Origin of the sequence: Microbaculum marinisediminis, assembly GCF_025397915.1 — a bacterium.
Classification (GTDB): domain Bacteria; phylum Pseudomonadota; class Alphaproteobacteria; order Rhizobiales; family Tepidamorphaceae; genus Microbaculum; species Microbaculum marinisediminis.
In genome coordinates, this window is sequence record NZ_JALIDZ010000005.1 from 225,763 (window position 1) to 281,223 (window position 55,461).

A 55,461-nucleotide genomic window follows, 5' to 3' on the forward strand; every position below is an offset into this window, starting at 1 on the left:
GCTACCTGACGATCACCGCGTGGTCGCTGCGGCACGCCGAGGGCGTTCTCGCCCGTCTCGCCGACTAGAACACCTAGGACGGAGGTTGGGATGCTTATCTATCTGGTCGCCCTCGCGGCGTTGTTCGGGCTGCTTTTCGGATTCGACGAGGGCGTGATCGCGGGGGCCTTGCCGCATATCACCCAGGTGTTCGACATCTCGGCCGGCGAGGAAGGCTTCATGACCGCGTCGGTGCCCCTGGGCGCCGTCGCCGGTGCAATCGTGGCCGCCGTATTCGCCGACAGGCTCGGCCGGCGGCTGGTGCTGTTCCTGTGCTCGGTCCTGTTCGCCATCGGCGCCATCGCCAGCGGCCTGTCCCACAACGAGTGGATGCTGATCTTCGCGCGCCTGATACTCGGCATCGCGATCGGCGCGTCCGCGATGGCCGCGCCGATGTTCCTGGCCGAGCTCGCGCCGGCGCGCCATCGCGGGGCGATCGTCTCCGCCTTCCAGCTCATGATCACGGTCGGCATCCTGGTGTCCTACCTGCTGAGCTACGCGCTCGATCCGCTCGGGGCGTGGCGCTGGATGCTGGGCCTGGGCGCCGTCCCCGCGGTGATCTGCCTGCTCGGGATCCTGCGCGCGCCGGAAAGTCCGCGCTGGCTGGCCATGCGCGGGCGGACCGGGGAAGCGCAGGAGGTGATCGCGGCGGTCCAGCCGCACCTCACGGACGAGGAAACGCGCCGTATCGTCGACGATATCGTCCACTCGCACTCGGTCGAAACGCACACCTCCGGCTGGCGTGCGTTTCTGTCCGACGAGGTGAGGCCCATCGTGTTCTTCACGATCGCCGCCTTCCTGCTGCAGCAGGTCAGTGGCATCAACGCGATCATCTACTACGCCCCGACGATCATGGGGCATGCCGGCTTCGACGGCATCACGACGCAACTCGCCGCCACGGTCGGCGTCGGCGTCGTCAATGTCCTGTTGACGATCGTTGCCATGTACGCCGTCGACAAATTCGGCCGCAGGCCGTTGTTCATCATCGGTTTCATCGGCACCGCGATCAGCCTCGCCGTCATCGCCGTCACCATGATGGAATCCACGCCGCACCTGGCGCCCGTGGCTCTCGTGGGCCTGTTCGCCTATATCGCCTTCTTCGCGATCAGCCTGGGGCCGCTGCCCTGGCTCTATATGTCCGAGCTGTTTCCGCTCGCCCTGCGCAGCAAGGGCATGGCCATGGCGTCGGTCGCCAACTGGTCCTGCAACTTCCTCGTGGTGTTCCTGTTTCCCGTCGTTGTCCTCTACTTCGGGGCAGCCGCGACATTCGCCATCTTCTGCGCGTTCTGCACGATCGGGGCCATCTATGCCTGGCGCTACGCGCCGGAGACCAAAGGCGTCACCCTGGAAGACATCGAAAAACAGCACGCCATGGCGGCGGCATGACGCGGTGGTCCGGAGCTGACGGCGCGCTCGCCTTCGCCCTTGCGCGCGTCGCCCTTCTGACGGCCTGCTGCGGCCTGCTGTTCGGCTACAGCACCGCGAGTATCGCCGGATGGCTGGACGAGATCGCCCGGGAATTCGATCTCGACACGTCCGGCAAGGAGTATTTCACCGTTTCGCTGGTGTTCTTCTGCTTCGTCGGCGCGGTTGCGGCGGGGCCGGCCGCCCGCACTTTGGGGCGGCGAATGGCACTGTTGATCGCGTTCGCGCTGGCCATCGCCGGATATGGCCTCACGCTGTTTCATCCTGGCCTTTGGTGGCTTATCGGCGCGCGTGTCCTCATTGGCCTGGCGGTCGGCCTGTCGTCCATGGTCGGGCCGATGTACGCGGCGGAGGCGACGCCGGCGCGCCACCGCGGCAGCGTGGTGTCGCTGTTTCAGCTGGCGGTGACGTTGGGCATCCTCGCCGCCTACGCGGTTCCCCTGGCGCTGGAGGATCCCACGCGGTGGGCATCGGCGATAGGTGGCGGCGGCATCATCGCCCTCGTCGGCATCCTGGCGCTGGCGAGCGTTCCGGAAAGCCCGATCTGGCTCGATGCGGCCGGGCGGGGGAGGGACGCCGCGTTCGCCGCGGCGAAACTCGGGTTCCTGCATCAGCCGCAGATGGACTCCGCGCGCGCCGACGCGCCCGGCGCCAAGGGGTCCGCGGGTCTCGAGACATTTGGGGCCTTGCTTCGCAACCGGACCGTCGTCGCGGTCCTGCTGCTGTGCTGCGGGATGTTCATCCTGCAGAACCTCAGCGGGATCGACGGCATTCTCTACTACGCGCCGACGATCTTCATCGAGCTCGGCTTCACCCCGGGCCTTGCGGCGCTCGGGGCCACGTTCGGCCTCGGGGTCATCAACGTCGCCGCCACTATCGTCGCCATCGCGACCGTCGACAGGCTCGGCCGCCGGCCGCTGGCGATCGTCGGATCGCTGGCGATGATCGTCGGACTGCTCGGCGTCGTGGCGGCGCAGACGCAGGACTATCCGATGCTCGGCCTCGTCGGCCTGTGCGTCTATATCGCCGCGTTCGCCATCAGCCTCGGGCCGCTGCCCTACGTGCTGATGTCGGAACTCGTGCCCTCGAAGATCCGGGAAACGGGCATCGCGGCGGCGTCGGCGACGAGCTGGCTGTTCAACGCGCTCGTCGCGCTGTTCTTCCTGACCGGGGTCTCGTTGGTCGGCCTGTCGGGCGTGTTCTTCTTCTTCGCCGCGGTCTGCGGCGTCGCGCTGGCGATCTCGATGATCTGGCTGCCGGAGACCAAGGGCCGGAACCTCGATGCCATCGAGGACAACGTCACGGCCGGCATGCCGCTGCGCCGGCTCGGGGACACCGCGCCGGTCGGGTGAGACGGGCTGCGGGGTCGGAAGACCCCGCCCCGGCGTCTGGGAGGATGGGGCGCCGGGGCGGGCCAAGGTGCTCTCGCGACCGTCCTCCGAATCGCGATCTCGGTACGCCGCACCTCGCATAATACAATGCCGGCAAAGTATGTGCGTATGGTTAACGCCGCCCGCCGGCCGCCGGCCAGAGGCTGGCCGGGCGGGGTGGCGAGGCGGGTTGAGTGCGCGCGACGCAGACTGTATGGTTTTGCCCCTGCAACCGGGGGTACGCAGTGAAGTCCTTCGCGGTAGTATTCATCTTCACCCAGGTGATCACGAGTCCGGAGCTCGGGCTCGTCTTCGTGCTGTGGGCGCTGGCGGTGTGGTATCTCGCCGCCGCCGCCGGGCAGATCGCCGAGGATCGCAGGGCCAGCCGCGCGCTGAAGGCCAGGATGGCCGGCTCTCGGGTCGCGGGCAGGGCCGCTGGAGCGACCGCCGGACCTGGCGGCGGACTATCGGATGACGGCCGCTAGCATCGTGACCGCCAGCGCGGCGGAGATGGCGACGCCGTAGGGCACCTTCCGGCTTTCCACCAGTTCCACCAGCCGCGCCGACCAGGGCGCTCCGGTGCCGAGGACGAGCCAGGAACTGCGGTAGATCGCAAGCATCAGGATCGCTCCGGCCAGCAGGGTGGCGGAGAAGAGCAGGGCCCCGCCGGGGCCCGCGAACGCGCCGGCGATGCCGAAGAGCTTGACGTCGCCGGCGCCGAGTTTTCCGGCGAGCCAGAACAGCAACGTCATCGCGAACAGAGCCGCGCCCACCGCGAGGTGCGGCAGCGCCGGGCGGGCCCCCGCCAGCAGCCAGAGCGGCAGGAGCGCGAGCAGCAGAACGAGGTCGCGATTGCGGATCTTCAGCGTCGTGAAATCAGACCGGGCGATCCTGGCGAGCAACACGGCGGCCACGGCGAGAACCGCCAGCTCTCCAGCGGCAGCCCAATCCAAGCGCGCCCAGTCCCAACGCTCCCAGTCCACGCGTCACGTCCTGCGCGGATACGAAACGCTGTCGCGCAGCATGGCGAGGTTGTTGGCCACGGTCGGGTTCGCCGGTTCGAGCTCGTAGGCCTTGAGGAAATCCTGGCGCGCGCGCACGAGGTCGCCGCGCAGCAGGTAGGAGTATCCGCGGTTGTTCAGGTAGACCACCGTATTGCCGATATACCGGCCGGCCTCCCGGTAGGCGCGGTCGGCGAGATCGAACCGGCGCAGGCGATCGTAGGAGGCGGCGAGGCCGAGCCAGGCTTCGGCGTCGTTCGGCATCACCTCGACCGAGCGCTGGAAATAGTGCTGCGCGTTGCCGTAGTTGCCCTGCGCGAACTCCACCTTGGCGACCTGGAGCACCTGGTCGTCGGGGTAGAACTTGGGCGGTGGCGCCGGTTGCATCCCGCTTTCGGGATTGGCGAAGGAGGAAAAGTCGCCGATGCCCCCTCCGTCGCTCTGGCACCCGGCGAGCGTCATCAGGCCGATCAGAAGGCCGATCTGGGCTGCGCGGCTTTTCATTGTCGGAGTCCCCCTTGTTTTCGAAACCCTAGAAAAAGACGCCGCTCATGCGGATGAAGACGGGGGCGAGCACCATCACGAGAATGACCGGGAAGACGCAGAACCCCAAGGGAAACACCATCTTCACCGGGAGGGCATTCGCCTTCTCCTCCGCCGACATCATCCGCTTGTCGCGCATTTCGGCGCTGTAGACCCGCAGCGCCTCGTTCAGGCTGGTGCCGAGCTCTTCCGATTGCTGGAACAGGACAGCCAGCGCCCGCGCCTCCTCGATGTTTATGCGCCGGGAAAGATTGTGCAAGGCTTCGCGCATCGTGCGTCCGGCCCGCATTTCGAGCGTCATGACCTTTAGGTGTAGCCCCAGCGCACTGTTGGTCGAGGCCAGTTCCTCGGATACCTCTTCCGTCGCCGCCTCGAGGCCGAGACCCGCCTCGGTGCAGACCACCATCATGTCCATGAAATCGGGAAAGGCGCGCCGATAGGCGAGTTCCCGGCTGCGCCCCATATGGTCGAGCACGAAACTCGGCAGGAGCAGGAACAGCAGCGAGTAGATGAACGTCAGAATGAACAGCATGGAGACCGGAAAGCCGGGAAAGAAGATACGCCCGGCCGCGAAGCCGACGGCGAAGGCACCGGCCCAGAGGCCGACGCGGACCAGATGGAAAACCGTCGGGGCATTGGGGCCATAGAAGCCGGCCCGATGCAGGCGGGCGCGGATGGAATCCGGCTCGGCGTTTTCCTCGATCGCGGCGTAATAGTCGGTCAGCGGCAGCAATGCCCGCGCGCGCTCCTCCGCCTGACCGGCGAGGAGAGCGTGCGTTGGAATGTTCTTCTTGAGCAGCTGCTCTCGAATGCGCCGCCGCGTCTCGAGCCGCGGCAGAACGAGAAAGGAGGCGAACAGGAATGTCGCCACCGCCGCCGCGAATGCCAGCGCCAGAAGAACCCATTCCCCGCCGGCGCCGGTCAGGACGGCGGACATCCGTGTGCCGATCTGGTCGATCATCGGTGCGCCATCCTAGAAATCGAAATTGACCATGCGGTACATAATGAAGTCGCCGACAGCCATCAGCGTGAGCATGCCGAAGATCAGCGGCGACACGATCCAGTGATCCCAGATGTCGCCGAAATAGGTCGGGGCTAGAAGATTGATGGCGGCGAACAGGCCGAAGGGAAACAGCGAGAGACTGATCGCGGACCAGCGGCCTTCGGATGAAATCGCCTGGATCTTCCGGCGAAGCTTGAAGCGCTCGCGAATGACTTTGGCCAGATTGGAGAGTATCTCGGCCAGATTCCCACCGGTACGACCATGGATCGCAAGAGAAACCACGACGAGCCGAAGCTCGTCCAGCCCGACGCGTTCCAGCAGGTTGCGCATCGTGGTCTCGAGATCGAGGCCATACGTTAGTTCGTCGGCGACAATCCCGAACTCGCTGCCGATCGGATCAGGCAGTTCGCGCCCGGCAAGCGCCAGGGAAACGGGGGTCGGGTGCCCGGCCCGCAGGCTGCGAACGATGATGTCCAGTGCGTCGGGAAGCTGCTCGGCGAAACGCGCGCGCCGGCGGCTGCGCATCCGGACCAGCACCATGGCCGGAAGTGCGAACCCGACGGCGGCGCCGGTCATGAGCGACAGCAGCACCGAGCGGTCGATCATGTACACGATGATGGCGAGCGTTATGCCGGCGATCAGGAACATACCGATGAAGCTGGCGAAGCTGCCGCGCATCCCCGATTGCAGGAACAGGCGGTTCAGCGCCAGCCAGGGCAGGGTGTAGTCGCCGTCGGCGGTCAGCCCGCGCTCCTTGCGCAACTCCTCCAGGACGTTCTGGCTGTCGCCGGTATCCCGCATCAGCCCGAGTCGCCGATTCACGGCCCCGCGCCGCGCGCGGCGGCGGCTGTAGGCCAGATACAGCCCCTCGACCGCGAGGACCGCGCTGGCGAGCACCATGAAGTAGACGAGATAGGTGAGAGACTGCGCGCCGAACATTACAGGGCCCGCGACGGATCGAAGCTCTCACGCGAGACGTGGAAGCCGAGGGCGGCAATCTCGTCGAGGAAGCGCGGGCGGATACCGGTGGCACGGAACTCGCCGACGATCCGCCCGTCCTCGTCGACGGCCTTCTTCACGAACTTGAAGATCTCCTGCATCTGGACGACGTCGCCTTCCATGCCGGTGATCTCGCTGATGCTGATGATGCGGCGCCCGCCGTCAGACAGCCTTTGGACCTGGATGACGAGGCGGATGGCGGACGCGATCTGACCGCGTATCGAACGCTGGTCCATCGGCATTCCGGCCATGCCGACCATTTGCTCCAGGCGCGATAGGGCGTCGCGCGGCGCGTTGGCGTGAATGGTCGTCATCGAGCCTTCGTGGCCGGTATTCATGGCCTGCAGCATGTCGAAGGCCTCTTCGCCGCGCACCTCGCCGACGATGATCCGGTCCGGGCGCATCCGCAGCGCGTTCTTGACGAGTTCGCGCTGGCGGATCTCGCCGCGCCCCTCGACATTCGGCGGGCGCGTCTCCAGGCGGCCGACATGGGGCTGCTGAAGCTGAAGCTCGGCCGCATCCTCGATCGTGACGAGGCGTTCCTTGTGCGAGATATGGGCAGACAGGGCGTTGAGCATCGTCGTCTTGCCAGAGCCGGTGCCGCCGGAGACCAGAACCGAGATCCGCCCCTGGACCGCGGCGGTCACGAGCTCGATCATCGCGGGGCGAATGCTTCCGAATTCCAGAAGCTTCTCGAGGGAATACGGATGCCGCGAGAACTTGCGGATCGATACGAGCGGCCCGTCGACGGCGACCGGCTTGATCGCCGCGTTGAAGCGCGAGCCGTCGGGTAGGCGGGCATCCACCATCGGGGCGGATTCGTCCACGCGCCGCCCGACGGCGGAGACGATCTTGTTGATGATGCGAATGAGGTGCGCTTCGTCCTTGAACCGGATCGGCGTCAGTTCGAGCTGGCCGAACCGCTCGATATAGACCTGGCGGTGCGTGTTGATCAGCACGTCCGTGACATTGTCGTCCTTCAGCAGGGGCTCGATCGGGCCGAGGCCGAGCATCTCGTCGGCGACATCCGAGACGAGCTGCTCCAGTTCGCGCGCGTTGACGACCACCGACTGCTCGCGCACGTATTCGCGCACGAACGGGCGGATCTCGCCGGCCAGTTCCTCGCGCCCGATGCGGTCCAGCACGCCGAGGTTTATCTGGTCGATCAGGTGACGATGCAGCGCCACCTTGGTCGCCAGATAGCGATCGCTGGCCTGCGTTGCGCTGGCTTGGGCTGATTTGGTCTGGTTTGCCTCCCGCGCCGGCGTTGGTGCGAGAGTCGGTTCGCGTCTTGCCTCGCCGTCGATGGCGGGAAGGACCGCCAGAGAACCATCGGCGGAACCATCCGCCTCCGGGCCCTGTCTCGTGCGACTGAAACGTCCCAGCATGTCTGCAACCATAGGGTGAGAACTGTTTCGCCTAAATTACGAGGCGACGATAGCGGCCGATCGGGTTGGCAGCAATTGCCTGGCAAGTCGATTTGGGTGTGAGATTGCGAAGATGCTTAATTCAGACTGCATGTGGAAATGTATTGATTACGTCAAAAGGCGTATTTGGCATACTTCGAAAGAGTTATCCACGGTAAAACGGGAGGTGATCGCGCTATTTATTAAGATGCTGTCCTTGTTAACTATAGGAAATATCTTTTAAAAACCCGCTTTGACACGCCGATTAACATTCCATTAGGCTTTTACTTGGGGACAGGCCCGGCGCAGCCAACGGTTGATCGTGGTTGAGACGGGGGCGTGTCCGAGCTTTCGAATGGAGGAAGACATGCGTAAGGCTTTGGAAATCGTCAGGCGTTTCCGCGATGAGGAAGACGGCGCCGCGATGATCGAATACACGGTCCTGCTGGGTATCATCACAGTTGGCGTGATCGCCACGGTGGTGATTATCGGCGGTTACCTCGAGAACCAGTGGACGGCTCTCCAGAATGCCTTAACGGGAGCAGGTTGGTCTTGATGGTCTAGCCGACAATCTTTGTGGCCGCCGTGTTGCTTATGCGGCGGCCACAAATCGGCAAACTCTCGGTTTGCGGCACAATTCCTTCGAAATGGCATTGCTCGCCTCAGTACAGGTAGGGCGCGGACGGAGTATGGAGACAGGTAATGCGTGGCAACTCGCTCCTGATGCTGGGCCTCGCCGTTGTCTTCGGCATCGGCGCGGTCGTGGTGACCAAGGTCTGGCTGGACACCCAGCGCAGCCAGTTCACGACCTCGGCCGAGGCGACCCTCTCTCCGACCGATACCGTCGTCGTCGCGGCCACGGCGCTGCGCTTCGGCGACCGGCTGCAGCCCGATAACCTCAAGCAGATTCCCTGGCCGTCGGGCGCGCGGCCCAACGGCGCCTTCATGCGCAAGGAAGAGCTGCTGGAAAGCGGCGATCGCTACGTCATCACCGCGCTCGAGGCGAACGAACCCGTGCTCGAATGGAAGGTGACGGGCCCCGGCCAGCGCGCCACGCTCTCGGCGGTTCTGGCCGAGGGCAAGAAGGCGGTGACGATCCGCGTCAACGACGTTCTCGGCGTCGCCGGCTTCGTGCTTCCGGGCGACCGCGTCGACATCATGCTGACGCGCCAGGACCGCAGCCCGTCCGACGAATCGCGCAAGGCCTACATCGACGTGCTGCTGCAGAACATCAAGGTGCTGGCGATCGACCAGCTTGCCGACGACCGGACCGACGACCCGCAGGTGGCGAAGGCGGTGACGGTCGAAGTCGGTACGGAACAGGCGCAGAAGCTGACGCTGGCCGCGAATGTCGGGCAGCTGTCGCTGGCGCTGCGCAACGTGCTTTCGGACACGGGCGAGGCGACGCGCCGGGTGACCATCGGCGATCTGGGCACCGGCGGACCGTTCGTCGAGCCGGAGGAAGACGAGGCCGAAAAGTCGGTGCTGCGGCCGAGCTTCGCCACCGTCGGCGTCATTCGCGGAATGGAACGGTCGGAATACCAGGTGCAGAAGGAACGCTAGTCGATCGGAAGCGGGTGGGGCAGTTCGGCGTAGTCCAAAAGCGTTAGCCAGGCGCGCGCTTCGTGGAAAGACGTATACGCCTGACGAGGGTGTCGCTGGACTACACCACCTTTCCGAAATCGCTTGTGGATGGGGATCGCCGGGTTCTGTGCGCGGATGTTCTGCGCAACCCTATGGACAACTAAGGCAGCAAAGCAGGGTCTCATGGATATGGGGGGGCTAGCAGAAAAAGTGAGCAGGGCTACCGGCATCGCTCGGATGCCGGGGGCGGTCCTGTTCGTCGCCGCGCTGGTCGTCTTCTTGTCGGGCGGCGGCATGTGGGGCGGCGGGATCTGGGGCAGCCGGGCGCTGGCCGATCGCCTCGTCGACTTCTCCGAGGGCGGGGCGAGCGAGATCATGGTGCCCTACGGCCAGTCGAGCACCATCCGCACGACCGAGGAGGTCGGCGACATCCTCGTGGGCGACAAGGAAATCGCCGACGTGCTGCCGCTCACCGACCGCTCGCTCTACATCCTGGGCAAGAAGCCCGGCCGCACCAACGTGGCCGTCTACGACCGCCAGAGCGGCCTGATCGGCGTGATCGACATCGAGGTCGGCGTGGACACGCGCGACCTCAGCTCGGCGCTACGGCAGGCGGCGCCCAGTTCACAGGTTCTGGTGCAGTCGGTGAACGGCCGTTTGCGGCTGAGCGGCAGCGTTCCGGACGGGCTGACCCTGCAGAAGGTGCTGGATATCGCCCAGCAATACACCGCGGACCCGGTCATCAACTCGATCCGCGTGCTCAACGCCCAGCAGGTACTGCTTGAAGTAAGGTTTATCGAGGCCAGGCGCGACGCCGGCCGCGACCTCGGCGTGAGCTGGTCCGTGCGCGATCGCGACACTGGTCTTGGCCTGCGCACAGGTCGGTTCTTTCCCCCGACCAGTATCGACAACGACGGCGTGCCGCTGACTCAGATCATCAGTCCTTTCATCGGCAGTGCGGTTCCGTTCGGCACCTTTGTGGCGCGCGTGCTCGATGAGGGGGTCATTGCCGACGTTCTGATCCAGGCGCTCGAGGACAAAGGCCTCGCGCGGCGCCTCGCCGAACCGAACCTGACGGCGCTGTCCGGGGAGACGGCACAGTTCCTTGCCGGCGGCGAAGTTCCCATACCGGTCGCTCAGGACGACAACACCATCAGTATCGAGTTCAAGAAATATGGTGTGTTGCTGCAGTTTACCCCGGTCGTGCTCGATGACGGCACGATCAACCTGCGGCTGGCGCCCGAGGTCAGCCAGGTGGACTTCACCAACGCGATCCGGACCCAGGACATCGAGGTGCCTGCCTTTATCGTCCGGAATGCGCAAACGACGGTCGAGCTGAACGACGGGCAGAGCTTCGCCATCGCGGGCCTGCTGCAGAGCGACAGCGTAAAGACGCAGGAGCAGGTGCCGTGGCTGGGGCAATTGCCGGTGCTCGGCGCCTTGTTCCGATCCTCGTCTTTCCTGAAGCAAGAAACCGATCTCGTGATCATCGTCACGCCGCACCTCGTGAGGCCGGCCAAACCCGGCGAACCGCTCAAGACGCCGCTGGACTCGGCGCGCCCCTCGAACGATCCCGAGTTCTTCGCGCTCGGTATGTTGGAAGTGAACGACAAGATGCTGCGAAGCTTCGAAGAGGGCGCCGGCGTTGTCGGACCCTTCGGCCACATCATCGAGCTACCGCCGGGACAGTATAATGCCTACACAAAATACTAGACTTCGTTGGCCTTCCGTCGCGGCGCTGCTCGTGGTCGGTGCCACGCTCGGCGGCTGCGCCGACTATCTCAACCACAGCGACTATGTGACGTTCGCGGCGCCCGACGCCCAGAACACGAACATAGCGGTCCAGACGATCGATCCCTGGCCGCCGGCGTCCCGCCGCGCGCTGACAGGCGGTAGCGGAAAACGGATCGAGACGGTGACCAAGCGGTACACCAACCCGCCGGCTCCGCAACAGCAGCAGTCCGTCGTCAACGTGAATATCAACAACTAGAGGGCCACGCCGAGCGAGAGGTGCGATGTTCAGACGTTTCGCCCGTTCCCAGGACGGTTCCGCCCTTGTTTTCGTGACGGTGACCCTGCCGGCCCTGATCGGCTTCGCCCTGCTCGCCGTCGATGCGTCGCGGGTCTACAACCTTCACTATGATCTGCAGAAGGGCGCGGATGCGTTTGCGCTCGCCGCGGCGGCGGAGTTGGATGGCGGCGACGATGCAATCGACCGGGCCGATCGCGCGCTCGAGGAACTGGTCAAGAATTCGCACAGCTTGTCGGATCTGCAGTTTCACACGCTCACTTTTCCCGGCGATATCACCCGGCGATACCTGAGCGGCCTGCCCCCCGACGACGACGACCCGATCACGGCGGCCTACGAGACGACCGATCCTCTGGAGGCGCAGTTCGTAGAGGTGAGGATAAACCCGACGCAGATAACGGCGATCTTTCCGGCAACCTTCCTCGGTGCCGCCAGCAATGCGTTCGAGACGTCGGCCTCGGCTGTGGCTGGCTTCAACAGCGCGGTGTGCAACTATACTCCGGTTTTCATTTGCAACCCTTACGAAAATCCGGCGGCCGCCGGGGGGCTTACGCTGCAGAATGCCGTCGAGACCAGGGGTGGCCGCCGACGGCTTATCGAGTTGCGAAGCGTTGGTAAGGATACGTCATACTTCCCCGGCGATTTTGGCTTCCTCGCCTCCGATGGCCGCAACGGCGCCCGCGCACTCGCCGAGATGATCGCGAGCTCGACGCCGAGAAGTTGTTTCTCGCGGCGAGGCGTGGACACCAAGCCGGGCCAAAGTTCCGGGCCTGTGAAGGACGCATTCAACGTTCGTTTCGGCATGCAGGAGCCGGGCGCGAACTTCAACGGCGCTCAATATGGCCCCGCGGCGAATGTGCGGAAGGGCGGCATTTCAAATGGCAACAATTGCCCCCAAAGTAACAAGATGGATTGGCGGGACCCCACCAATCCGGATCTGGACGAGATCATGGGTCTCGAGCCAGACTTCTGTTTCGCGGATGGATCCTGTCCCTACATGGACGGCCGCATGGGCGATGGGGAATGGCAATTTTTCGACAAGACGGACGAGTTCGGAAATGTCACGCCGGGCTATTGGAGCATCAATCACGGCAGCGCACCGTATCCCTCCGACTGGACGGCGGGGAACAAGCCCACCCGTTACGAGGTCTACCGCTACGAAATCGACAACAACATGGTGACCAACCAGTCCGCCGATGGCGAAACTGGTGTCCCACCCGGCCAGTGCGGGGCGCCGGTGACGAATGTCGACCGGCGGCTTATTTACGGCGCCCTTCTCGATTGCCAGCGGCTTGAGAGCCTAGGCTACAATCTGGGCGGCAACGAGAAGGGGCTGCCGGTCAGGGCTTTTGCGAGCTTCTTTTTAACAGAGCCTGTAAGAAAGGTGCCGAAGGGGCAGGAAGATGAAAACACGTACCCCTACGCGGCGTCGGTGTTTGTCGAACTCGTCGACGTGACCGGCCATGCAGGCCGGGGTACGATGGACGATTTCGAGCGCGACGACGTGCAGCTCTACCGGTGAGCGCGATGGCGGCGCGCGGGTCACGGTTTGAATCACCATCGGTCGATCGCCATCTCCGGCGCTTTGCCCGCGATACGCGCGGAGCGGCGCTGTTGGAGGTCACCGTTCTGATGCCGTTCCTGCTCGTCCTTTGCGCCGGCGTCTTCGAGTTCGGTACCCTGTTCTATCAGAAGATGCTCATCGAGACGGGCGTGCGTGATGCGGCCCGCTACATGTCGCGATGCAATGCGGCGGAAGCGACCTGCAAAGGCACCGCCGTCAATATCGCCGTTTACGGCAATCCCCAAGGCACCGGCCAGAGCCGCGTCGATGGATGGACCATGAGTCCTGCCGACATTACGTATCCTATCGACGAGCCGACCCCGCTCGATGAAGCCAATAATCCCATGTATCGCGGCTCGTGGCTAAGGGTCGTCCGCGTCGAGACCACTTATTCCTATACCGGCGGAGGGTTGCTGGCGTTTCTGGAGAACCTCGGAGCTGTCACCAGTCCCATCGACATCAACGTCGCCCATGAGCAGCGGGTGATCGGATGGTGAACCGACGTGCGCGCGCCTTCCTTGCAGAAAACGAGGGCGCCACGATGGTCGAAATGACTTTGGTCATCGTGCTGCTCTTCCTGGTGACGCTCGGATTCGTGGACTTCGGATACGCGCTCTATCAGTGGAACCAGGCGTCCAAGGCGGTGCAGGTCGGTGCGCGGCTTGCCGCAGTCTCGAACCCGGTTGCGACCGGTCTTGCGGCTAAGGTCGCGGAGTTGAATGCAGAGATCGCTCCCGGCGATCCGAGCAAAAGCTACTCCGTGGTCTGCAACGGTGCTTCGCCCACCTGCATCGGTCTTGGTGGACTGGACGTCGATGCGGCCGCTCTCAATCGCATCGTCTTCGGTGCGGATGGTACGTGTGGTCCGCCTTTCGGCACCGGCGCGCGGGGCATGTGCGACGTCTTCCAGAGGAACCCGCCGCTGGGGACCGCAAACGTCGTCGTCGAATATACCTACAGCGGCCTCGGCTACGCCGCCCGCCCGGGCGGCCCCGTTCCGACGATCCGCGTGCAACTGCAGGATCTTAACTTCAACTTCTTTTTCCTGGCTGGACTCCTCGGCCTCGGGCAGATGGAGATTCCGCCAATGACCGGTACCATTACCGGTGAAGACCTCTCGACGACATTCTGATGGTGATTTCGCACATGGGACCGGGACCCGCGCCGGATCGGCGCATCATAGTGGTGATTTCGCAAAGCGCCGATGTGCGACAAGCCCTGAGGTCGCGTCTGTCCGCCGTTCCCGCCTACGAGGTCGTCGACGTCGACATCGGCGATACGGCTCCGGGCAACGTGGGATCGACATTTGCCGATCTCGTCCTCATCGATGTCGGGGACGGCGAGGTTCTCGATAACCCGCAGCTGGCGGACGTGCTTCGCGGAATAGGGGATGCGCCACGTATCGTCCTTTCTGGCGATTTGTCTGCCGAAGGACTGCGCCGGGTCGTTCAGCTCAGTGCGTCCGATTGGCTCAAGCACCCGATCGACAACCGACAGCTTCTTGAGGCCGTCGCCGCGCAGGTCCAGACCGTGCGCCACGGCCAGAACCGCGTGTTGGCGTTCGTGCCGGCGGTCGGAGGCGCAGGCGCCACGTCCCTGTCGATCGCCGCGGCCGCATCGGCGGCGAAATCGCGCAAGCGCGCCGGAAGCATCGAGACGTGCCTCGTCGACCTCGACTTCACGCGGGCCGCAGCCGGAACCTATCTCGATCTCGCCGGTTCGGAGTTCGATGTCGGCGAACTCGTTCAGCATCCCGAACGGATCGACCTCGAGCTGCTGGATATCATCAAGCGCGAGCACGCGGCCGGTTTCGCCGTGCTCTCGCTGCGCTGCCCGCATCTGGAATGGTGGCCCGGGGCGGACGAGTTCATTTTCCGCCTGCTCGATATCGCGGCTTATCGCTATCCGACGACGGTGATCGATCTGCCCTCGCACGACGCGCCGTGGCGACAGGGCGTGCTCAACGCCTCGGACTTGGTCACGGTGGTGACGGAAGCGACGATCCCCGCGTTGCGTTTCGCCCGCGACCTCTACGCCGCCGCGGAGGGGGGCGGGGTGTCCGCCGAAAGGCTGAACGTCGTCGTCAATAAGGTGCGAAGCGGCCTGTTTTCCAAGGACCTTTCGAAGACGGAAATGAAGTCGGTGTTCACGACCTCGCAGCTGACTTTCCTGCCGGAGGACTGGGCGCTCGCGTCCGAAGCGCTGAATCGCGGGCTTCTCTGGCGCGACCTCGGCGCCCGGTCCGGGTTGGTCAAGGAGTTCGAAGCCTGGCTCGAACCACATGTCGCAGCAAAGAAGAGCAGATCATCATGGTTCAAACGATCGTGAGCGCCCTTGCGCCAGTCGTTCTGGCTCTCGGGATGGTGCTGAACTGGTCATACGACGTCGCCGCGCAGGGGCAGCAGTGGAGCGTGCCGCGCACGCTGGGCCCGACCAGCCGGCAGGACGTCGCCTACACGCAGGATATCGCCGCGGGATCTGTCGTCGTCGAAACCGGCGAGCGCGCCCTGTACCTGGTTCTGCCCGGCGGCCGCGCCTACCGGTATGCCATCGGGGTCGGGCGTGAGGGCTTCGGCTGGACGGGTGTCGCAAGGGTCGGCGCGAAACAGGAATGGCCGGCGTGGCGACCGCCAGCGGAAATGCGGGCGCGCAAGCCCGGTTTGCCGGAGTTCGTGCCGCCCGGTCCGCACAATCCGCTCGGTGCGCGTGCCCTCTATCTGTACCAGAACGGGCGCGACACGCTGTACCGGATTCACGGCACAAACGACAACGAGGCCGTCGGCGCGGCCGTTACCTCGGGGTGTTTTCGGTTGAGCAACACGGATGCGATCGATCTCTACAACCGCGTCCCGATCGGAGCATCCGTCGTCGTTCGGTGAGCATCCAGTGTGCGGTGTTCGTCTAGAACGTGTATTTGAACGTCGCGCGCACGATGTGCCCGCGGATCTTGTTGTCGAGGCGCCAGTTCTGCGGGACGACAACGAGATCAGGCCCCTGTATCTGATAGTAGAGATACTCGACGCCAAGCGTGTCGTGCTCGGTCAACCGATATTCCAGGCCCGCGCCGATGGTATAGCCCGCTTCCCAGGAATCGGACGTGACGGGAGCGAAGGCGAACGGGCCCGTGGTCGCGACGGATTGGGCGGAGGTGGTGATCTTGGCGAGCGCCAGACCGCCGGTGATATAGGGCAGGGCGCGATCGAACCGCACGCCGATGCGCGCGCGCACCGTCGTGAACCATTCCATCTCGCTGCGCACGGTCAATTGTGGTGAGAGCAATGACGGGCTGACGGCGGGAAGGTACATGCGCCCGCCGGCGCTCCACGACGCGAAGTCCGTATCGGCGGAGACGCCGAAGACGACGCGGCTGAATTCCCTGTCGTAGCCGAGCCCGATCCCGCCCGAAAAACGGGCGTCTTCGTATCCGGTGCCGGAGGCCGGCTCCGCAATAAGCTCCCCCCATTCGGCACCCAGATGGCCGCCCCACCAAAGTCCATTCCAGTTGTAGACGGGCTTTCTCGTGATGAACGGGTTGTCCGCGCGCGCAGGCGTGCATGTCAGACCGAGGCCCAACAACACAGCCACAGCGACGCTCACGCGCAACAAACCTATTTCCCCCGCTCCCTGACCATTGGCCGCCTACCGTCGGTTTTTGGGGTGCCTTCCGAAAGGAATTCTATCGCGCCTGGCGCCGGCAACGGCAGCAATCAGCAAGATAACGTTAATGCATTTTCGGCATACGTTCGGAGTGATCAGAAGTACGCACCCCATACTCCTATTGGCTCCCGTCGCTGCCTTCGCGTGGCTGACGGCGATGGCGGCCTCGATGGTGCTGCTCGGCTTCTTTCCGTCGAGCTATCTGTTATGGTTCGTGAATCTCGAACTGGTCCAGCCGAACCGCGAGCTTTTCTATCTGCTTGAGTTGGTTTTCGGGCCGAACGGCTACGGTATCTTCGTCTTCTGCCTGTGTGGATATCTCGCTGGCCTTTGGGCATTCCGGAGTCGGAACCGGATCGCCCTGTTCCTGATATCCCATCTCTCGGTTCTGTTGCTGGCGATCCCGCTCGTTCGGTCTGGAGAGGTGATTCGCATGACGATGGGTGGGATATTGCTGCCCGGGCCGAATGCCCTGTTTCTGGTGCCGGCCATCGCAGCCTGCGCCGTCGTCCATATTTCGTTCGTCACCGACATTCGGCGCTGCTTCCAGTCCGAGATGCTCTCGAGGCAGGGATAGGCCGGCATGCCGCTCCGGGCCCGGCCCGGGAGCCTGCAATTTTTCCCGGAATGGTCGCGCGCTAGTAGCCCGCGACAGATCAATCAGCTCCTCGCTGTTCCCTGAAAAACAGCGGCTGGTCCGCGACTTCGAAGAAGCCATTGTCGGCTTTTCCGGTCTCCTCGACGAAGAAGCCGCCCGCCGTCTCCGCCGCGGCGGGCCCGGATTGCGCGACGGTCGGGGCAGCGGGCATCAACGGCAAGGCCTTTTCCATGAAGTCATGGGAGATCTGGGCCGGTAGCGAGCCCCCGGTGATGCCGTGCATGGGGGTTTCGTCGTCATTGCCGACCCAGACCCCGACCACCAGATCGCCGGCAAATCCGACGAACCAGGCATCCCTGTACGACTGGCTCGTTCCCGTCTTTCCCGCAACGGGCTGATTCAAGGCCGCGCGACGGCCGGTTCCCTGATCGACGACCATTCGAAGCATTTCCAGAAGTTCGCCGCGATGGTCCAGCCGGGGACGCGATTCCGCCGTGGAGTGTGTCTCAATGCCGTAGGGCTCGACCGCCATCACGCCCGCAGCGACGGATGCGTAAGCACCGGTCAGATCCAGTAGCGTCACGCCGGAGGTTCCAAGCGCAAGACTTCCGACCGCGTTGAGGTCCGCATCGATGCCGAGGTCGCGGGCTGCGAGAATGATTGCGCTGGCGCCAACCGCGTTGCCCAAACGGGCCGCGATCGTGTTGACGGACCGCGCGAAGGCCTCCGACAGCGAGATATATCCGTAGTACCGTCCGTTGTAGTTCTTCGGCGACCAGCCATCGATATTGACCGGCATGTCCATCACCACGTCGTCGGGACGATAGCCGAGGCGCAGGCCGGCCAGATAGACGAAGAGCTTGAACGCCGACCCCGGCTGCCGCCGGGCCTGGTAGGCGCGATTGAACTGCGTCTTGCCCGGATCCAGTCCCCCCACCATCGACAGCACCGCACCGTCTCGACGCATCGCGACCAGCGCGACCTGAGAGACTCCGGCCCCTTTCGCGCGCGCGCCGGCGAAGGCGCCCCGCACGGCCGTGTCGGCAATGGATTGCAGTCGTGGATCGAATGTCGTTCGGACGGACATGTCCTCCTTTCCCTCATATCGAAGGGTGGAGACGGCCCACTGGGCAAACCAGACGCCGGGGTCCGGGTCCGAACCGGCCGAGCGGATTGATAGCGGCTCCCGACGGGCTGCATCGGCAGCCTGCGGCGAGAGCTTTCCGGCATCGACCATGGCGGCCAGCACCACATCGGCCCGTTCAGTCGCCCGCTCGACGGACGCCTGCGGGTTCAAGAGGGACGGGGCGCGGATCAGTCCCGCCAGAACGGCGGATTCGCGAACGCCGAGTGCGCGCGGTTTCTTGCCGAAATACCGGTCGGAGGCTGCGGCCAGGCCGATGGTCCCGCCGCCGAAATAGGCGTGATTGAGATAGCGCAGCAGGATCTCGTCCTTGCTGTAGGCCGCTTCCAGCCGGAGGGCCAGGATGACCTCCCGAATCTTCCTTTCGAAGCTCTGCTCGCCGCCGAGGAAATCGATCTTGGCCAGTTGCTGCGTGATCGTGCTGCCGCCCTCGACGATCTGTCCGGCGCGCGCATTGCGCAGCCCGGCGCGCAGCATCCCGAAGGGGTCGATCCCGAAATGCTGGTAGTAACGGCGGTCCTCGATGCTCAGAAGTGCATCGATGAAATGGTCCGGGAGATCGTCCCGCGTGACCGGCGGCTGGCGATGCGGGCCGAACTCGGCGAACGGTTTGCCGTCCGCGGCCAGCAATACGATCGTCGGGTCGCGGCGAACGGGCTCATCGATCCGCGTCGGCACCGCGTCCAGAATTGGCCAAAGCCACGCGACCAGTATCAGTCCGGCGGTCAGGCACAACGCCGAGGGAACCGTGGAGACAGCCCGCGTGAAGGCGGAGCGCCGCGTTTTCGCCCGTTTCCCGCGCGTGGCCATTGCGTGGCGTTGCTTCACTGCAAAGCCGTCCATAACCGGACCTGCATCCATCCTCTCACGGAGGGGATCGCTTTCGATCGCGAAGAGTAGCGGGAAAACGATCTGCGATGAAGTTCCTGAAAGGCGATCACCAATTCGGGGGGCATTGCCGGTTTTCGTCGCATCGTCCGCGGCGACAACAACGAAACGGTCCCAAGCGTCTCGTTCCAGATGAAGCGTGTGTGCGTGAGGCGATGAACCAGCCGCTATTCCTGCGACTTCTACGCGATACGGGACGCCTGCGGCGGGCTCATGCGATAGAGTGCGCGACCCGCCGCAACGTCTGGCGAATCCGCGTGGTTGAAGGCAGAATCCGGAAGCGCTTGTTTCTCAACGAAGGCAACGATCTCTCAATGCATGAATTGACCAAGACCGGTCTTCGGGCCATGTGCCGGAGTCGGGAACCTCTGACAGAAAAGATCCCCGCGAAGGGCGTTCCGGACGTAGATCCCGGCGTCTGGTCAGCACCCGCTGTGGTGCGCCACGACTTGTCCGAACGCGAATGATGGGCGCGCGTTTCGATTTTGCCGGCAAGCGCGTGCTGGTAACCGGCGCAAGTCGCGGCATCGGATTCGCTGTGGCCGAGGCCTTTGCGACGACCGGCGCCGATCTGGTCGTGCTCGCGGAGGACGATGCGGTTCGCTCCGCAGCCGAGCGCCTGTCGGCGGTCGCGGCGCGGCCCGTTTCCGCCATCGTCTGCGATATCTCCGACCGGGCGTCGGTTGACGCAGCGCTGGCCGACATGGGCGAACTGGATATTCTGATCAACAATGCCGGCCTCGAGCGGCCCACGCCGCTCGCCGAACCGGATTCCTCCGTCGATGATGCCTTTACCCGGGTGATGGCGATTAACGTGACCGGCACCAACAACGTGACCCGGACACTCGCTTCGCGGATCGCCGAGGGCGGCCGGATCATCGTTACAGCCTCGATCTGGGGCAAGACCGCGGTGCCGGACTTCTCGGCTTACGTGGGCTCGAAACACGCGCTGATCGGCATGACCCGGGTCTGGGCGCGCGAGCTTGGCGCGCGTCGGATCACGGTGAACGCCGTATGCCCGGGCTGGGTTCGTACAGAAGCATCGATGCGCTCGCTCGCGGCGATGGCGGCACAAACCGGAGCGGAGGAAGACGCGTTGCTCGGGGAGATCGTCGCCGGGCAGGCAATCGGCGGGTTGATGGAACCGGCCGACGTGGCTTCGTTGTACCTCTTTCTCGCCTCCGATAATGCGGCCAACATCACCGGCCAGGCGGTCAATGTGGACCGGGGCGAGGTGATGGCATGACGGGGGCTCTGGCCGGCCGGACGGCGCTCGTCACCGGTGGCAGTCGCGGCATCGGCCGCGCCATTGCGCTGGCCCTTGCCCGAGAGGGCGCCAGTGTCGCGATCTGCCATCACGGAGACGAACGGGCCGCCGAAACGCTCGCGGACCTTCAGGCTTTGAGCTCCAAGAGTTTCGCGTTCGAGGCCGATGTTTCGCGCGAAGACGACGTCGTTGCCATGCTCGCTGAGGTCGCCGCGCGGTTCCGAACCCTCGATATCGCCGTCAACAACGCCGGCATTCTGCGCGAAGCCCCGATCCTGGAGACAAGTGCCGCCGATTTCGATCGTGTTGTGGCGGTCAACCTGCGTGGCACGTTTCTCGTCGGTCGCGAGGCGGCGCGGCACATGCGCGAACGGCCGGCGGGCGTCTCACCGGCCCGCATCATCAACCTGGCATCCGATCTCGCCTTCCTCGGTCGCGAAGGAATGGCGGCCTATAGCGCGTCGAAGGGGGGCGTCGTTGCGCTGACCCGCAGCTTCGCAACGGAATTCGCCCCGCAGATCCTCGTCAATGCCATTGCACCGGGACCGGTCGACACCGACATGACGAGCCCGGCGACCATGAGCCCGGAGGCACTCGCGCGGGATCTCGACATTCCGCTTGCCCGTTTCGCCGCTCCCGAGGAAATTGCCGCGCTGGCCCTCTATCTCGCCGGGGACGGGGCACGCTTCGTGACCGGCCAGTGCTATGGCATCAATGGCGGCAGTGCTATGCCGTGACCACCTGTTGAGGACACTGTCTTGAGCGATCCATTCTTTCAGCCGGTCTCCGGCTTCGATCTGCCGCGCTTCGCCGGCGTGCCGACCTTCATGCGGTTGCCGCACGTTTCCCTGGACGATCCGCGTATCGCCGAGGTCGGGATCGGGCTCGTCGGCGCGCCGTGGGACAGCGGCACGACCAACAGGGCGGGGCCCCGCCACGGGCCGCGCCAGCTGCGTGACCTGTCGACCATGATCCGGGCCGGCAACGGGGCGACCGGTGTCCGGCCGTTCGAGCTCGTCAATTGCGCCGATCTCGGCGACGTGCCGCCGAACCCGGCCGATCTGCAGGACAGCCTCGACCGTTTCACCCGGTATTACAGCCGTATCCGGGAGGCCGGCATCGTACCGCTGACCGCCGGCGGCGATCATCTGTGCACCTTGCCGATCCTGCGCGGCCTCGCCGCCGACGGACCGCTCGGCATGATCCATTTCGACAGCCACACCGACCTGTTCCATAGCTATTTCGGTGGCTCGATGTACACGCACGGGACGCCGTTCCGCCGCGCGGTGGAGGAAGGGCTCCTCGACCCCAAGCGCGTGGTCCAGATCGGTATCCGCGGTACGGCCTACGACACCGAGGACCGGGATTTCGCCGAGTCCGTCGGCATCCGGGTGATCGCGATCGAGGAGTTCTTCAAGCGCGGCATCGAGGATGTGATGGCCGAGGCCCGATCGATCGCCGGCACCCGGCCGACCTATGTCTCCTATGACATCGATTTCGTCGATCCGGCCTTCGCGCCGGGCACGGGCACGCCGGAGGTCGGCGGGCCGAATTCCTTCCAGGCGATCCAGGTCGTGCGGGAGCTTCGGGGGGTGAACATCGTCGGCGCGGACCTCGTCGAGGTGTCGCCGCCTTTCGATCCCTCCGGCGCGACTGCCTGGCTCGGGGTATCTTTGATGTTCGAACTGCTCTGCGTGATGGCCGAGCAGATGGCCGCGGCGACGTGAAGCCGGGGAGGGCGTGATGCCCTCCCGCGGCCTATGCGGGATGTGCTAGCGCCAGTGCGTCTTTCTGGTCTGGCCGTTCCGCGCCACGTGCGCCTCGGCCAGCAGACATACCATTTCGAAACCCAGCGCCGCGGCGATGTTTGCCGAAATGCCGTTGGGGTCGTAGGGCGGGCAAAGTTCGACGATGTCGGCCCCGACGATGTCCATGCCGCGCATCCCGCGGATGATCTGGACGACCTCCCGGGTGGTGAAGCCGAACGGCTCGGGCAGTTGGGTCCCGGGCAGATAGGTCGCGTCGATGCCGTCGGTGTCCAGGGAGAAGTAGAACGGTCCGTCGCCGATGACGCTGCGGATCTCATCCAGCAGGCCGGAGACCCCCAGATCGTAGCATTCATGCATCGGAATGATGCGCGCGCCCGCTTCCTTGGAGAAGTCCCAGTACGGGCTGAGCGACCCGCGCATGCCGATCTGGATGGTCCGCTCCGGATCGATTGCCTCGTCGAGCATGGCGTTGAGGAAGACCCGGCAATCGTTCAGACGATCGCCCTGGAAACTGCCTCGCGCGGTGTCCGCATGGGCGTCGATCTGAACGAGGCCGACGCCCTCGCCGGACGCGAGACCGGTCAGGATCGGATGCGACATCGTGTGGACGCCGCCGACCGAGAACGGGGTGATGCCCTTACGGCGGAAACCGGAGAAGGTTTCCTGGATCGTCTGCACGCAGGAGGCAACGTCGTGGGGGCTCTCGAACGAAATGTCGCCGATATCGGCAACGCTGAGCAGTTCGAACGGGATCGTCTTCCAGACGTCGTGAACCGGCCCGCGGACTTTCGACCATTCGCGGAAGGAACGTGGCCCAAGCCGCGTTCCGGCCCGGACCGGCGCGCTCGCCTCGAATGGTATCCCGACCAGAGCCAGATCGACCTGGTCGAGATCGTTCTTGCGGGGCGCATTGAAGAACGTCATGTCTCCGGCATAGACGTCCGAGAAGACGGGCGCGTTCTCCGCCTCCATCCGCTGCAGAAACGCGTCGATCGCCGGATCGCTGCTCTGCAGGAACTCCCCTTCGGCGAGCGCGCGAAGGCGCGCCCGCTTCTCTTCCGAAAATGCCGCCATGGCGTTCTCCCTTCGTGGTCTTGCGCGTCAGCGGTTGGCTTCTGCGTTGCCGGCCAGCATCTCGAGGATGAGCCGGACCGCCAGACGGCTGGTGATGCCGTCGTGGTCCCAGGACGGCGACACCTCGACCAGGTCGCAGCCATGGATGCCGATCCGGCCGAGTTCGTTGGCCATGGCGATCGCCTCGCGCGAGGTCATTCCGCCCGGGGCGGGCACGCCCGTTCCCGGTGCGTAGGCCGCGTCGATCGCATCGATGTCGTAGGTGATGTAGACGCCGTCCGCGCCGTTGTTCGCCACGGCTGCCGCCTTGCGTGCCACGGAGCGGGCGCCTTCTTCCCAGATCTGCTCGGCGGGGAAGACCGTGATCCCCTTGTCCTTGATGTAGTTGAGTTCAGACTTCGGGTTCATCCAGCCGCCGGTTCCAACGATCGCGATGCGGCTGGGATCGAAGCCGGCGTCGACCGCGCGCGTGATCGGGCAGCAATGGCTGAGCGTTTCGCCGTTCAGCGCCTCGGCGGTGTCGAAGTGCATGTCGACCAGGACCAGGCCGGGCTTCTTGTACTTCTTGGCGAAGGCGCGGACGCAGGAAATGGTGATCGAGTGGTCGCCACCGATGGTGACGGGCATCGCGCCGCCTTCGAGGATCTCCGTGACCATCGCCTCGGCGCGGTCGATCGTCTGCACGGCCGCTCCCGGGTTCACGGGAACATCGCCGCAGTCGGCCATCTTGTAATGATCGTTCAGGTCGACGCCGGTATTGGCGTTGAAGAAAGAGAACTGGTCGCTGACGTCGCGGATCGTCCGCGGGCCGTAGTTCGCGCCCGTGCGGCTGATGCACATCGCATCCCACGGAACGCCCAGGACGGCTGCGGTTATCCCTGCTTCCTTGAGATCCGCCGCTTTCGCGGGCATCGACGGGAGCCGCATGAAGGTTCCGTGCGTGCCGGCATGGAGCAGGCCGGAAAAGGCGTTTTCGTCAAAGGTGGCCGTCATGGTTGTTATCTCCTCGCGGCATTGGGGTAGGGGGCGATTCCGGCCATGCGCCGGACTCGGATAAGGGGGACGGGCAACGCGACGACAGGTCGGCCGGTCTCAACCGGATCTCCTGACGGGCAGAAGACGAAGGACGCGGTCGCGAAGCGAGACGATGCCGTTCGGCAGCAGCAGAAGCGTGAGCACAACCACCAGGCCGAGCAGAAGCAGGCGCGTATTGCCCGCGCTGCGCAGGAGCTCGTTGGCGATCGTTACGATGAACGCGCCCGCGACCGCGCCGGGGAACTTGCCGATACCACCGACCGCGAGCATCACCATGGCGAGCAGGAAGAACTCGTTGCCGAGGATCTTCGGCGTGACGACCGAGGTGTAGTTGGCATAGAGCGCGCCGGCGAGGCCGGTAACGGCCGCCGAGACCATGAACGCGAGCAGCTTGTACCGGAAGTCGCTGACGCCGAGCGAGCGGGCGAAATCCTCGGAATCGCGCAGGGCCATGAACGCGCGTCCCATGCGCTGGCGCAGGACGATGAAATAGACGGCGTATATCGTGGCGCTCGCGACGATCAGCGTCAGGAAATACCAGGCCAGCGTATCGCGCGGCCCGAATGTGATGCCGGCGATCTCGATAGGCGGGATACCGTAGAGGCCGAGCGCGCCGCCGGTGCCCCATGCCTTGGCCTTGAGGATCAGCGGTGGCGTCGCGAGATGGATGGCGAAGGTGAAGAGGGCGACGTACTCCCCCTTCAGCCGCAGGCACGGCAACGCCACCAGCAGGCCGAAGCCGGCGACGACGACGGGGGCCATGATGAGCGCGGCCACGGGCGGAACGCCTGCTTGCGTGGTCAACATCCCGACCGCATAGGCGCCGGCTGCGAAAAAGACGAGCTGGGCGTAGTTGAAGATGCCGGCATAGCCCAGCACCATGTCCCAGCCGGCGACGACCAACGACCACAAGAAGCACAGGATCAGCACGTGGCGGATGTAGGGATCGTCGATCAGGTAGCCCGCAATCGCCAGCGCGGCCACACAACCCAGATAGGCGAGTGGGTGTGTCCCGGCCGGGCGGCGGCGCGTCTGATTGTCGGTCGGCTCTTTGGTTGACATCGTCATATCGCTCATCGCCAGAAACTCACTTGGCCCAGACGCCCATGAGGCCCTGCGGCCGGATCATCAGCACGATCAGCAGCGTCAGGAGCCAGACCGGCATCGTCCACGACGCCCCGATCTCATAGACGACGAAGGCCTCGATCAGGCCGAGGATGAAGGCGGCGACAACCGCCCCGCGGGTGCTGCCGAGGCCACCGAGGACGACGATGACGAAAGCCTTCAGGAACAGCTCCCAGCCGCCCTGCGGCGACACGAGAAAGATCGGGCCCAGCAGCATGCCGGCGATGCCGGTCAGCACGACCGAGAGGCCGAATGTGAAGCCAAAGACCTGATTGACGTTGATTCCGACCTGCTTGGCGCCCTGCATGTCCTGTGCGACCGCGCGTACCGCCTGGCCGAAGCGGTTAGTATGCATGAACACTTCCAGGGCGACGAGGATGGCAATCGCGATGCCGAATACCGCGACCCGGTAGGAGGAAATCACCGCGCCGAAGATCGTGACGGTTCCCTCGACGAAGGTCGGCAGGGGACGGGGAACCGGTCCGAAGATCAGCAGATTGGCATTGTCCAGCAGGAACGCGAGGCCAAGCGTCACCATCATCGTGTTGATCTTCCAGTCCGCGCCGCCCCTGAACGGGCGGATGAGCACGCGCTCCAGCCCGACGCCGGCGAAGAACAGGATGATGACGAGGATCGGCGCGGCGACCAGTATCGGCAGACCGACGACGCCGACCGTAAGCACCCAGGCGAGATACGCGCCGGTCGTGTAGAGCGAGCCATGCGCGAAATTGAGGATGCGCGCGGTCCCGTAGACCATCGCCAGACCGAACGCCATGATGCAGTAGACGGCCGACTGCGCGATCCCACCTATGAAAACTTCGACGTATTGATCCATGGCTCAGCTCCTCTCCGTTGCCGTCTTGCGGCTTTCCGAGAGGACGCCTTCTTCCAGCGTGTAGATCCGATCGACCACGTCTTCGATCAGCGCAAGGCTCTGCTCGACCAGCAGGACGGTCATTCCGTCTTCCTTGAGCCGGTGCACGGTTTGCAGCATGGAGTCGACCAGGTTGGGGGCGAGTCCGAGCGAGGGTTCGTCGATGGCGATGAGGTCGGGCGCGGACATGAGGCCGCGGCCAAGCGCCAGCATCTGCGCCTCACCGCCGCTCAGCGTGCGCGCAAGCTGCCGCTGGCGTTCGGCGAGCCGGGGGTAGAGCTCGAAGACGTGGGCCAACGTTTGGTCGCGCCGCTTCCGGCCCCGGTCGAGATAGGCTCCGAGCAGGAGGTTTTCCCTGACGGTCATGTCCGGGAACAGCCGTCGGTCCTCGGCGACATAAACCAGCCCGCGCGCGACGAGCTGCGGGGCATCCAGGTCGCGAATGCTCTCGCCCTGGTAGACGATGTCGCCGCTGGCGATCGGCTCGAGGCCGCACATTGCCTTCAGGAGCGTGCTTTTCCCGTGGCCGTTCGCACCGATGACCGCGACAAGCTCGCCTTTTTCGACCTCCAGCGAAACGCCGTGCAAGACGTGGAAATCGCCATAGAAAACATCGATGTCGCGGACGCTAAGCAAGGTTCTGCGTTCCCAGATAGATGTCGATTACAGCTTTGTCGGCGAGCACTTTTTCCGGCGTGTCGATCGTGAGAACCGATCCGAAGTTGAGGATCAGGATCCGCTGAGACAGTGCGGCCAGCGCGCGAATCTTGTGCTCGACGATGACCAGGGTCAGGTCGAGCGCGTTGTGAAGGTCGCGAAACAGCTCGACGAAGCTCTCGACCTCGTCGTGATTGAGCCCGGCCATCGGCTCGTCCAGGAAAATCACCCGCGGCCGGGTCGCAAGAGCGGCGGCCAGCATGATGCGCTTGCGGGTGATCAGATTGGCGGCTGTCACCGGGGCATTGGCCTGGTTCGACAGGCCGGTGATCTCGAGAACGTTGGAGATGTGGGTGTCGTGATCGCCGTGCGCGCGCGGGCCCTGCCCGAAATCCGCGCCGAGGGCGACGTTTTCACGGACACTCATCGACGAAAAGATATGAGGGATCTGGAACGTACGGGCGATTCCCATCTGGCAGCGGCGATAGGGGGGCATTCGGTCGACGCGATGGCCCTCGAACACGATCTGCCCGCTGGTGATGGGCAACGCACCCGTGCAAATGTTCATCAGCGTCGTCTTACCCGCGCCGTTCGGACCGGCGACGCCGAGAACTTCGCCGCGCCGGATGTCGAAACTGACGTCATCGAGCGCCCGGAGCGCGCCGAATGTGCGATGGACGCGATCCAGCGACATCAGATGATCGTCGTGTCGCGTAGCGGTGTTGGGGGCAGGCTTGTTCACTCTCGCTCTCCCGGAACGGAGGGGAGGTACACTTGGGCGGTCGCGTGGGACGGTGACGGCACGTGGAAGCCGATAGGCCGTGCCGTCACCGGTTTCGCGTCGGCTATTTGGCGAACTCGGGAACCACGAAGTCGCCGGTGTGTTTGGTGCCGAGCATAATGGTCTTCAGCTTGCCGTCCTGCGCCTGCAGCAGGAACGAGGGCTGCGTCTCGTCGCTCGTCGGGATCATGTGCCGTTCGTTCAGATCCAGTACGCCCGTCAGTCCGCTGTAGGGCGTTTCCAGGAGCACCGCGTTGATCTCGGCGTGCTTTGTCGGATCGCCCACTTTCTTGACGGCCTCGGCCCACATGTTGACGCCGTCGTAGAGTGCCGCGGCAATGCTGTAGGGCGGCTCTTCGCCATAGGCCTTCTGCCAATCCGCGACGAAGGCTTCCGCAGCCGGATCGCCCGGACGGTGCGCCGACAGGGTTATGCCGAGCACGCCGTCCGCGTCGCCGCTCGTCACGACTTGACCGAAAGCGGGGATCGAGGCCGCGTAGCCAACGCTCACGAGCGCGCCCGGGATCGGGTTCTCCCGATACTGCTGGATGAACGTGCTGGTCAGCGAAGGGTCGATCAACTCGATATGGATGAGCGAGGGTTCAAGGTTCCGGATCTTGCTCAGGATCGGCGGCCACTGCACGCTTTCGTAGGGCACTTCCTCGTTGAACACGACTTCCCAGCCGGCCGGTTCGGCGGCTTCGGCCATCGCCCCGGTCAATCCGTATTCCCATTCGTAGGGGCCATGAACGATGGCGAGCTTCTTGTTCGGGAAGTCGTAGCCGAGCGACATGATTTGATCGAACAGGACCCGGCCATACGCCGCTTCAACGTCGGAGATGTTGAAGATGTTCGAACAGTTCATGTTGTTCATCAGATCGACGACGCTCGAGAACGCATCGACGTGGATGAACGGGACGTCATACGGGCAGAAGGCCGGAATGTCCGGACCGAAGCCGCCGTACCCGGTGATGATCAGGTCGGTTTCGTTGCGATCGATCAGGTTGACCGCCGCGGCTTGCAGCTTGTCGGGAGTCAGTTCCCCGATGTCGAAATGGACGATTTCCAGCTGGCGGCCGAGCAAGCCACCATTCGCGTTGATATCGTCGACGGCGAGTTTGATCGCCTTTTCCATGACCGTGCCGTCGCTGGCGAAGGGGCCGGTCTGCGGAATCGGCGCGCCTATCTTGATCGTCTCGGCGGCAGTCGCCGTGGTCGCCCACATCGCAAATGCGGACGCGACAATGCCGATGGGTTTTGCGTGGGTGCCGAACCAGGAATTCAGGCTCATCGATTTCTTCTCCCTTTGGGAATCGTTTTGACCAGGCCGGGCCGCGGCCCTTGGTGGCCGCTTTGCCGCCTATAAGTTCAGCACCAAACGGGAAGCACCGGCAATGGTGCAAGATTCCACCATTGGGGAAGGCCTTCTTGGGCGGGATTGTTTCAGGCTCGTACCCGAACGAGAGGCCTACGGCTCCCCGAACAACGGGCCGACAAGCAGCGGGAACAGCTCACGTTCCGAGCTGACACCGAGCTTCCGATACAGGCGCTGCTTGTGGTTGCGTACCGTTCCGATGCTCACGGAGAGCCGGTCCGAAATGTCCACAACAGAGCGACCTTGGAGGACGAGACGAACCACCTCGCATTCGCGCGGCGTGAGGCGGTATTTCATCTGGACGCTGGCGATAAGACTTTCGAGATTCAAGCCGACGGCGCCGGGGGAATGGTGCTCGATGATGTAGATGCGCCCGTGGGGCGCAACCGCATGCGTCGCGTCCAGCGGCTCCCAGTACAGCACTTCGTCGGCTGGCAGGAAATGGACGCCGCTGTCACGGCCGCCCGCAATCTCGGCAAGATCGAGGGGGGCTGCATCTTCGAAAAACTTGGACCACGCCGGGTTGCTCAGCACAACTCGGCCGTCCTGATCGGCAACCAGCACGGCCAGGTCGGCATCGCTTCCGTAGCCGCTGCGGGGACCCAGCAGGGACCGGTCGATATGCAGCCTGTGCAATCGGTCGACGAGTGGGTGGATCATCTCGGCAAAGGAGATATCGCTTTCGTCGAACGCAGCGTTGACGCGATCGACGCACAATGCAGCCCAGATGCCGCCCGCGGCCGGCAGCAGGAACACGAGCTCGTCCTTCACGCGGATCATGTGTTCCAGGTTCTTGAAGAACACGCTCACCGGGTTCTCGTTGGCTATCTGGATGAAGGAGAATACCGGGCGCGTCTTGCCGCTTCTCACAAGGCCGAAGGCGGGGTCGAGGCGGTAAAGCTCTTCATTGTAGTGCCGGATCTCTTCCTCGGTCAGCCAGTTGTGGTGGAGGAAACGCGGACTCCCGAACTGGGTGTAACGCATCGCGACGTAGTGCGAACACCCGAACAGTCCGGCCAGGGCTTTCAGTGCGGTGGAATAGAAATCCGAATGGCCGACGGCCTCGGCGATGACGGAGAGCGCGTCGACGACGGACCTGATATCGGAAGCCGCGGATTGACGACGACCGTCCGCGGTCAGCGCGCCTAAGTCGATCGTCGTTTCCGCAAAACTCATCTGGCCAGGTGTCCGTTGGTCTTCACACTCCCAAGTCTCGCGAACTCCGGGACGTACGGGTCTCGGGCCGTACGATCCCCGGGCACACGATCCCCGGTCCGTGCGTGACTGCGTTCGCTGGGCGTGTCGCCGGGACAACACGTTTCGATCCACTGGTCGATCCACTGGATCGTCCACCGGATCATGCCCTTATTACGCCGGGCAACGCAAATCGTTCACGCCTGCGCTTGACATTATCCGGCTCCGACGGTCTGCCTGCCGGCGGGATACGCCGTTCACTGAAGGAGAAATGGATGAAAGCGTTCGTCTTGTCGTCGAGCCCCCGACGCGATGGCAATTCCGCCATTCTGGCCGGTGAAATTGCGGCAGGACTGCGTGAGACGGGACACGAGGCCGACCTTGTATTCGCGGACGACTTCCTGAAGGATTTTCTTCGTGATTGCCGGACGTGCCGGGACAGCGACGGCAACTGCTCGATCGACGACGGTTTTCGCTCCGTATTCCTCGATAAGTTCCTGCCTGCGGACGGCTTTATCGCCGCTACACCCGTCTACTGGTACGGCCCGTCAGCGCAGCTGAAGGCGTTTTTCGACCGCATGTTCTGCTACTACGCCGCATCCTATCCCGGCTCCGCCGGCGTGATCGAGCGGATGAAGAACAAGCGGTTGGGATTGGCGATCAGCTCCGAAGAAACGTTTCCGATGGTTGCCGCCGCCGTTCTGACCCAGTTCCAGGAGTACGCGCGGTATTCCCGCTCGACTTTCGTCGGCGTGGTTCACGGCTTTGGCAATTCCCGTGGTGACGTCCGTCGCGACCCGGGCGATCCAATTGGCGCCGCACGGCGGTTCGGACGTGATTTCTTCACCCGCGCCGCCACCGACTACCGTGTCGACACCGTTCGGCCTGCGCGGATGTGGGACTTTGCCGAGGTCCGTGGCGACTAGTCGACTACAAAAAGCGCTTCGGGACGGACATCGCGGAGCTGCGTGCTGGCGAGGGGATGGGGATTTGCCGATGGCAGCACGGATTCGCTCGTGCAGCTGAGCAGGGCCTCGGTTCCGAAGCCGGCGCGGCAGCGATCGTGGCCGTCGAATCCGACGATCGCGCTTCCCCCCGTATAGGTCAGCGAGCCGTCGGTGCCGATGAGATTGGCGTAGATGACGGCGACCCCGTTCTCCAAGGCGCGGGCGCGGACGGCCGTCGTCGGCACCTCGGTATAGGGCAGCATGTTCGCGGTCGGCACCGCGATCAGATCCGCACCGCCACGCGCGAGCGCGCGCGCAAGCTCCGGGAACTCGATATCGTAGCAGATCGCCAGGCCGACCTTGAACGGCCCGACCGTGATGACGGTCAGCCCTTCGCCGGGCGTGAATATGCTGGGTTCGTCGTCGCCAAAAAGGTGGATTTTCCGGTATCGCCCGGCCACCGCACCGGTGGCATCGACGACGAGAGCGGTGTTGAAGACGCGGTCCCCATCGCGCTCTGGCATCCCTAGCACGATCGCTATCGCATGGGTGCGGGCGATTTCCGAGATGGCACCCACGGACGGGCCATCGATCGGTTCCGCCAGGTCGCGAAGCCGCGTGCCGAGATTATAGCCGGTCAGGAACAGCTCGGGAAACGTGATGATCTGCGCGCCGGTAGCCGCCGCGGCTGCCGCCGCTCGCGCGATAGCCGCGATGTTGGCGGGCTTGTCGCCCGGTGTTGCGGATGATTGGAAAAGGGCCGGCATGAATCGTTCCTCCGATGAAATGGGCAGCCCTTATCAGGGACATGTACCCCGCAGGCCGCCGCAGTCCGTGCGTCGCGGACCGTGTCTATAACCGAAACCGCAGAAAGTTCGAGCCCATGTCCCTCCACGAGCCTGTGCGGGGCTCCGCCGCGCATAGGCGATCGGCAGGTCCGCATAGAGCATCCCGGCCCGCAATTCCCGGTTCAGAGCAGTCCGCCAGGCACCAACTCCGCCCCGATCGTCTGCCGGAATATCTTCCTGGTCTGCGGGCGGCAACGGTGGGGAGCGCCCGCCCAGCGCGCCTGCTACATCTGCATTTTTGGGGGGCGTGGAAAAGGTGGCGGGGCATACGATGTCGGGGCGGCTATCCCGTTGGTAAGCCGCGTTGAATCGCCGTTCGACCCGGACAATTGCCGGGCCGATCCGGATCGCAGGCACTCACACCGCGTCGAAGTCGAGAACCAGCTTTTTCGAGGTCGGCCGGGTCTGGCAGGCGAGCGTGAAGCCCTGCTCGATTTCCCAGGGCTTCAGCGAGTAGTTGACGATCATTTCTCCCGAGCCCTCGACGATCTTGCAGCGACAGGTGCAGCACATGCCGCCGGTGCAGGAATGGGGGACGTCGATGCCGGCGGCGAGCCCCGCTTCGAGCACGGTCTGGCCCGGCTGGGCGATGTCGAACTCGCGACGGCGGCCGTCGAGAATAGCCTCGACATGCACACCCTCGGCGGCGGCTGCCTTGGCGGCGGCGGACGGCGCCTTGCGCGGAGACTGGCCGTCGGCCGGGGTGAAGCGCTCGAACAGGATCCTGTCTTCGGCCACGCCGAGATCCTTTAGGGCCTGCGAAGTGTTCTCGATGAGGTCGCCGGGACCGCAGATCAGCACGGCGTCGGCGGACGCCGGCTCGATTATGCCGCGCTCGGCGAGGTCCTTCAGCTTGGCGGCGTCGATGCGGCCGTTGAGGATGTCGACATCCTGTTCCTCGCGGCTCATCAGATGAATGATGTTGAAGCGGTCGAGATAGGTGTCCTTCAGATCTTCCAGATCCTCGAGGAACATGATCGCGTTGGTCGTACGGTTGCCGTAGACGAGGGTGACGCGGCTTTGCGGCTCGCGCGACAACACCGACGCCGCGATCGACAGCATCGGCGTTATGCCGGAGCCGGCGGCGATCAGCAGGTAGTCGTGCGATCCGCCGACATCAACGCCGAAACGGCCTTCCGGCTCCATCACCTCGATGCGATCGCCGGCCTGCAGCGTACGGTTGGCCCAGCTCGAGAACTTGCCGCCTTCGAGGACCTTGACCCCGACCCGGAGACAGTCTTCGCCCGGCCGCGAGCAGATCGAGTAGGTGCGGCGCAGCTCCTCGCCGTCGACGGTGGCGCGCAGCGTCAGGTACTGGCCGGGCCGGAAATCGAAGGCCCCATTGACGGTATCGGGCAGGTCGAAGGTGATCGCCACGGCGTCGGGTGTCTGCCGGTCGACGGAGCGTACGTTCAGCGTGTGGAAGTCGAAGCGCATGGTCGCCTCATATGCATTTGAAATAATCGAAGGGTTCGGTGCAGCTCTTGCAGCGGTAAAGCGCCTTGCACGGCGTCGAGCCAAATTCCGAGATGCGCTCGGTGTCGCTCGCGCCGCAATGCGGGCAGGTGACGGTCGTCTCGCCGAACAGGGAGCGTACCGAGTTGGAGGATTTCTGCGGCGGGACGATGCCGTATTCGCGCAGCTTCTCCTTGCCTTCCTCGGTAATCCAGTCGGTGGTCCAGGCCGGCGACAGGACGCGTTCGATGCGTGGCTCGAAGCCCGCCTCGCGTAGTGCCGTCTCGATCGCGAACTCGATGAACTGTGTTGCCGGGCAGCCGGAATAGGTCGGCGAGACCTTGGCGACCGCGACGCCGTCGACGATGTCGACCGAGCGCAGGATGCCGAGATCGGCAACCGTGACGCAGGGCACTTCCGGATCCGGCACGGTGGCCGCGGCGTCCCACGCCCTCTGCTTCGCTTCCGCCTGATCGAGGGAGACGACGCTCATCGCTGCTACCAGGTCATGCCTGGATAGGTGCGCTGCATGTACTGCAATTCGGACAGAAGATGGCCGAATTCTTCGCCGTGGAAGCCGGTGCGGCCGCCGATCTGCGGATAATCGATCGTCGGGCGGGTCAGGTTGGCGTCGGCGAAAATCGTGTCGATCGTCCGCTCCCACTCGGATCGCAGCGAGGCGGGGTCGGGGCAGATGCCGGCCTCGGCGAGCGCGTCGGTGACCGCGTCGGTCTGGAACATCTCGTCGGTATACGGGGTCAGCTCCTCGACCGCGTCGGCCATGCGGCGGGCGCTTTCCTCAGTGCCGTCGCCCAGCCGGATCACCCATTCGCCGGAATGACGGATGTGATAGGCCAGTTCCTTGACCGCCTTGCCGGCGATGCCGGCCAGCGTCACGTCGGTAGACTTCGCCGTCTCGCGCCAATACGGCTCCATAAACGCCGCGTAGTAGAGCTGGCGCAGCATGGTGTGGGCGAAGTCGCCATTGGGGCGCTCGGCCAGCAGTAGGTTCCTGTACTCGCGGTCGCCGCGCAGGTAGGCGAGGTCGTCCTCGCCGCGGCCCTTGCCCTCGATCTCGCCGGCATAGGTGTAGAGCGAGCGGGCCTGGCCGATCAGGTCGAGCGCCATGTTCGGCATCGCCATGTCCTCTTCGAGGATCGGCGAATGGCCGCACCATTCGCTGACGCGGTGGCCGAGGACCAGGCAATCGTCGCCGAGCCTGAGCAACTGCTCGAGAAGCGCCTCACGGGTGTCCGTCGCAGGATGGGACATCACATGTTCCCCACTTCCTCGGGGATCTCGTAGAACGTCGGGTGGCGGTAGACCTTCGAGGCGGTCGGCTCGAAGAACTCGTCCTTCGCCTGCGGGTCGGAGGCGACGATCTGGTCGGATTTCACGACCCAGATCGACAGGCCTTCGCCACGGCGGGTGTAGACGTCGCGGGCGGCTTGCAGCGCCATGACCTCATCGGCGGCGTGGACCGACCCGCAGTGGCGGTGGGCCAGGCCGTTGCGGGGGCGGATGAACACCTCCCAAAGCGGCATTTCGTTGCTCATCGGCTTTCCTCCGAATGCCCGCCGTACAGCAGGGCCTCTCGTTTCTCTACGATCGTTCCCGTTTTCTCCGGAACGATCGGGATGCAGTGGGGCTTACTCCGCGGCGTGCCGTGCGGCGTCCTGCCGGTTGCGGCGCTTCTCGGCATGGGCGAGGGCTGCCTCGCGCACCCAGGCGCCGTCGTCCCAGGCCTTCTTGCGGGCGGCGATGCGGTCGCGGTTCATCTTCCCGTGCCCCTTCACCACGCGCCAGAATTCGTCCCAGTCGATCTCGCCGTGGTCGTAGCCGCCCTTTTCCTCGTTCCACTTGAGGTCAGGATCGGGAACCTTGAGGCCGAGATATTCGGCCTGCGGCACGGTCGCGTTGATGAACTTGTCGCGCAGCTCGTCATTGGAGAAGCGCTTGATCTTCCAGGCCATCGACTGCTCGGAATGGACGCTGTCGCGGTCGGAGGGGCCGAACATCATCAGCGACGGCCACCACCAGCGGTTCAGCGAATCCTGAGCCAGCTCCTTCTGCTCGGGCGAGCCCTTGGCGAGGGTCATGACGATCTCGTAGCCCTGGCGCTGGTGGAAGCTCTCTTCCTTGCAGATGCGGATCATCGCCCGGGCATAGGGGCCATAGGAGCAGCGGCACAACGCGATCTGGTTCATGATCGCTGCGCCGTCGACCAGCCAGCCGATGGTGCCGATATCGGCCCAGGTCGGAGTCGGGTAATTGAAGATCGAGGAATACTTGGCCTTGCCGCTCAGAAGCTCCTCGGTCATCTGCTCGCGGGTGACGCCCAGCGTCTCCGCGGCGGCATAGAGATAGAGACCATGCCCGCCTTCGTCCTGGACCTTGGCGAGGAGCGCAGCCTTGCGGCGCAGCGTCGGAGCGCGGGTGATCCAGTTGCCCTCGGGCAGCATGCCGACGATCTCGGAATGGGCGTGCTGGCCGATCTGGCGCACAAGTGTCTTGCGATACCCCTCGGGCATCGGATCGTTCGGCTCGATCTTTTCCTCGGCATCGATGCGTTTCTGGAAGGCGGCGAGGAATTCTCCGGATTCCTTGGTTTCGCCGTCTGCGCCGATCAGTCCCTGGGCGTACATGATGGTCTCCCATGCGAATTAGAATTATAATATGTTACGAAAAATACTGAATCAACATTGTTTTCGTAACAAGTGGGTGAGGGGAACCAGGGTCATGACCGAGACGGGACAGGGGTTCGGCGTCGCGGAAGGGCAGGCGTTGCTGGGGGATGTCTTCGCGCCATGGGTTCGGGCGCTGGCCATCGAGGTGGCGGCGCTCGATGCGCAGGGCGGGGCATTCCGGTTGCCGGCCGGAGATCAGATCGCCCGTGGCGGCGGAACGGGCGGCGGTGTTGTCTGCGGGCAGGCGGTGGCGGCGGCAGCCGATACTTGTTCAGTGGTGGCCCTGTCAGGGCTAAACGGGCGTTTCCGGGACTGCACGACGGTCGACATGACGGTTCATTTCATGCGGCCGATGATCGGCGACCACGTCGACATCCGCGTCGACGTCCTGTCCAACGGCCGGCGCATGGCGGTGACCCGCGTCGAATTCCGCGGGCCGAACGGAAAGATCGGCGCTAGCACCACCTGCGCGTTCGCCTATCTCGAGGACTGACTTAGCGAAACCCTAGGGGCGGACGAAGTCGTTGAATGACCGCTGCGGGGTCTAGGTGAACCGACGGCGCAGGTCCCGCTCGGGCGGCGGCAGCGGGCCGTCCGGTCGGCCGTCGCAGCCATCCAGCCACCGTTCGCTCGGTGCCAGGATGCGGCCATAGAGGCCGGCGACCAGCGTGCGGGTTTCCTCGCCGCTCCAGTCGGCGGGGCGAAGTGCTGCGGGCAGATCGGCGTCGCGCAACAGGACGCGGCGCCATTCGTGGATCAGCAGGGCGCGTGCGACCATCGCATCGAGCGGCGACAGGGTGCCGCCTTCGGCCAGCGTGTCCTCGAGGGGCGCGATGGTCGCGCCCAGCACGGAATAGGCGATATCGGTCTCGACGTCGGAGCAGGCGCTCAGGACCCAGTCGGGCACCGTCGCGGCGTCGGCATCGAGGACAAACAGGTCTCCGGGGTCCTCGGGTGTCGTCTCGCCGGTCCCGGTGCGGGGGTGGATGAACAGCCCGTTCGACAGCCGCACGAACCCGCGTTCGGTGAGGTCTGCCGTGCGTGCGTCGCGTACGGACGCCGTTTCCTCCGGCGCGATCGCGATCGTCCACCGGCCGTTCCAGGCCGGCGGGCCGGCGGCGTATATGCGCCTGGCGGCGCGCGCGAAGGTCGCCGCGCTTTCCGGCGTCAGGCGATAATAGCTCTTGCGGCCGTGGCGTTGGCGTTCGACCCAGCCGTCCTTGGCGAGCCGCGACAGCGCGGCGCGCAGGGCGCCGGGCGCAATGCGCATCCGGTCGGTCAGTTCCTGCAGCGCGGCCATGCCGACCATGCCGCCGCGCGGAACGATCGCATCGCCGAAGACCGTGATGACGAACGACCAGACGCGCAGGCGCTCGCCAGAATGGAACCGCTCTATCAGCGCGTCGAGCGACCGTGTCGCGGAATCGCTGCCCTGGATCATTGCGCCATTTGCCGCGAGGGCCGCCGGCTTGGCAAGCCGCTCAGGTGAGCGAGCGCACGCCGCTCACCAGGAGATCGGTCGCCAGCCGGGCATAGTCCTCCCGGCTCACCGGGCCCTTGTCGCGGAACCACATGAACGCCCAGTTGAGCATGCCGAACAGCGACATGGTGACGGGTTTCAGGAGCGGCTTGCCGTCGAACAGATGCGGATTGAGCGCGTGGATGGGGGCGGAGAAGATCGCTACCAGCCGCCGTTCCAGTTCGCGCAGCTTGGCCTGGTCCTCGGCGGGCAGGGCGGACATCGCGTTGATCTGGACCTTGTGTTCGGCGTCGGCGTCCCGGTAGGCGTCGAGCAGGGCGGAAACCAGCCGCCGCAGGCGCGCCTTCGGATCGGCGCTGGGGTCATCGACCGCCTCGACAGCGGCGATAAGGTCGCTCAGGTGGCTCTCGATGATATCGAAGAGCAACGCTTCCTTGCTGGAATAGTAGTGGTATATCAGAGCCTTGGAGACGCCGCATTCGCGCGCCAGCGCACTCATCGAGGCGCCATGATAGCCCGCCTCGGCGAAGGTGCGCGCGGCAATGTTCATGATCTCTGCGCGCTTGGCGTCATGATCCTTGGCACGGGTGCGGGCCACCGCTCGTTTACTCCTTCGGCCGGTTGTCGACGACGCGGACCGCCTTGCCCTGGCTGCGCGCCACACCACCGGGATCGGTGACGTCGACCCCGACCGACACTCCGATCACCGATTTGACGTGATGGGCGAATTCGCGGGCGCTGGCCGCCTTGGCCTCGCCGGACGCGGCGTTCGGGGCCGCTTCGACATGGACGGTCATCCGGTCCATGCGGCCGTCCTTGGTGAGCTCGATCTGGAAATGCGGGGTCAGGCCCTGAACCTTGAGGATCTGCTCCTCGATCTGGGTCGGGAACACGTTGACGCCGCGCAGGATGATCATGTCGTCGGAGCGACCGGTGATCTTCTCCATGCGCCGCATCGACCGCGCCGTGCCGGGCAGCAGCCGGGTCAGGTCGCGGGTGCGGTAGCGGATGATCGGCAGGGCTTCCTTGGTGAGCGTCGTGAACACCAGCTCGCCCTGTTCGCCGTCGGCGACCGGCACGCCGGTCACCGGATCGATGACCTCCGGATAGAAATGGTCTTCCCAGACGTGCAGGCCGTCCTTGGTCTCGACGCATTCGTTGGCGACGCCCGGGCCCATCACTTCCGACAGGCCGTAGATGTCGACGGCGTGCATGTCGAACGCCGCCTCGACCTCGGACCGCATGGCGTTGGTCCAGGGCTCGGCGCCGAAGATGCCGACCTCGAGCGGGCTTGCGGTCGGATCGAAGCCGGCCTTCCGGTATTCGTCCAGGATCGCCAGCATGTAGGACGGCGTGACCATGATGGTCGTCGGGCGGAAATCCTCGATCAGGGTGATCTGGCGTTCTGTCATGCCGCCGGAGACCGGCACCACCGTGCAGCCGAGCTTCTCGGCGCCGTAGTGGGCCCCCAGTCCGCCGGTGAACAGGCCATATCCATAGGCGACATGGACGATGTCGCCCGGCCGGGTGCCGGAGGCGCGCATCGACCGGGCGACGACGTCGGCCCAGGTATCGATGTCCCTGGCGGTATAGCCGACGACGGTCGGTTTGCCGGTCGTGCCGGAGGAGGCGTGGATGCGCACGACCCGGTCGCGCGGTACTGCGAACATGCCAAAGGGATAGTTGTTGCGCAGGTCGGACTTGGTGGTGAAGGGAAACCGGGCAAGGTCGGCCAGGGTCTTCAGGTCGTCCGGGTGCACGCCGGCCTTGTCGAAGGAGGCCTTGTAGAAGGGCACGTTGTCGTAGGCGTGCCTGAGCGACCATCGCATGCGGTCGAGCTGCAGCGCGGCGATTTCGTCGCGCGAGGCGATTTCGATCGGATCCAGGTCTTGCTGGCGCGGCGTCAGGTCCCTCATGTCTTTCCTCCCGCCGGCCTGCCTTGCCGGCACAGTTCTGTTTTGTTGCGACGCCGGCGGCTGACTCAGCCGCCGGCGTCGGGCTCGTCGAAATGGGTGCCCTTGACCGTCCGCGAAGTGCCGCGGAAGACCGCGATCAAGGTGCCGTCCTGGCTCTCGACGGTGGCATCGTAGACGCCGGTTCGTCCCGCCAGCGTCACCTCGCGGGCGACCGCCGTCAGCCTGTCGCCGAGCCTGCCCGGCGCCAGGAAGCTGATGGTGTTGTGCTGGGCGACCGCGCGCTGGTTGTAGCTGTTGCAGGCAAACGCGAAGGCGGAGTCCGCGAGCGTGAAGATGTAGCCGCCGTGGCAGATGTCGTGGCCGTTGGTGTGGTGCTTCTCGACCGTGAACGAAAGCCGCGCCCATCCCGGCCCGACCTCGTCGAGCGACATGCCCAGCCACTTCGAGGCGGCGTCGGCGGTCCACATCGCGTCGGCGGCGCGGCGCGCGCGCTCTTCGGGCGTCATGGTCATGCGCCGCGCCCCGTGAACTTCGCCGGGCGCTTCTCCAGGAAGGCGGCGACGCCTTCTGCATAGTCCGGCGTGCGGCCGGCCTCGCGCTGCAGGTCGCGCTCGAGATCGAGATGCTCGTCGAGGCTGTTCGACGCCGCGGCCTGGATCGCCTGCTTGGTCAGGGCGTAGCCGATGGTCGGGCCCTTGGCGAAGCTTTCCACGAGGCTCGTCGCCTCGGCCATCAGGGCGTCGTCGGCAACGGATTTCCAGATCAGACCCCACTCGGCGGCTTTGGCCGCGGGGAGGGGCTCGGCGGTCAGCGCCAGCGCCTTGGCGCGCGCTTCGCCGATCATGCGGGGCAATTGCCAGGTGCCGCCGGCGTCGGGCACGAGGCCGAGGCGGGCAAATGCCTGGATGAACTTGGCGCTTTCGGCGGCCAGCACGATGTCGCAGGCAAGCGCGATATTCGCGCCGGCGCCGGCGGCGACGCCGTTGACGGCGCAGACGACCGGCTTGTTCATGGCGCGGATGCGGCGCACGAGAGGATTGTAGAAGTTCTCCAGGGTCGTGCCGAGATCGGGCGGGCCGTCCATCTTGGAGGGGTCGCGATCGCCAAGATCCTGTCCGGCGCAGAAGCCGCGTCCGGCCCCGGTCAGCAGAATCGCCCGGCAGTCGTCATCGGCGCCCAGTTCGTCGAGCGCGGCGCGCAGCTCGCGGTGCATCTCGGCATTGAACGCGTTGAGTTTGTCCGGCCGGTTGAGGGTCACAACGGCATAGCCGGCACGTTTTTCGACGCCAATCGTCTCGCCCACCTGCATTTCCTTTCCTGCGGTCACGGTCTTCGATTCGAGCGGTTTGTCCGCCGAATTCGCCGTGTTGACAATTGTTGCATACGAAACCAAAGTTCGTTGCCGGTAAAATAAACTTGCATAGACCGACCGGTCGGTCAATAATAAGTGGCAGGGTACGGCGACGACGCGATCTCAGTACCGTTCACCAAGAATGACGGATTTGAGAGACGGTCGAAGCGTTTCGTACCGCGGTACCGGCGGAACAACGCCGGCGCACATCGCGTTAACTTGGGAGGAAACGCATGAAGGTCATTTCCAGGCTGGCAACCGCCGGCGTCTTTGCCGTATCCACAGCGCTCACCGGCGCCGTTGCCTTTGCGGCAGACTACACCCTGACGATTTCGAGCTGGGCGCCGCCGACGCACGGGATCAATGCGAAAATGTGGCCGACCTTCACCAAAATGGTGGAGGACGCCACCGACGGCCGGGTCACCGCCGATCTGAAGCTCGGCATCGCGCCGCCGCCGGCGCAGTTCGACCTCGTTCAGGACGGCGCCGCCGATCTCTCCATCATATTTCATGGCTATCAGCCGGGCCGCTTCGTCACCGCGAAGATGATCGAACTGCCCGGCTACGAAGGTAGCGCCGAGGCCGCGTCGGTTGCCTATTGGCGGGCCTACGAGAAGTACTTGAAGCAGGCCGACGAGCATCGCGGCGTCAAGCTGATCGCGCTGCACACGCACGGTCCCGCCCAGCTGCACACCCACGAGAAGGTTACCCAGCTCGACCAGATCAACGGCCTGAAGCTGCGCGTTCCCGGCGGCGTAGGCAGCGATGTCGGCGCCGCGCTCGGCGCGACCGGTATCCAGGTGCCGGCACCGAAGGTCTACGAGACTCTCGCCTCGAAAGCCGCCGACGGTGTGGTGATGCCGATGGAATCGCGCAAGGGCTTCAAGCTGACCGAGGTCGCGGAGAACGTCTACGAGATGCCCGGCGGCTTCTATCGCGGCTCGTTCGCCTTCATCATGAACGAAGACGCCTTCAAGAACCTGCCGGAAGATATCCAGCAGGCCCTCGAGGAGAAGGTGTTCGGCGAGCCGCTGAGCCGCGCCATCGGCCAGGTCTGGGACGAGATCGACCAGGAAGGCCGCCAGGCGACCATGGACGCCGGGAACAACTCGATCAACGAGGCTTCGGACGCCGATCGCGCCGCGTACCAGCCGGTTGCGGACGAGGTCACCGCGAGTGTGATCGAGGAAGTCTCCAAGACCGGCGTCGATGCACAGGCGGCGCGCGACTTCATTGCCGAGACGATGAAGAACTACGGCAAGTAAGAGCCAACATACGGCCCGGCGGGACAATTCGCCGGGCCGTCATGCTCAGGGCCCACCGATGAATCTGTTGGCGAAAACCGTCGTCGCGGCCGGGCGCCGTCTCGCCCCGTTACCTTCATGGCTTGCGGCGGTGGCGCTGTTCCTGCTGATGGTCATGACGTTCTGCGACGTCATCCTGCGCAGTGCCTTCAACAGCCCGATCGCAGCGGCCACGGAACTCACGCGCATCTTCATGGCGATCATCGTCTTTGCGGCGCTGCCCGTCATTTCGGCGCGTGGCGGCCATATCGCCGTCGATCTGCTCGATGGTCTGTTTCGCGGACAGGCAGAGCGTCTGCGCAATGTCGTCATCGACATCGTCAGCGGCGCGCTGCTGATCTGGCCGGCACAGCAATGCTTCAAGCTGGCCGGGCGCGCCCGCGACTATGGCGATCTGACCGAATATCTGGGCATTCCCCAGTTCTACATCGAGTACTTCATCGCCATCGCGACCTCCATAACCGTGGTCGTTCTCATCCTGCGCGGGCTGGTCGAACTGGTGACGCCGCTCGCGATGCGGCACTCGGAAACCGTCTACAAGAGTGCGGACTAGGCCATGGTTGAATCCCTGATCGGCTTTGCCGCGGTTCTCGTACTGGTGCTGCTGCGCCTGCCGATCGCCTTCGCCATGGGCGTGGTGGGCATGGTCGGATACGCCTACGAGACCAGTACCGCCGGTGCGATCTCGATGTCCGGCCGGCTGCTGATCGATACGGCGCAGGACTACGGCCTCTCCGTCGTTCCCCTGTTCATCCTGATGGGCCTGCTCGTCAACAAGGGTGGGCTGAGCCGAGAGCTCTATCAGGTCTCTTACGCGTTCCTCGGTCATCTGCGCGGCGGCCTGGCGATGGCGACGATCGTCGCCTGCGGCGGGTTCTCGGCGATCTGCGGGTCGTCGCTGGCCACAGCCGCGACGATGTCAAAGGTCGCCATGCCGCAGATGCGCCGGTTCGGATACGCCGACTCGCTGTCGACGGCCTCGATCGCCGCCGGCGGCACGCTCGGCATCCTGATCCCGCCGAGCGTCATCCTCGTCATCTACGGCCTGCTGACCGAGACCAGCATCGGCAAGCTGTTCATCGCCGGCATCGTGCCGGGCGCGGTCGGCATTCTCTTCTATCTCTTCGCAGTGAAGTTCACGGTCGCGCGCAATCCCGAGGCCGGCCCGGCGGGAGAGCGAACGGACTGGAAGGGGCGGCTGGCGGCGGTTCGCGACGTCTGGGCGGTGCTTCTCCTGTTCTTCCTGGTCATCGGCGGTCTCTACGGACTGTTCAATTTCTGGCCGATCCACCTGACCTTCTCGCCGACCGAAGCGGCCGGCATGGGGGCGATGGGCGCGTTTCTGATCGCGCTGGCGCGGGGCGGCCTGAGTTTCAAGGCCGTGAAGGAGGTGCTGTTCGAAACCTCCTACACGACGGCGAGCCTGTTCGCGGTGCTGATCGGCGCCTGGATCTTCTCGAACTTCGTCAACATCGCCGGCATGCCCGAGGCTCTGCTCGCGCTCGTCAACCAGGCGGGCTTTCCGCCGATGGTCGTGATCCTGCTGATTCTCGTCGTCTACCTGCTGCTCGGCTGCGTGTTCGAAAGCCTGTCGATGCTGCTTCTCACCGTGCCGATCTTCTTCCCGCTGGTGATCAGCCTCGGTTTCGATCCGGTCTGGTTCGGCATCATCGTGGTGGTGGTCACCGAGATCAGCCTGATCACTCCGCCGGTCGGTCTCAACGTCTTCGTCCTGCGCGGCGTCGTCGAGGACGTCTCGACCGGGACGATCTTCAAGGGCGTGACGCCATTCTGGGCCTTCGACATCCTTCGGCTGGCCCTGATGGTGCTCGTGCCCTGGCTGGTTCTTGTGCTGCCGAACAGCATGTAGGAGGCGGTGATGGACGACGCGGACGCACGGGCTCTGGCAGAGCGATTCGATCAGTGGAAGCTGCCGAAGTCGTTTGCCGAGGATCCGTATCCGACCTACCGGGCGCTGCTGAGATACGCGCCGATCAAGCGGTTCGACGATGGCACCTGCTTCATCAGCCGCTATGCCGATCTCGTCACGGTGTATCGCGATACCAAACGGTTCTCGTCAGACAAGAAAGTCGAGTTCAAGCCGAAATTCGGCGACAGCCCGCTGTATCTGCACCACACCACGAGCCTGGTTTTCAACGATCCGCCTCTGCACACCCGCGTGCGCTCGATCATCGTCGGGGCCCTGACCCCCAAGGCGATCGCGCGCCTGGAGCCGGATCTGATCCGGCTCGTCGACGGACTGCTCGATCGGATGGCCGAAAAGGGCACGGCCGACCTGATCGAGGATTTCGCCGCGGCGATCCCGATCGAGGTGATCGGCAACCTGCTGCGCGTGCCGCACGAGGATCGCGGGCCGCTTCGCGAGTGGTCGCTGTCGATCCTCGGTGCGCTCGAACCGGTGCTGACGCCGCAGCAGGAGGCGCGCGGCAACGCGGCCGTGGTCGAATTCCAGGATTATCTGGAGGAGCTCATCGCCGACCGGCGCAAGAATCCCGGCGATCCGAGCGTCGACGTGCTGACGCGGCTGATGCAGGGCGACGGCGACGAACGGCTGAGCCATGTCGAGCTCGTCCAGAACTGCATATTCCTGCTGAACGCCGGTCACGAGACGACGACGAACCTGATCGGCAACGGCCTGCATATCCTCACGGAATGGCCGGACGAGAAACGCCGGTTGATCAAGGACCCGTCGCTGATCGGCACCGCGGTCGAGGAATTCCTGCGCTACGAGAGTTCCAACCAGCTTGGCAACCGCATTACCACAGAGGACGTGGAGCTGGGCGGTGAAGCGCTGCCGAAGGGGACGCGGATCACGCTGTGTATTGGCGCTGCCAATCGCGATCCCGCGCAGTTTCCCGATCCCGACCGGATGGATATTTCGCGCACGCCGAACAAGCATCTCGCGTTCGCCTGGGGGCCGCATCTGTGCGCCGGTCATGCGTTTGCCCGGCTGGAAGGCAAGACCGCGATAGGGCGGTTCCTGGCGCGTTTTCCGAACTACGAACTGGATGGCGCACCGGTGCGCGGCGGACGCGTCCGCTTCCGCGGCTTTGCCAGTCTGCCCGCGCGCGTCGCCTGACCGACCCGCCGCGCTGCCTGAACGACAAGGAGTTTCGTCCCGTGAGCATCATGCGACTTGAGAGTTTCGCGGCGGGCCGTTGGGTCGCGCCGTCCGGCGCGACGCGGCCGATCGCGAGCGCCGTCACCGGTGAGACGATCGCCGAGGCCGGTTCGGACGGTCTCGATTTCGCGCGCATGGTCGACTACGCCCGCGACGTCGGCGGGCCGGCGCTGCGCGCCATGACGTTCCATCAGCGCGCCGAGAAGCTGAAGGCGCTCGCCCAGTATCTCAACGAGCGGCGCGACAGCCTGTATGCGTTGTCCTTCCTGACGGGGGCGACCAAGTCCGACTCGCTGATCGATATCGACGGCGGTATCGGCACGCTGTTCGTGTTCTCCTCGAAGGGCCGGCGCGAGATGCCGGACGCCCACGTCTATATCGACGGCGATATCGAGCCGCTGTCGCGCTCCGGCGCGTTTCTCGGCCAGCATGTCTGCGTGCCGCTGCAGGGCGTCGCGGTCCACATCAACGCCTTCAACTTCCCCGTCTGGGGGATGCTGGAGAAGCTCGCGCCGACGCTGCTCGCCGGCGTGCCGGCGATCGTCAAGCCGGCGACGGCGACCTCCTACCTGACGGAGGCCTGCTTCCGGATGATGATCGAAAGCGGCATTTTCCCGGAGGGCTCGTTTCAGCTCATCGTCGGCGGCACCGGCGATCTGTTGTCGCGACTCGGCTGTCAGGACGTCGTCAGCTTCACCGGCTCGGCCCAGACCGCGCTGATGCTGCGCTCCGACAGACACCTGATCGAGAATTCCGTCCGCTTCGTCGCCGAGCAGGATTCCCTCAACGCCTCGATCCTCGGTCCCGACGCGGAACCGGGGTCGCCCGAATTCGATGCCTTTGTTCGTGAAGTGGTGCGCGAGATGACGGTGAAGGCCGGGCAGAAATGCACGGCGATCCGCCGCATAATCGTGCCCGATGCCACCGTCGATGCGGTGATCGACGCGATCTCCGGCAAGCTGGCGAAGACCGTGATCGGCGATCCGGCATTGGAAGGCACGCGGATGGGCGCGCTGGCGAGCGCCGAGCAGAAGGCCGACGTCCTGGCGAAGGCGGCGATCATCGCTTCGGAATGCGATCGGGTGTTCGGCGATCCCGACGCCTTCACGGTGGAAGGGGCGGACGCGGCGAAGGGCGCTTTCGTGCCGCCGATGCTGTTCCGCTGCGCCGATCCGGACGCGGCGACCAAGACGCACGATACAGAAGCCTTCGGGCCGGTGTCGACCGTCATGGGCTACCGCGATCTCGCTCACGCGGTCGCCATCGCCAACCGCGGGCAGGGCAGCCTCGTTGCTTCGGTGTTCACGCGTGACCCCGCGGTTGCCCGCGCGGTGGTGCTGGGCGCCGGCGCCTGGCACGGGCGGCTCTATTTCGCCAACCGCGACACCGGCAAGGAGGCGACCGGGCACGGCTCGCCGCTGCCGCACATGGTGCATGGCGGTCCGGGCCGGGCCGGAGGTGGGGAGGAGATGGGCGGCGTGCGCGGTGTCCTGCACTACATGCAGCGCACGGCGATCCAGGGCTCGCCCGACCTGCTGACGGCGATCGGCGAGGCCTGGGTGCCCGGATCCCGGGAAATACAGGGCAATGTCCATCCGTTCCGCCGCACGTTCGGCGACCTGCAGATCGGCGAGACGCTGCACACCGCCTCGCGCGAGATCACGCTGGAGGACATCGAGCACTTCGCCCATTTCACCGGCGACACCTTCTACGCCCACATGGACGAGGCGGCGGCGGCCGCCAACCCGTTCTTCCCCGGACGGGTGGCGCACGGCTATCTGCTCCTGAGCTTCGCCGCCGGCCTGTTCGTCGATCCCGATCCGGGGCCGGTGCTCGCCAACTACGGCCTGGACAGCCTGCGCTTCCAGAAGCCGGTCAGCCCCGGCGACTCGATCCGGGTGCGGCTGACGGTGAAGCAGAAGACGCGCCGCAACGCCGACTATGGCGAGGTGCGATGGGACGTCGCGGTGTTCAACCAGAACGACGAGCAGGTCGCGAGCTACGACCTACTGACGATGAACGCGATGTGAGGTCCGAATTCGGCCTCCAATCGGCGCCCGCCTCTTGACCGGGCCGCGCGCCGCGCGCATCATGAAACATGAACCATATGTCATGTTTCAGCCGGTGATGCGATGGAAGCCCCTGCGACACCCAAGACCGCCCGCGGCGAGGCGACGCGACGCGCAATCCTGAGCGCGGCCGAACAGGTGATCGGCGAACGCGGCTTCAACGACGCCTCGATCACCGACATCACCCGCGAGGCCGGCGTCGCGCAGGGCACGTTCTACATCTATTTCAAGAGCAAGGACGAGGTCTTCGCCGAGCTGGTCGTCGACATGGGGAGGCTTCTGCGCGAGGCCCTGAACGATGCGACGGCCGAGGCGGCCGACCGGCTGTCGGCGGAAAAGGAGGGGCTGCGCGGGTTCCTCACCTTCGTTTCCGCGCATCCGAACCTGTACCGGATCATCCAGGAGGCGCTGTTCGTCAATCCGGATGCCTACCGGGCCTATTTCGAGAGCTTCGCCGATGGCTATCGCGACGCGCTCGCGGCAGCGGATGCGGCCGGCGAGATCCGGCCCGGCGATCCGGACGTGCGCGCCTGGATGCTGATGGGCATCGCCAAGACGCTCGGCGAGCGCGCCGTGGTGTGGGGCGACACGACGCCAATCGATGCCGTCGTCGACGCCGCCCACGACATGATCGTCAACGGCCTGAAGCGCTGACCCGATGCGCGCCGCGCTCGTCACCATCGACATCGCGGACGGGGTGGCGACCGTCACGCTCGATCGCCCCGAGCGGCACAATGCGCTGATCCCCGAACTGCTGGAGGATCTGCGCTGGGCGATCGCCGAAGCGCGAAAGCACGATGTCTTCGCGCTCGTCCTCGCCGGGGCGGGGCAAAGCTTCTCCACCGGCGGCGATATCGGCGGCTTTCTGGCATCGTGCGAGACGTCCGGCGGCATTGGCGCCTATGCGGAGCGGATCGTCGGGCTGCTCAACGCCGCGATCCTCGATCTGCTCGATTTCCCCTTTCCGGTCGTCGCCCGCCTCAACGGGCCGGTGACCGGAGGCTCGATCGGTCTCGTGCTCGCCGGAGATATCGTTCTGATGAGCGAGGCGGCGTTCCTGCAGTCCTATTACGTCGAGGTCGGCTTCGCGCCGGATGGCGGCTGGACGGCGATGCTGCCCGAACGGATCGGGCCGGCCCGGGCGGTGGCGATCCAGGCGCTCAACCGTCGGATCGAGGCACCGGAGGCGCTGGCGCTGGGCCTGGCGAGCGAGGTGGTCGCGGAGGATGCGCTGGACGCGGCCGTGTCGCGGACCATCGAGACGTTGCGGACAAAGGAGAGGCACAGCCTGTCGGCGACGCGGCGGCTCGTTTGGGACGAGGCCCGCAGGGCGGCGATCGCGGCGAGGCTCGAGGCCGAGAAGGACACGTTCTGCGCGCTCGTCGGCAGGCCCGATGTCGCGAACCGTATGCGCGCTTTCGTGGACCGGCGCTGAAGACGCCGGCGGAAACGATAGGCGCCGAGGGAGGAACCATTGCTTCACGTCACCGACATGACCGCCAAGCGCGCCGAACTGACGCCCGATCACGTCGCCTTCGTCGACGACGAGACCGGTCGGGAGCTGACTTTTGCCGCGGTCAACGAACGGGCGGAGCGTCTTGCCCGTGGCCTGCTGTCATTGGGTGCGCGGGAGGGCGACCGGATCGGAATCCTCTGCCACAACCGGCCGGATTTCTTCGTCTTCCTGTTCGCGTGCCAGAAGGCACGGCTGATCCTGGTGCCGCTCAACTGGCGCCAGCCGCCGGCCGAATTGCTGCCGCTGGTCGAACAGGCCGACATCACCATCCTGGCCGTCGACGGCGCGTTCCAGGCTGTCGCCGACGCGCTTGCCAAGGCCCGCAAGCTCCTGCGCCTCGGCATGGAGCCGGACGTCGCCGCCGAGGCAGACCTGGAAACGCTGATCGCCGAGTGCCCGGCTGGTCCCCTCGACACGCGGCCGGTCTCGACCACCGACCCGTGGTATCTGCTCTATACCTCCGGCACGACCGGATTGCCGAAGGCCGTCATCCAGACCCCGGCGATGGCCTGGGCGAACACGGTCAACTATGCGCAGGCCGTCGATCTCGTCTCCACCGACTGGTCGCTCAATTTCCTGCCGCTGTTCCATACCGGCGGCATCAACCTGCCGACGCTGCCCCTGTTCCTGATGGGCGGGCGCAGCCGGATCCTGAGGAAATTCGATGCCGGCGACGTGCTCGATCTCGTCGACCGCGGCGAGGTGACCTCGTTTTTCGGCGTGCCCGCGATCTATCAGGCGATGGCGCTGCACGAGCGCTTCGCCGACACCGATTTTTCGGCCGTGCGCTCCTTCGCCTGCGGCGGCGCGCCGCTGCCGGAACCGCTGATCCGCACCTTCGCGGCCCGTGGCGGGCTGGTTTGCAACGGCATGGGCATGACCGAAACCGGGCCGACCGTGTTCCTGAACGACCGGGCCCATGCGGAAAGCAAGATCGGCTCGGTCGGCAAGCCGCAGATGCTCGCCGAAACCCGTATCGTCGCGGCCGACGGCGCGGTGATCGACGGGGCGGGGGAGGGCGAGCTGCAGATCCGCGGCCCCGGCGTGACGCCCGGCTATCGCGGCAACCGCGAAGCGACCGAAGCCGCCTTCACCGAAGACGGCTGGCTGAAGACCGGTGACGTCGCCCGTCGCGACGCGGACGGGTACTATTTCATCGTCGACCGCATCAAGGACATGTACATTTCCGGCGGCGAGAACGTGTATCCGGCCGAGGTGGAACGTGTGCTCGTGGCCTTTGACGGGGTGCTGGAGGCCGCCGTCATCGGCGTCGCCGACGAGCGCTGGGGGGAGGTCGGCGAGGCCTTCCTGATCGCCCGTCCCGACATGGACATCGATGTCGAGGCGCTGCCGGCGTGGTGCCGCGAGCAGCTTGCCGCCTACAAGATCCCGAAACGCTACCACGTGGTCGCGGACATGCCCCGTACCGCCGCCGGGAAGATCCAGAAGCACATGCTCAGAAAGCTGGTTCCATGACGACCACCGCGTCCGCCGTCACCGAGGTCTGGACGCCGCGACAGGCGGATTTCGACCGCTTTGCGGACTTGTCGGGCGACGACAATCCGATCCATGTCGATCCGGAATTCTCGGCGCGCACCCGCTTCGGCCGCACCGTCTCGCACGGCATGCTGCTCTATTCGCGCGTCTGGGCCCTGATCCGGCGGCACTGGCCGGAGGCGGAGCACGCCGGGCAGGCGCTGATGTTTCCCGCCCCGTCCTATGCCGACGAGCCACTGGTCATCACGATCGCGCCGACACGGGACGATCCGGCTCGATTGACGATCACGATCGCCCGCCAGGCCGATGGCGAGGTGACGCTCCAGGGCGAATGCCGGCTGCGCAAGGAGGCTGTCTGATGCTCGAGCGCGGCCAGACCGCAAGCGTCACCCGCACCTACAGGTCCGGCGACCGGGCGGTGTTCGCCGCCCTTGCCGGTCACGACGGGGCGCTGCCCTCGCATGTGCCGGGACCGTTGATCGGGGCGCTGTTCTCCTATCTGCTCGGCGTCGAACTGCCGGGCTTCGGCACGAACTACCTCAAGCAGGAGATGCGGTTTCTGCGGCCCGCGCCCTACGACGAGCCGCTGACCGCGCGGGTGACCGTCACGAAGCTTCGGCCCGAGAAGCATCTGGTCGATCTGGAGACCGTCTGCGAGACGGCCGACGGAACCCGCCTGTGCGAGGGGCGGGCGCTCGTCTATGTCGAGGATGTCGGGGCCTGAACGGCTCGCGACCTTTGCGTGAGGCGCTAGGGCGACACAGACTTGAGGTAAGCGATGAGGTTCATGCGGTCGACCGGATCGGTCACCAGGACGTACATATTGGCGCCCGGCACGAGCTTCTGCGGATTCTTCAGCCAGGCGTTCAGGGTCCGCTCTTCCCAGACCTCGCCATACGCCACCAAGGCATCCGAATAGGAGAAGCCCGGGACCGTGCCCGCCTTGCGCCCGTAGACGCCGCCAAGGCGCGGGCCGTTCTTGTTCACGCCAATATCGTGGCAGCCCGAGCAGGAATTGGTGAAGTAGGACAGCCCGGCGGCGGCGTCGCCTTCCACGACCAGCGACACATTTCGTTTCACACGCTTGTTGCCCCGGCCCTTCGCTCGCCAGACGAGCCGCAAGTCATAGATACCCGGGGCCAGCGCGCCGATCCTGGCATCGTTCGGGGTGACGACGACCCTCTTGGCCCGCTTCCGCGCCTTGCCGGACGGTGGAGTGCCCGTGAACATGGTCTTGCGGGACCGCAGGACCCATGTCCGCTTTCCCGCCGTCGTCGACACCCGGTATTTCAGCTTCCTCGGCTCGTAGACGCCGTCCTGGGCGCGGTAGATGGTCTTCGGATTCCTGGGCTTTACCAGCAGGTCTCCCGCCTGCGCGGCAACCGGGGACAGGGTGCACGCGGCGAAGATCGCGGCGAGGACGCAAAACGTTGCGATCGGGTGTTTCACGCATCCCCCGATGCCGATTGTCCGGCGTTCGTCTGCCTGTTGCGCGCATTCGCCGATCCGATGCGGAACGGGGCTTGTGCGAGTATCGCAGGCAGTGAACCGCTTTCGTCCAAACAAAACGGAAACCGGATCCCCGGGATTTTAGCCAAGCCGGCCGTCTCGGCCGTGCGGTCCGCGCAGACCCGTCTACCCCATGAAATCGGACAGCATTGCCCTGAAGGCGGCGGGCTCTTCCAGATGCGGGGCGTGGCCCGAGCGCGGAAATTCGACAAGCCGGCCGTTCTGCAGGCGATCGCGCTGCCACCGGGCCACATCCGACCCGTACAGGGCGCTGCGGGCGCCGTGGGCCAGCAGCACTGGAATGTCGATGTGGCCGATCGTGTCGCGAAAGTCCTGCGCGGTGAGCGAGGCCCACATCGGGGCCAGCATGGCCGGATCGGCTGCGGCGATCTGTTGTTCCGCGAAGGCCAGCAGGTCTCGGTCCGCGGGCAGGCCGCGGGCGAAGATGCGCTTGGCGATGCGCGGGGCGATTTCCGGCCAGTGATGTTCGATAGATTTCCGGACACCGACGTTGCGCGCGGCGTCCAGGCCGTCGCTCAGGCCCAGATGCCAGGCGTCGTCGTTGAGGACCTTCGGTGTCATGTCGATGGCGACGAGACCGGCGAGGCGGCTTGTGCCGTGACGCTTGATCATCGCGTAGGCGACATGCGCGCCCATCGACCAGCCGACGATGATGACGTTCTCGAATCCGCGCTCGGCGATATAGCCGGCGACGGCGTCGGCGGCGGCCTCGATGGTCAGCGCGGGACCATCCCGGCCGGTTCGTCCGTGGCCCGGCAGATCGGGCGTGACGACGCGGGCGACCGAGCGGAACGCCTCGACCTGCGGCCCGAAGAAACCGCCGTGGCAGGACCAGCCGTGCAGGCACAGGAGGGGACGCCCCTCGCCGGCCTCGATGACGTGCATGTCTCCGCTCACCTGACGCCGCTCACTTGGCCGACTGGCTTTCGGCGCCGCGCAGGCGCCCGACGATGCCGGCGGGGAAGAAGTAGACGCTGAGCACGAACAGGAGGCCGAGCCAGAGGAGCCAGCGGTCCGGCGACAGCAGCGCGGAGAGCAGCGGGATCGGCGCCGTGGCGTCGGAGGCGACGGCCATCAGCTCGTGCAGGTAGGTCTGGGCGAGGATGAAGATGGTCGCGCCGATGACCGCGCCGTACATCGTGCCCATGCCGCCGATCACCACCATCAGCAGGATGTCCACCATGATTTCCAGCGACAGCGTCGTCGCCGGGCCGGTATAGCGCAGCCAGACGGCGAGCAGGACGCCGGCGAGCGCGGCGATCATCGCCGACAGGACGGTCGCGAGCGTGCGGTAGGTCACCACCCGATAGCCGATCGCCTCGGCGCGGAAGGCATTCTCGCGGACGGCCTGCAGCACGCGGCCGAACGGCGAATTGACGAAGCGCAGCATCAGCAGGAACAGGGCGAGCGAGACGAAGAAGACGAAGTAGTAGGCGAGCAGCTTGCCGTCGACGCGCACGCCGAACAGCCTGTCGTCCAAGAGCTTGAAGGCGGGCGTGAGTTCGCGCGGGATCTTGTAGTTGAGCCCGTCCTCGCCGCCGGTGAGGCCGGAGAGCTGCGAGACCAGCACCAGAAAGGCGCTGGCGACGGCGAGTGTCACCATGGCGAAGAAGATCGCCTTCACCCGCAGCGAGAACAGCCCGATCAGAAACGCCAGGCCGGCGGCGACCAGGGACCCGGCGATCGCGCCGACGAGGATTGACCCGAAGCTCGCGCCCAGGTGGTTCAGCGCGATCGCCGCGCCATAGGCGCCGATGCCGAAGAACATGGTGTGGGCGAAGGAAACAATGCCGGTATAGCCGAGCAGCAGGTCGTAGCTCGCCACCAGGACGACGAAGATGCAGATGCGCGCCGCCGTTTCCAGCGAGCGGGTGCCGGGAAACAGGAACGGGGCGAGCAGCAGCGATACGAAGATCACCAGGAGCACGATCGTCAGCACCCTGCTGCGGGGGGTATCGCCGGACAGGAGGTTTGCGAGCATGGCCGGCCTCACTTCGCCTTGACGACGGGGTAGAGCCCCTGCGGGCGCCACATCAGGACGACGACCATCAGTGCGATCGTCGAGACCAGGGCGACCTTGGGCGACAGGAAGGCGACATAGTTGGACAGCAGGCCGACCAGGAGCGCGCCGATGAAGCAGCCCTCGACAGATCCGAGGCCGCCGATGATGACCACGATGAAGACGAGCACCATGATCTCCGAGCCCATGTGCGCGGTGATGGTCTCCTGGTAGAGCCCCCACATGACGCCGCCGAGCCCGGCAAGCGCCGAACCGACGATGAAGACGGCCAGAAACAGCCGCTGGATACGGTAGCCCAGCGCCTCGACCATCTCGCCGTTCTCGACCCCGGCGCGGACCAGAAGGCCGACCTTGGTGCGGTTCAGCGCCAGCCGCATGCAAACGAACACGGCGAGGCCGATGACGACGGCGACGAGGCGGTACTTCTCGATCGCGGCCTCTCCGATCACCACCGATCCGCGCAGGGTCTGCGGCCGCGACAGGTGGATCGCGTCCGGTCCCCAGAACACCAGGATGAGCTGCTGGACGATGATCAGGCCGCCCATGGTGACCAGGATCTGCTTCAGGTGCTGGCCGTAGACCGGCTTGACGACGAGGCGCTCGAAGACATAGCCCGCGCCGCCGGCGACGAGCATGGCGACGAGGATTGCCGGGAACAGGGCGGCGAGATTCAGCCAGACCGAAGCGGCGTCGGTCCAGCCGGACAGGTATCCGAGCACCGTGAACCCGACGAAGGCGCCGATAGCTATGAAGGCCCCGTGGCCGAAATTGATGACGTCCATCAGGCCGAAGACCAGCGTCAGGCCGGACGCCATGAGGAAGATCATCATGCCCATGGCCAGGCCGGCCGCGGTGAGGGTGATCCAGGTCGCCGGGTTGGCGATGGCGACAAGGCCGACGATCGCGAGCGCCGGCACCAGCAGGAGCGGCGCCCAATTGCCGAGCCTTTCGGCGAGGGACGCCTGCTCGATCTTCGGGGCGATGGAGGTGTCGCCGGCTGGCGGGGTGCTCATTGGTGGGCCTCCAGGCTCAGTCCCATGAGTTTCTCCTGCAGGCCGGCGTCGGCGGCGAGCGCGGCCATGTCGCCGGAATGGACGATACGGCCGTCGTCCATGACGGAGACCGTTTGGCCGAGGCTCCTGGCCATGGCGAAATTCTGCTCGACGAGCAGGATCGTGGTGTCGGTCTTGGCGAGTTCGGCGAGTGCTGCCGTCATCGACTTGATGATTGCCGGCGCCAGGCCCTTGGTCGGCTCGTCGATCAGGATCAGGCGGCGCGGCTCGATCACCGCGCGGGCG

61 protein-coding genes (2 of these 61 cut by a window edge) are annotated in these 55,461 nt (G+C 65.2%); 30 read left to right on the top strand and 31 right to left on the bottom strand.

Going from position 1 to position 55,461, the window contains the following annotated elements; all coding sequences use genetic code 11:
* The 4 genes from MUB46_RS12580 to MUB46_RS12595 all read left to right on the top strand — a co-directional run.
* On the top strand, positions 1-68 hold the 3' portion of the coding sequence (locus MUB46_RS12580; protein ID WP_261616265.1) for an FAD-dependent oxidoreductase. The gene continues 1,423 nt to the left of window position 1, outside the view; only the last 68 of its 1,491 coding nucleotides appear in the window; the start codon falls outside the window, past its left edge; it ends in the stop codon at positions 66-68.
* Positions 69-90: 22 nt separating this feature from the next.
* On the top strand, positions 91-1,425 hold the full coding sequence (locus tag MUB46_RS12585; protein WP_261616266.1) for a sugar porter family MFS transporter: 1,335 nt from the start codon (positions 91-93) through the stop codon (positions 1,423-1,425).
* Positions 1,422-2,816, top strand: a complete 1,395-nt coding sequence (locus MUB46_RS12590) for a sugar porter family MFS transporter (RefSeq protein ID WP_261616267.1) — start codon at positions 1,422-1,424, stop codon at positions 2,814-2,816. Before MUB46_RS12585 ends, MUB46_RS12590 begins: the two co-directional genes overlap by 4 nt.
* 263 nt (positions 2,817-3,079) lie before the next feature.
* Positions 3,080-3,319, top strand: coding sequence for a hypothetical protein (locus MUB46_RS12595; RefSeq protein WP_261616268.1), 240 nt, complete (start codon positions 3,080-3,082; stop codon positions 3,317-3,319).
* On the opposite strand, the gene MUB46_RS12600 is transcribed toward MUB46_RS12595, so the two are convergent.
* The 5 genes from MUB46_RS12600 to MUB46_RS12620 are packed head-to-tail and all read right to left on the bottom strand — an operon-like array spanning position 3,299 to position 7,780.
* Entirely contained in the window at positions 3,299-3,817 is a 519-nt protein-coding gene (locus MUB46_RS12600) for a prepilin peptidase (protein ID WP_261616269.1), read from the bottom strand. The two genes, MUB46_RS12595 and MUB46_RS12600, sit on opposite strands and share 21 nt — an antisense overlap.
* A gap of 3 nt (positions 3,818-3,820) precedes the next feature.
* A complete protein-coding gene (locus tag MUB46_RS12605; protein ID WP_261616270.1) occupies positions 3,821-4,339 on the bottom strand; it encodes a tetratricopeptide repeat protein in 519 nt (172 codons plus the stop codon).
* 28 nt (positions 4,340-4,367) lie between these two features.
* Positions 4,368-5,339, bottom strand: coding sequence for a type II secretion system F family protein (locus tag MUB46_RS12610; RefSeq protein ID WP_261616271.1), 972 nt, complete (start codon positions 5,337-5,339; stop codon positions 4,368-4,370).
* A 12-nt stretch (positions 5,340-5,351) separates the two neighbouring features.
* Positions 5,352-6,320 (bottom strand): type II secretion system F family protein, encoded by a 969-nt coding sequence (locus MUB46_RS12615; RefSeq protein ID WP_261616272.1) that lies wholly within the window; start codon positions 6,318-6,320, stop codon positions 5,352-5,354.
* Positions 6,320-7,780 carry a TadA family conjugal transfer-associated ATPase gene (locus tag MUB46_RS12620; RefSeq protein WP_261616273.1) on the bottom strand — a complete coding sequence of 487 codons (1,461 nt, stop codon included), beginning with the start codon at positions 7,778-7,780 and terminating at the stop codon, positions 6,320-6,322. Before MUB46_RS12620 ends, MUB46_RS12615 begins: the two co-directional genes overlap by 1 nt.
* Before the next feature lie 361 nt (positions 7,781-8,141).
* Between MUB46_RS12620 and MUB46_RS12625 the strand changes: the two genes are divergently transcribed.
* The 9 genes from MUB46_RS12625 (at position 8,142) to MUB46_RS12665 (ending at position 15,842) form a co-directional block, all read left to right on the top strand.
* The gene (locus tag MUB46_RS12625; protein WP_261616274.1) at positions 8,142-8,342 is read left to right on the top strand and encodes a Flp family type IVb pilin; all 201 of its coding nucleotides are present in this window, start codon (positions 8,142-8,144) and stop codon (positions 8,340-8,342) included.
* 146 nt (positions 8,343-8,488) lie between these two features.
* A complete protein-coding gene (gene cpaB / locus MUB46_RS12630; RefSeq protein ID WP_261616275.1) occupies positions 8,489-9,349 on the top strand; it encodes a Flp pilus assembly protein CpaB in 861 nt (286 codons plus the stop codon).
* A 129-nt stretch (positions 9,350-9,478) separates the two neighbouring features.
* On the top strand, positions 9,479-11,083 hold the full coding sequence (locus MUB46_RS12635) for a type II and III secretion system protein family protein (protein ID WP_261616276.1): 1,605 nt from the start codon (positions 9,479-9,481) through the stop codon (positions 11,081-11,083).
* Positions 11,064-11,360 carry a hypothetical protein gene (locus tag MUB46_RS12640; RefSeq protein WP_261616277.1) on the top strand — a complete coding sequence of 99 codons (297 nt, stop codon included), beginning with the start codon at positions 11,064-11,066 and terminating at the stop codon, positions 11,358-11,360. The genes MUB46_RS12635 and MUB46_RS12640 overlap by 20 nt, the downstream gene beginning before the upstream one ends.
* Before the next feature lie 25 nt (positions 11,361-11,385).
* Entirely contained in the window at positions 11,386-12,921 is a 1,536-nt protein-coding gene (locus tag MUB46_RS12645; RefSeq protein WP_261616278.1) for a TadE/TadG family type IV pilus assembly protein, read from the top strand.
* A gap of 5 nt (positions 12,922-12,926) precedes the next feature.
* Positions 12,927-13,460 (top strand): TadE/TadG family type IV pilus assembly protein, encoded by a 534-nt coding sequence (locus MUB46_RS12650; RefSeq protein ID WP_261616279.1) that lies wholly within the window; start codon positions 12,927-12,929, stop codon positions 13,458-13,460.
* The gene (locus tag MUB46_RS12655; protein ID WP_261616280.1) at positions 13,454-14,095 is read left to right on the top strand and encodes a TadE/TadG family type IV pilus assembly protein; all 642 of its coding nucleotides are present in this window, start codon (positions 13,454-13,456) and stop codon (positions 14,093-14,095) included. The genes MUB46_RS12650 and MUB46_RS12655 overlap by 7 nt, the downstream gene beginning before the upstream one ends.
* Positions 14,095-15,291, top strand: coding sequence for a CpaE/TadZ family protein (locus MUB46_RS12660; RefSeq protein WP_261616281.1), 1,197 nt, complete (start codon positions 14,095-14,097; stop codon positions 15,289-15,291). The genes MUB46_RS12655 and MUB46_RS12660 overlap by 1 nt, the downstream gene beginning before the upstream one ends.
* Positions 15,273-15,842 (top strand): L,D-transpeptidase, encoded by a 570-nt coding sequence (locus MUB46_RS12665; protein ID WP_261616282.1) that lies wholly within the window; start codon positions 15,273-15,275, stop codon positions 15,840-15,842. The genes MUB46_RS12660 and MUB46_RS12665 overlap by 19 nt, the downstream gene beginning before the upstream one ends.
* A 22-nt stretch (positions 15,843-15,864) precedes the next feature.
* Here the strand turns inward: MUB46_RS12665 and MUB46_RS12670 are convergent, their stop codons facing one another.
* Positions 15,865-16,548, bottom strand: coding sequence for an outer membrane protein (locus MUB46_RS12670; protein ID WP_261616283.1), 684 nt, complete (start codon positions 16,546-16,548; stop codon positions 15,865-15,867).
* Between the two features lie 163 nt (positions 16,549-16,711).
* Between MUB46_RS12670 and MUB46_RS12675 the strand changes: the two genes are divergently transcribed.
* Positions 16,712-17,197 (top strand): hypothetical protein, encoded by a 486-nt coding sequence (locus MUB46_RS12675; protein WP_261616284.1) that lies wholly within the window; start codon positions 16,712-16,714, stop codon positions 17,195-17,197.
* A gap of 79 nt (positions 17,198-17,276) precedes the next feature.
* On the opposite strand, the gene MUB46_RS12680 is transcribed toward MUB46_RS12675, so the two are convergent.
* Positions 17,277-19,223, bottom strand: a complete 1,947-nt coding sequence (locus MUB46_RS12680; RefSeq protein WP_261616285.1) for a transglycosylase domain-containing protein — start codon at positions 19,221-19,223, stop codon at positions 17,277-17,279.
* Between the two features lie 56 nt (positions 19,224-19,279).
* On the opposite strand from MUB46_RS12680, the gene MUB46_RS12685 reads away from it, so the two are divergent.
* Genes MUB46_RS12685 through MUB46_RS12700 form a run of 4 tightly spaced genes read left to right on the top strand, consistent with a single transcriptional unit; the run spans position 19,280 to position 22,244 of the window.
* Positions 19,280-19,717 carry a hypothetical protein gene (locus tag MUB46_RS12685; protein ID WP_261616286.1) on the top strand — a complete coding sequence of 146 codons (438 nt, stop codon included), beginning with the start codon at positions 19,280-19,282 and terminating at the stop codon, positions 19,715-19,717.
* A complete protein-coding gene (locus MUB46_RS12690) occupies positions 19,717-20,496 on the top strand; it encodes an SDR family NAD(P)-dependent oxidoreductase (protein ID WP_261616287.1) in 780 nt (259 codons plus the stop codon). Before MUB46_RS12685 ends, MUB46_RS12690 begins: the two co-directional genes overlap by 1 nt.
* Complete coding sequence (locus MUB46_RS12695; RefSeq protein ID WP_261616288.1) at positions 20,493-21,254, top strand: SDR family NAD(P)-dependent oxidoreductase; 762 nt, start codon at positions 20,493-20,495, stop codon at positions 21,252-21,254. The genes MUB46_RS12690 and MUB46_RS12695 overlap by 4 nt, the downstream gene beginning before the upstream one ends.
* 21 nt (positions 21,255-21,275) lie before the next feature.
* Positions 21,276-22,244 carry an agmatinase gene (locus MUB46_RS12700; RefSeq protein WP_261616289.1) on the top strand — a complete coding sequence of 323 codons (969 nt, stop codon included), beginning with the start codon at positions 21,276-21,278 and terminating at the stop codon, positions 22,242-22,244.
* A 45-nt stretch (positions 22,245-22,289) separates the two neighbouring features.
* Here the strand turns inward: MUB46_RS12700 and MUB46_RS12705 are convergent, their stop codons facing one another.
* The 8 genes from MUB46_RS12705 to MUB46_RS12740 all read right to left on the bottom strand — a co-directional run bounded on the left by MUB46_RS12705 (position 22,290) and on the right by MUB46_RS12740 (position 30,383).
* Positions 22,290-23,360: an arginase family protein gene (locus MUB46_RS12705; protein WP_261616290.1), complete on the bottom strand. Its 1,071-nt coding sequence runs from the start codon at positions 23,358-23,360 to the stop codon at positions 22,290-22,292.
* A gap of 27 nt (positions 23,361-23,387) precedes the next feature.
* A complete protein-coding gene (speB, locus tag MUB46_RS12710; protein ID WP_261616291.1) occupies positions 23,388-24,353 on the bottom strand; it encodes an agmatinase in 966 nt (321 codons plus the stop codon).
* Positions 24,354-24,452: 99 nt separating this feature from the next.
* Positions 24,453-25,457: a branched-chain amino acid ABC transporter permease gene (locus tag MUB46_RS12715; protein ID WP_261616292.1), complete on the bottom strand. Its 1,005-nt coding sequence runs from the start codon at positions 25,455-25,457 to the stop codon at positions 24,453-24,455.
* A gap of 25 nt (positions 25,458-25,482) precedes the next feature.
* Positions 25,483-26,355: a branched-chain amino acid ABC transporter permease gene (locus MUB46_RS12720; RefSeq protein ID WP_261616293.1), complete on the bottom strand. Its 873-nt coding sequence runs from the start codon at positions 26,353-26,355 to the stop codon at positions 25,483-25,485.
* Between the two features lie 3 nt (positions 26,356-26,358).
* Positions 26,359-27,030, bottom strand: a complete 672-nt coding sequence (locus tag MUB46_RS12725) for an ABC transporter ATP-binding protein (protein ID WP_261616294.1) — start codon at positions 27,028-27,030, stop codon at positions 26,359-26,361.
* Positions 27,023-27,793, bottom strand: a complete 771-nt coding sequence (locus MUB46_RS12730) for an ABC transporter ATP-binding protein (RefSeq protein WP_261616295.1) — start codon at positions 27,791-27,793, stop codon at positions 27,023-27,025. Before MUB46_RS12730 ends, MUB46_RS12725 begins: the two co-directional genes overlap by 8 nt.
* A gap of 103 nt (positions 27,794-27,896) precedes the next feature.
* Positions 27,897-29,123, bottom strand: a complete 1,227-nt coding sequence (locus MUB46_RS12735) for an ABC transporter substrate-binding protein (RefSeq protein ID WP_261616296.1) — start codon at positions 29,121-29,123, stop codon at positions 27,897-27,899.
* Between the two features lie 177 nt (positions 29,124-29,300).
* Positions 29,301-30,383: a helix-turn-helix transcriptional regulator gene (locus tag MUB46_RS12740; RefSeq protein ID WP_261616297.1), complete on the bottom strand. Its 1,083-nt coding sequence runs from the start codon at positions 30,381-30,383 to the stop codon at positions 29,301-29,303.
* Positions 30,384-30,676: 293 nt separating this feature from the next.
* Between MUB46_RS12740 and MUB46_RS12745 the strand changes: the two genes are divergently transcribed.
* The gene (locus tag MUB46_RS12745) at positions 30,677-31,327 is read left to right on the top strand and encodes a flavodoxin family protein (RefSeq protein ID WP_261616298.1); all 651 of its coding nucleotides are present in this window, start codon (positions 30,677-30,679) and stop codon (positions 31,325-31,327) included.
* On the opposite strand, the gene MUB46_RS12750 is transcribed toward MUB46_RS12745, so the two are convergent.
* From MUB46_RS12750 to paaA, 6 genes are all read right to left on the bottom strand, one after another.
* A complete protein-coding gene (locus tag MUB46_RS12750) occupies positions 31,324-32,115 on the bottom strand; it encodes a carbon-nitrogen hydrolase family protein (protein ID WP_261616299.1) in 792 nt (263 codons plus the stop codon). The genes MUB46_RS12745 and MUB46_RS12750 overlap by 4 nt on opposite strands.
* A gap of 438 nt (positions 32,116-32,553) precedes the next feature.
* Complete coding sequence (locus MUB46_RS12755) at positions 32,554-33,633, bottom strand: 2Fe-2S iron-sulfur cluster-binding protein (protein ID WP_261616300.1); 1,080 nt, start codon at positions 33,631-33,633, stop codon at positions 32,554-32,556.
* 7 nt (positions 33,634-33,640) lie between these two features.
* Positions 33,641-34,144: a 1,2-phenylacetyl-CoA epoxidase subunit PaaD gene (paaD, locus tag MUB46_RS12760; RefSeq protein WP_261616301.1), complete on the bottom strand. Its 504-nt coding sequence runs from the start codon at positions 34,142-34,144 to the stop codon at positions 33,641-33,643.
* A gap of 5 nt (positions 34,145-34,149) precedes the next feature.
* A complete protein-coding gene (gene paaC, locus MUB46_RS12765; protein WP_261616302.1) occupies positions 34,150-34,923 on the bottom strand; it encodes a 1,2-phenylacetyl-CoA epoxidase subunit PaaC in 774 nt (257 codons plus the stop codon).
* The gene (paaB, locus tag MUB46_RS12770; RefSeq protein ID WP_261616303.1) at positions 34,923-35,207 is read right to left on the bottom strand and encodes a 1,2-phenylacetyl-CoA epoxidase subunit PaaB; all 285 of its coding nucleotides are present in this window, start codon (positions 35,205-35,207) and stop codon (positions 34,923-34,925) included. The genes paaC and paaB overlap by 1 nt, the downstream gene beginning before the upstream one ends.
* Before the next feature lie 93 nt (positions 35,208-35,300).
* Entirely contained in the window at positions 35,301-36,296 is a 996-nt protein-coding gene (gene paaA, locus MUB46_RS12775) for a 1,2-phenylacetyl-CoA epoxidase subunit PaaA (protein WP_261616304.1), read from the bottom strand.
* Positions 36,297-36,390: 94 nt separating this feature from the next.
* On the opposite strand from paaA, the gene MUB46_RS12780 reads away from it, so the two are divergent.
* Positions 36,391-36,831, top strand: a complete 441-nt coding sequence (locus tag MUB46_RS12780; protein WP_261616305.1) for a PaaI family thioesterase — start codon at positions 36,391-36,393, stop codon at positions 36,829-36,831.
* 51 nt (positions 36,832-36,882) lie between these two features.
* Here MUB46_RS12780 and MUB46_RS12785 read toward each other — a convergent pair whose 3' ends face one another.
* From MUB46_RS12785 to paaG, 5 genes are all read right to left on the bottom strand, one after another.
* A complete protein-coding gene (locus MUB46_RS12785; protein ID WP_261616306.1) occupies positions 36,883-37,779 on the bottom strand; it encodes a PaaX family transcriptional regulator C-terminal domain-containing protein in 897 nt (298 codons plus the stop codon).
* Between the two features lie 40 nt (positions 37,780-37,819).
* Positions 37,820-38,416, bottom strand: coding sequence for a TetR/AcrR family transcriptional regulator (locus MUB46_RS12790; protein ID WP_261616307.1), 597 nt, complete (start codon positions 38,414-38,416; stop codon positions 37,820-37,822).
* Positions 38,417-38,423: 7 nt separating this feature from the next.
* The gene (gene paaK / locus MUB46_RS12795) at positions 38,424-39,734 is read right to left on the bottom strand and encodes a phenylacetate--CoA ligase PaaK (RefSeq protein WP_261616308.1); all 1,311 of its coding nucleotides are present in this window, start codon (positions 39,732-39,734) and stop codon (positions 38,424-38,426) included.
* A 65-nt stretch (positions 39,735-39,799) separates the two neighbouring features.
* Positions 39,800-40,246 (bottom strand): hydroxyphenylacetyl-CoA thioesterase PaaI, encoded by a 447-nt coding sequence (gene paaI / locus MUB46_RS12800; RefSeq protein WP_261616309.1) that lies wholly within the window; start codon positions 40,244-40,246, stop codon positions 39,800-39,802.
* Complete coding sequence (paaG, locus tag MUB46_RS12805) at positions 40,243-41,037, bottom strand: 2-(1,2-epoxy-1,2-dihydrophenyl)acetyl-CoA isomerase PaaG (RefSeq protein WP_261616310.1); 795 nt, start codon at positions 41,035-41,037, stop codon at positions 40,243-40,245. The genes paaI and paaG overlap by 4 nt, the downstream gene beginning before the upstream one ends.
* A 281-nt stretch (positions 41,038-41,318) precedes the next feature.
* Here paaG and MUB46_RS12810 point away from each other — a divergent pair, with 281 nt between their 5' ends.
* The 10 genes from MUB46_RS12810 (at position 41,319) to MUB46_RS12855 (ending at position 51,337) form a co-directional block, all read left to right on the top strand.
* On the top strand, positions 41,319-42,350 hold the full coding sequence (locus MUB46_RS12810) for a TRAP transporter substrate-binding protein (RefSeq protein WP_261616311.1): 1,032 nt from the start codon (positions 41,319-41,321) through the stop codon (positions 42,348-42,350).
* A gap of 67 nt (positions 42,351-42,417) precedes the next feature.
* Positions 42,418-42,942, top strand: coding sequence for a TRAP transporter small permease (locus tag MUB46_RS12815; RefSeq protein ID WP_261616312.1), 525 nt, complete (start codon positions 42,418-42,420; stop codon positions 42,940-42,942).
* A gap of 3 nt (positions 42,943-42,945) precedes the next feature.
* The gene (locus MUB46_RS12820) at positions 42,946-44,259 is read left to right on the top strand and encodes a TRAP transporter large permease (protein WP_261616313.1); all 1,314 of its coding nucleotides are present in this window, start codon (positions 42,946-42,948) and stop codon (positions 44,257-44,259) included.
* A gap of 9 nt (positions 44,260-44,268) precedes the next feature.
* Positions 44,269-45,489, top strand: coding sequence for a cytochrome P450 (locus MUB46_RS12825; RefSeq protein ID WP_261616314.1), 1,221 nt, complete (start codon positions 44,269-44,271; stop codon positions 45,487-45,489).
* A gap of 50 nt (positions 45,490-45,539) precedes the next feature.
* Positions 45,540-47,561 carry a phenylacetic acid degradation bifunctional protein PaaZ gene (paaZ, locus tag MUB46_RS12830; RefSeq protein ID WP_261616499.1) on the top strand — a complete coding sequence of 674 codons (2,022 nt, stop codon included), beginning with the start codon at positions 45,540-45,542 and terminating at the stop codon, positions 47,559-47,561.
* A 102-nt stretch (positions 47,562-47,663) separates the two neighbouring features.
* Entirely contained in the window at positions 47,664-48,254 is a 591-nt protein-coding gene (locus MUB46_RS12835; protein WP_261616315.1) for a TetR/AcrR family transcriptional regulator, read from the top strand.
* A gap of 4 nt (positions 48,255-48,258) precedes the next feature.
* Positions 48,259-49,035 carry an enoyl-CoA hydratase/isomerase family protein gene (locus tag MUB46_RS12840; protein WP_261616316.1) on the top strand — a complete coding sequence of 259 codons (777 nt, stop codon included), beginning with the start codon at positions 48,259-48,261 and terminating at the stop codon, positions 49,033-49,035.
* Between the two features lie 39 nt (positions 49,036-49,074).
* On the top strand, positions 49,075-50,592 hold the full coding sequence (locus MUB46_RS12845; RefSeq protein WP_261616317.1) for an AMP-binding protein: 1,518 nt from the start codon (positions 49,075-49,077) through the stop codon (positions 50,590-50,592).
* Positions 50,589-50,972, top strand: coding sequence for a MaoC/PaaZ C-terminal domain-containing protein (locus MUB46_RS12850; RefSeq protein WP_261616318.1), 384 nt, complete (start codon positions 50,589-50,591; stop codon positions 50,970-50,972). Before MUB46_RS12845 ends, MUB46_RS12850 begins: the two co-directional genes overlap by 4 nt.
* Positions 50,972-51,337 (top strand): hotdog family protein, encoded by a 366-nt coding sequence (locus MUB46_RS12855; RefSeq protein WP_261616319.1) that lies wholly within the window; start codon positions 50,972-50,974, stop codon positions 51,335-51,337. Before MUB46_RS12850 ends, MUB46_RS12855 begins: the two co-directional genes overlap by 1 nt.
* A 26-nt stretch (positions 51,338-51,363) precedes the next feature.
* Here MUB46_RS12855 and MUB46_RS12860 read toward each other — a convergent pair whose 3' ends face one another.
* From MUB46_RS12860 to MUB46_RS12880, 5 genes are all read right to left on the bottom strand, one after another.
* Complete coding sequence (locus MUB46_RS12860) at positions 51,364-52,062, bottom strand: c-type cytochrome (protein ID WP_261616320.1); 699 nt, start codon at positions 52,060-52,062, stop codon at positions 51,364-51,366.
* 186 nt (positions 52,063-52,248) lie between these two features.
* On the bottom strand, positions 52,249-53,040 hold the full coding sequence (locus MUB46_RS12865; RefSeq protein WP_261616321.1) for an alpha/beta fold hydrolase: 792 nt from the start codon (positions 53,038-53,040) through the stop codon (positions 52,249-52,251).
* 10 nt (positions 53,041-53,050) lie between these two features.
* A complete protein-coding gene (locus tag MUB46_RS12870) occupies positions 53,051-54,124 on the bottom strand; it encodes a branched-chain amino acid ABC transporter permease (RefSeq protein ID WP_261616322.1) in 1,074 nt (357 codons plus the stop codon).
* A gap of 8 nt (positions 54,125-54,132) precedes the next feature.
* Positions 54,133-55,176, bottom strand: coding sequence for a branched-chain amino acid ABC transporter permease (locus MUB46_RS12875; RefSeq protein WP_261616323.1), 1,044 nt, complete (start codon positions 55,174-55,176; stop codon positions 54,133-54,135).
* Positions 55,173-55,461, bottom strand: partial view of an ABC transporter ATP-binding protein gene (locus MUB46_RS12880; protein ID WP_261616324.1) — the 3' portion only. Its footprint extends 434 nt past the window's final position; only the last 289 of its 723 coding nucleotides appear in the window; its start codon lies beyond the right edge, outside the window; the stop codon is at positions 55,173-55,175. Before MUB46_RS12880 ends, MUB46_RS12875 begins: the two co-directional genes overlap by 4 nt.

Coding starts and splice junctions, on each gene's coding strand:
- MUB46_RS12585 (WP_261616266.1), top strand. CDS start 91: ATGCTTATCTATCTGGTCGCCCTCGCGGCGTTGTTCGGGCTGCTTTTC.
- MUB46_RS12590 (WP_261616267.1), top strand. CDS start 1,422: ATGACGCGGTGGTCCGGAGCTGACGGCGCGCTCGCCTTCGCCCTTGCG.
- MUB46_RS12605 (WP_261616270.1), bottom strand. CDS start 4,339: ATGAAAAGCCGCGCAGCCCAGATCGGCCTTCTGATCGGCCTGATGACG.
- MUB46_RS12610 (WP_261616271.1), bottom strand. CDS start 5,339: ATGATCGACCAGATCGGCACACGGATGTCCGCCGTCCTGACCGGCGCC.
- MUB46_RS12615 (WP_261616272.1), bottom strand. CDS start 6,320: ATGTTCGGCGCGCAGTCTCTCACCTATCTCGTCTACTTCATGGTGCTC.
- MUB46_RS12620 (WP_261616273.1), bottom strand. CDS start 7,780: ATGGTTGCAGACATGCTGGGACGTTTCAGTCGCACGAGACAGGGCCCG.
- MUB46_RS12625 (WP_261616274.1), top strand. CDS start 8,142: ATGGAGGAAGACATGCGTAAGGCTTTGGAAATCGTCAGGCGTTTCCGC.
- cpaB (WP_261616275.1), top strand. CDS start 8,489: ATGCGTGGCAACTCGCTCCTGATGCTGGGCCTCGCCGTTGTCTTCGGC.
- MUB46_RS12635 (WP_261616276.1), top strand. CDS start 9,479: ATGGGGATCGCCGGGTTCTGTGCGCGGATGTTCTGCGCAACCCTATGG.
- MUB46_RS12640 (WP_261616277.1), top strand. CDS start 11,064: ATGCCTACACAAAATACTAGACTTCGTTGGCCTTCCGTCGCGGCGCTG.
- MUB46_RS12645 (WP_261616278.1), top strand. CDS start 11,386: ATGTTCAGACGTTTCGCCCGTTCCCAGGACGGTTCCGCCCTTGTTTTC.
- MUB46_RS12650 (WP_261616279.1), top strand. CDS start 12,927: ATGGCGGCGCGCGGGTCACGGTTTGAATCACCATCGGTCGATCGCCAT.
- MUB46_RS12655 (WP_261616280.1), top strand. CDS start 13,454: ATGGTGAACCGACGTGCGCGCGCCTTCCTTGCAGAAAACGAGGGCGCC.
- MUB46_RS12660 (WP_261616281.1), top strand. CDS start 14,095: ATGGTGATTTCGCACATGGGACCGGGACCCGCGCCGGATCGGCGCATC.
- MUB46_RS12665 (WP_261616282.1), top strand. CDS start 15,273: ATGGTTCAAACGATCGTGAGCGCCCTTGCGCCAGTCGTTCTGGCTCTC.
- MUB46_RS12680 (WP_261616285.1), bottom strand. CDS start 19,223: ATGGATGCAGGTCCGGTTATGGACGGCTTTGCAGTGAAGCAACGCCAC.
- MUB46_RS12685 (WP_261616286.1), top strand. CDS start 19,280: ATGAAGTTCCTGAAAGGCGATCACCAATTCGGGGGGCATTGCCGGTTT.
- MUB46_RS12690 (WP_261616287.1), top strand. CDS start 19,717: ATGGGCGCGCGTTTCGATTTTGCCGGCAAGCGCGTGCTGGTAACCGGC.
- MUB46_RS12695 (WP_261616288.1), top strand. CDS start 20,493: ATGACGGGGGCTCTGGCCGGCCGGACGGCGCTCGTCACCGGTGGCAGT.
- MUB46_RS12705 (WP_261616290.1), bottom strand. CDS start 23,360: ATGGCGGCATTTTCGGAAGAGAAGCGGGCGCGCCTTCGCGCGCTCGCC.
- speB (WP_261616291.1), bottom strand. CDS start 24,353: ATGACGGCCACCTTTGACGAAAACGCCTTTTCCGGCCTGCTCCATGCC.
- MUB46_RS12715 (WP_261616292.1), bottom strand. CDS start 25,457: ATGTCAACCAAAGAGCCGACCGACAATCAGACGCGCCGCCGCCCGGCC.
- MUB46_RS12720 (WP_261616293.1), bottom strand. CDS start 26,355: ATGGATCAATACGTCGAAGTTTTCATAGGTGGGATCGCGCAGTCGGCC.
- MUB46_RS12735 (WP_261616296.1), bottom strand. CDS start 29,123: ATGAGCCTGAATTCCTGGTTCGGCACCCACGCAAAACCCATCGGCATT.
- MUB46_RS12740 (WP_261616297.1), bottom strand. CDS start 30,383: ATGAGTTTTGCGGAAACGACGATCGACTTAGGCGCGCTGACCGCGGAC.
- MUB46_RS12745 (WP_261616298.1), top strand. CDS start 30,677: ATGAAAGCGTTCGTCTTGTCGTCGAGCCCCCGACGCGATGGCAATTCC.
- MUB46_RS12750 (WP_261616299.1), bottom strand. CDS start 32,115: ATGCCGGCCCTTTTCCAATCATCCGCAACACCGGGCGACAAGCCCGCC.
- MUB46_RS12755 (WP_261616300.1), bottom strand. CDS start 33,633: ATGCGCTTCGACTTCCACACGCTGAACGTACGCTCCGTCGACCGGCAG.
- paaD (WP_261616301.1), bottom strand. CDS start 34,144: ATGAGCGTCGTCTCCCTCGATCAGGCGGAAGCGAAGCAGAGGGCGTGG.
- paaC (WP_261616302.1), bottom strand. CDS start 34,923: ATGTCCCATCCTGCGACGGACACCCGTGAGGCGCTTCTCGAGCAGTTG.
- paaB (WP_261616303.1), bottom strand. CDS start 35,207: ATGAGCAACGAAATGCCGCTTTGGGAGGTGTTCATCCGCCCCCGCAAC.
- paaA (WP_261616304.1), bottom strand. CDS start 36,296: ATGTACGCCCAGGGACTGATCGGCGCAGACGGCGAAACCAAGGAATCC.
- MUB46_RS12780 (WP_261616305.1), top strand. CDS start 36,391: ATGACCGAGACGGGACAGGGGTTCGGCGTCGCGGAAGGGCAGGCGTTG.
- MUB46_RS12785 (WP_261616306.1), bottom strand. CDS start 37,779: ATGATCCAGGGCAGCGATTCCGCGACACGGTCGCTCGACGCGCTGATA.
- paaK (WP_261616308.1), bottom strand. CDS start 39,734: ATGAGGGACCTGACGCCGCGCCAGCAAGACCTGGATCCGATCGAAATC.
- paaI (WP_261616309.1), bottom strand. CDS start 40,246: ATGACCATGACGCCCGAAGAGCGCGCGCGCCGCGCCGCCGACGCGATG.
- MUB46_RS12810 (WP_261616311.1), top strand. CDS start 41,319: ATGAAGGTCATTTCCAGGCTGGCAACCGCCGGCGTCTTTGCCGTATCC.
- MUB46_RS12820 (WP_261616313.1), top strand. CDS start 42,946: ATGGTTGAATCCCTGATCGGCTTTGCCGCGGTTCTCGTACTGGTGCTG.
- MUB46_RS12825 (WP_261616314.1), top strand. CDS start 44,269: ATGGACGACGCGGACGCACGGGCTCTGGCAGAGCGATTCGATCAGTGG.
- paaZ (WP_261616499.1), top strand. CDS start 45,540: ATGCGACTTGAGAGTTTCGCGGCGGGCCGTTGGGTCGCGCCGTCCGGC.
- MUB46_RS12835 (WP_261616315.1), top strand. CDS start 47,664: ATGGAAGCCCCTGCGACACCCAAGACCGCCCGCGGCGAGGCGACGCGA.
- MUB46_RS12840 (WP_261616316.1), top strand. CDS start 48,259: ATGCGCGCCGCGCTCGTCACCATCGACATCGCGGACGGGGTGGCGACC.
- MUB46_RS12850 (WP_261616318.1), top strand. CDS start 50,589: ATGACGACCACCGCGTCCGCCGTCACCGAGGTCTGGACGCCGCGACAG.
- MUB46_RS12855 (WP_261616319.1), top strand. CDS start 50,972: ATGCTCGAGCGCGGCCAGACCGCAAGCGTCACCCGCACCTACAGGTCC.
- MUB46_RS12870 (WP_261616322.1), bottom strand. CDS start 54,124: ATGCTCGCAAACCTCCTGTCCGGCGATACCCCCCGCAGCAGGGTGCTG.
- MUB46_RS12875 (WP_261616323.1), bottom strand. CDS start 55,176: ATGAGCACCCCGCCAGCCGGCGACACCTCCATCGCCCCGAAGATCGAG.